The following is a 57,671-nucleotide window of genomic DNA, read 5'->3' on the forward strand; positions in this document are numbered from 1 at the left end:
TGTTTCCCGGCGACCCGGCAGGGCTGGCGCTGATCGCCGGACTGGTGCTCAAGGAGGTGCCCTTCCTGCTGCTGATGAGCCTCGCCGCCCTGCCCCAGTGCCGCGCCGAGGAACGCTTGCACGTCGCCCGTGCGCTGGGCTACGGGCGGCTCAACGCCTTCCTGCGCGCGGTGCTGCCGGGGCTCTATCCGCTGATCCGGCTGCCGGTCTATGCGGTGATCGCCTTCGCCGGCTCCACGGTGGACGTGGCGATCATCCTCGGCCCCTCGACGCCGCCGACCCTGGCCGTGGCGGTGATGCGCTGGCTGAACGATCCCGATCTGGCGCTGCGCTTCCAGGCCTCGGCCGCGGCACTGCTGCAGCTCGGCGTCACCGCCCTGTCGCTGCTGGCCTGGTGGCTGGCCGAACGGCTGGTGGCGAGGCTCGCCACCGGCTGGCTGGTGAATGGCCACCGCGCCCGCGGCGAACGCCTCGGTCGCGCGCTGGCGAGCGGGCTCACCGGGCTCTCGATCCTGCTGCTGGGCGCGAGCCTGCTGGGGCTGGCGCTGTGGTCGCTGGCCGCCTGGTGGCCCTTCCCCGCCGCCTGGCCGTCGCCGATGACCCTCGACGCCTGGCGCCAGGGGCTCGCGTCCGGCGGCGCACCGCTCGCCCACACCGCGAGCCTGGGGCTCGCCTCGACCCTGCTGGCGCTGACGCTCGCCGTCGGCTGCCTGGAGGCCGAGACCCTGCGCCGCCGAGCGCTGGCGCCGAGTGCCCAGCTGATCCTCTACCTGCCGCTGCTGGTGCCGGCGGTGGCCTTCCTGTTCGGGCTGGTGCAGTGGCAGGCCCAGCTGGGCATCGCACCGGGCTGGCTCCCGGCGGCGCTGGGCCACGCGCTGTTCGTGCTGCCCTATGTCTTCCTCACGCTTGCCGAAAGCTATCGCCGGCTCGATCCGCGCTGGGGCCAGGTCGCCGCCGCGCTCGGCGCCTCGCAGGCCCGCGTGTTCTGGCGGGTGCGCCTGCCGCTGCTGGCCGCGCCGATCGCCGTGGCCGCGGCGGTGGGCTTCGCCGTCAGCGTCGGCCAGTACCTGCCGACCCTGCTGCTCGGCGGCGGCCGGCTGGCGACCCTGACCACCGAGGCGGTGAGCCTGGCCAGCGGCGGCGATCGCCGCCTGACCGCGGTCTTCGCGCTGGGCCAGCTGGCGCTGCCGGCGCTGGGCTTCATGCTGGCCGTCGCTCTACCGCGCTGGCTGTTTCGCCATCGCGCCCCTTCCGCCTTCCCGACATGAGCCACGCCATGCCCGAACCGAGCCCGCTGATCCTCGACGACATCGTCATCACCCGCGACGGCCGCCCGCTGGTGGCCGTGGACGCCCGCATCGCCCCCGGCGAGGTGCTGACCCTGATGGGCCCCTCGGGCGTCGGCAAGTCGACCCTGCTGGCCCAGGTCGCCGGCTTCCTGGCCCCGGCCTTCACGGCCACCGGGCGGGTCCGGCTGGGCGACGACGACCTGACGGACGCGCCGCCGGAGCGGCGCCGGCTGGGGCTGCTGTTCCAGGACCCGCTGCTGTTCCCCCACCTGAGCGTGGGCGGCAACCTGGCCTTCGGCCTGCCCGCCGGCGGCAAGCGGGCCGAACGCCGCCGGCGGGTGGACGAGGCGCTGACCGATATCGGGCTGTCCGGCTTCGCCGAGCGCGACCCGGAGACGCTGTCCGGCGGCCAGCGCGCCCGGGTGGCGCTGATGCGGGTGCTGCTGGCCGAGCCGCGGGCGATGCTGCTCGACGAGCCCTTCTCGCGGCTCGACGCGGCGCGACGCGACGAGATGCGCCGGCTGGTGTTCGCCCGCGTTCGCGCGCGGGGCCTGCCGACCCTGATGGTGACCCACGACCGGGAAGACGCCGAGGCGGCCGGCGGACGCGTGATCGAGCTCACGGCACGGGGCACCAGGCTGGAGACATGGCGAGCGAACGCCACGGACGACGAGGAGACGACGTGATCGAGCATTCCGATAGCCCACGCCCCGGCGCGGATCGCCGGCGCCGCCTGGCCGCGGTGCGCCCGCGACTGGTGTCCTTCGCGCTGATGCACCTGCGCGACCGCACCCAGGCCGAGGACGCCGTCCAGGAAGCCCTGGCCGCGGCGCTGGAGAAGGACGACAGCTTCGGCGAGCGATCCGGCTACGAGACCTGGGTGTTCGGCATCCTCAAGCACAAGATCCTCGATGCCATGCGCGTCCAGAAGCGCCAGGGGCGCTGGACACCGCTGGAGGACGACGACACCGACGACGCCATCGAACGCCAGTTCCACCGCGACGGGCACTGGAACCCCGAGGCCCGGCCACGCGGCTGGGGCGAGCCGGAGGCGGCCTTCGAGAGCGAGCATTTCTGGCGGGTCTTCGACGCCTGCATGATCGGCCTGCCCGACAACCTGGCCCGGGTGTTCTCGCTGCGCGAGCTGATGGGGCTGTCCACCGACGACATCTGCCAGACGGTGGGCATCAAGGAAAACAACTGCTGGGTGATGCTGCACCGCGCCCGCCTGCGCCTGCGGGCCTGCATCGAGCGCGGCTGGCTTGAGGAGGATACCCCATGATGAAGTGCAAACAGGCCACGCGCCTGATGTCGCTCAAGCAGGACCGGCCGCTCACCCGGCGCGAGCGGCTGTCGCTGCGCCTGCATCTGACGATGTGCGGCGCCTGCCGGGCCTGCGAGCGCCAGTTCTCGCTGCTGCACCGGGCCGGCGAACGCTACCGGCCCGACGACGAGGACGAGCCCTCTCCTCGCGGCTGAGCGCCGACGTCACGACGCAGGCACCAGATAGTCGGCCAGCGCCTCCAGGTCGGCCACGGTGATGTCGGGCTCGATGCCCCAGGGGTCGAACGGTGCCTCCGGATTGCGCCGCACCCAGGCCGCATGGAGGCCGGCATGGCGCGCACCGATCACGTCGAAGGGGTTGCTGGAGACCAGCCAGGTGTCGGCCGGCTCGGCCTCGAGGCGCTGGCGAAGGTGGAAGTACACCGCCGGGTCGGGCTTGAAGCGCTTCACCTCGTCGACGCTGACGATCTCCTCGAAGCGGTCGCGCAGCCCGGCCGCGGAGAGCAGCCGGGTCACCGCCTCCTGGCTGCCGTTGGAGAAGGCCACGCAGCTGACGCCGGCCTCGGCCAGCCGTGCCAGCGCCTGCTCGGCCTCGGGAAAGGCCGGCAACTGGCCGTAGCTGCCCATCAGATGATCCTTGTCGGCCTCGAAGAGCCGGGTCTGGAGCGCGCGGTCGGTGTACTCCAGCGCCTCGCGGGTGCAGCGGGCGAAGTCCACATAGGCGCCCATCAGCCCGCGGCGGAAGCTGTACTCGAGCTGCTTGTCGCGCCAGCGGCGCGAGAACTCGGCCGCCCGCGACGGATCGTCGAGGCGTTCCTCCAGTTCGGTGACCACCCCGTGGGTGTCGATCAGGGTGCCGTAGACATCGAAGGCCAGTAGCGTCGCCATGGGCGTCTTCCTCCATACGATAAACCTTCCCAAGACTGGGCCAGCATCGAGCCGGGCACAAGGAGACGAAGGGCGAGTGCGGCGCCCGGAACCAGAAACGCCGCGGGCGAGGCCGCGGCGTTCGTGGAGGGCGAGTACGATCAGGCGGTCTGCAGCACGCCTTCGCGGGTCAGCTCGTCGGTGACCTTGTTCACCGCACGCTCGGTGCGGGCGATGATCTCGTCGACCTCGTCACGGGTGGCGACCAGCGGCGGCGCGAAGCCGAGGATGTCGCCCTGCGGCATGGCACGGGCGATCAGGTTCTCCTCCATGGCGGCGGCGGCGATGCGCGGCGCGACCTTGAGCGACGGATCGAAGTGGGCGCGCTTCTCCGGGTCGGCGGAGAACTCCAGCGAGGCCAGCATGCCGACGCCGCGCGCCTGGCCGACGATCGGATGATCGCCGAAGGTCGCGGCCATGCGCTCCTGCAGGTAGGCGCCGGTCTCGGCGGCATTGGCAGTCAGGCCTTCGCGCTCGATGATCGCCAGGTTGGCCAGGCCGGCGGCACAGCCCAGGGCGTGGCCGGAGTAGGTCCAGCCGTGGCCGATCGGGCCGTATTCGCCGGTGCCCTGCTCGAGCACCTGCCACACGCGATCGCCGACGATCACCGCGGAGAGCGGCTGGTAGGCGCTGGTCAGGCCCTTGGCGGTGGTCATCAGGTCCGGCTTGATGCCGTAGTGGTGGCTGCCGAAGTCGGCGCCGATGCGCCCGAAGCCGCACACCACCTCGTCGGCGATCAGCAGCACGTCGTACTTGTCGAGCACGGCCTGGATCTCGTCCCAGTAGCCTTCCGGCGGCGGCACGATGCCACCGGTGCCGAGCACCGGCTCGCCGATGAAGGCGGCCACGGTGTCCGGCCCCTCGGCCAGGATCATTTCCTCGAGCCTGGTCGCGCAGTGCTTGGAGAACTCGCGCTCGGTCATGCCTTCCTGCTCGGCGGCGCGATGATAGTAGTACGGCGCCTCGGTGTGCAGGATGCCGTCCATCGGCAGGTCGAACTGGTCGTGGAAGGCCTTGAGGCCGGTCAGCGAGCCGGTGGCAATGCCGGAGCCATGGTAGCCGCGCATGCGCGAGATGACCTTCTTCTTCTGCGGACGGCCGAGCACGTTGTTGTAGTAGCGCACGATCTTGAGCTGGGTCTCGTTGGCGTCACTGCCGGACATGCCGTAGTAGACCTTGGACATGCCGGGGCCGGCCAGCTCGAGGATCTTCTCGGACAGGGCGATCTGCGGCTCGTTCGAGTGCCCCACATAGGTGTGGTAGTAGGACATCTCGAGGGCCTGCTGGTAGATGGCCTCGGCCACCTCGGTGCGGCCATAGCCGATATTGACGCAGTACAGGCCGGCGAAGCCGTCGATGAACTCGCGGCCGTCCTTGTCGACGATGTGGATGCCCTTGCCACCGGTGATCACGCGGCCCGGCGCATCGCCGTGGGCGAAGTCGCGCAGGTGGGTGGAGGCGTGGAAGGTCACCTTGCGGTCGCGATCGATCAGATCCTGATGGGTGGTCATGCGTGTCTCCAGTAAGGCTCCCCGACTCCGGCGGGGAGGATGTTCGTCGTTCGTTATGTCCGGACCGGCCACCGCCGGTCCTCTGTTCCTGAACCCGCGCCGCTCGGGCACGGGTTGCTGAAAAACTTCTGCCTCAAAACAAGAGAGCTCTGCGAGCGACGACCAGACAAGGCGGATCCTGGAGAGAACAGCGGAGTTTACGTTCTGTAAATGAGCATGTTCGATCGGACTCGCGCCCGAGACAGGATCCAACGACGTATGGTCGAGCGCAGCAAGCTCCCGGATAAAGCTAGCTCCCGGAAACGGAGCCCAGCGCTCCGAGACAGTAGTACTTCGTCTCCAGGTACTCGTCGATGCCGGTCACGCCGCCCTCGCGGCCCAGGCCGGATTGCTTGACGCCGCCGAAGGGCACCGGCGGGCCGGTCATCTTCACCGAGTTGACCGCGACCATGCCATACTCCAGCGCCCGCAGCAGCTTCCAGATGCGCCGGATGTCGTGGGTGTAGACGTAGGCGGCGAGGCCATACTCGGTATCGTTGGCCATCTCGATGGCCTCGTCGTCGTCGCGGTAGGCGGTGATGCCCGCCACCGGGGCGAAGTTCTCCTCGCGCCAGACCTTCATCTGCGGCGTCACCCCGGTCAGCAGGGTCGGCATGAAGAAGTTCTCGCCCGGCGCCTGATTCTGGTCGCCGGCCACCAGGGTGGCGCCGCGGGAGACGGCGTCGTCGACGATGGAGGCGGCCTTCTCCACCGCCTGACGATGGATCAGCGGGCCCAGGTCGACCTCGCCGTCCAGGCCGTTGCCCACGCTCAACGCCGCCATGCGCTCGGCGAACTGCTCGACGAAGGCGTCGTGGATCGACTCGTGCACCAGGATGCGGTTGGCCGCCAGGCAGTCCTGACCGGCGGTCTGGAACTTGGCCGCCACCGCGGCATAGGCCGCTTCCTTAGGGTCCATGTCCGGGCCGACGATGAAGGGCGCGTTGCCGCCGAGCTCCAGCGACACCCGCTTGACGGTATGGGCGCACTGCTCGATCAGCAGACGGCCGACCCGGGTGGAGCCGGTGAACGACAGCGCCTTGATGCGATCCTCATCGCACAGCAGCTTCGAGACCTCGGCGGCGTCGCCCAGCACCACGTTGAAGATGCCGGCCGGGATGCCGGCGCGCTCGGCCAGTTCGGCCAGCGCCAGCGCCGAGAACGGCGTCTCGTGGGCCGGCTTGACGATCACCGGGCAGCCGGCGGCCATGGCGGCGGCGGCCTTGCGGGTGATCATCGCCAGCGGGAAGTTCCAGGGCGTGATCAGCGCGGCGATGCCCACCGGCTCCTTGAGCGTGCCGAGGGCGGCGTTGGGGATATGGCTGGGAATGGTCTCGCCGAAGGTGCGCTTGCCCTCCTCGGCGAACCAGCGCACGAAGCTGGCGCCGTACTCGACCTCGCCGCGGGCGTCCGGCAGCGGCTTGCCCTGCTCGCGGGTCATGATCAGCGCCAGGTCCTCGCGATGGGCCTGCAGCAGGTCGTACCAGGCCAGCAGACGCTCGCAGCGCTCGTCGGCGCGCAGTGCCCGCCAGTGCACGTAGGCCGCCTCGGCGGCGTCCACGGCGGCGCTGATCTGCGCCGCCTCGAGCAGCGGGATATGGCCCAGCACCTCGCCGGTGGCCGGATCGACGACCGCGTCCTCGCGGCCCTCGTCGCCGTGGGTCCACTTGCCGTCGACATAGGCGTACTGCCGGAACAGGCGCGGGTCGTCGAGCATGTTGGACAGCGTCATAAGCACCTCCCCTGAAACGCCGCCGCGAGAGAGGCGCGACGGCGATGACATGACATCCGCGGCGGTTGCCGCGTGATGGTGTCAGGGTAAGGCAGATGGGCGGGCGGGAGTTTTTGAAGTCAGGCGCCGGAGACGTGACGTTTTTTCGTTCCGGCGCCAAAGAGTTGCGTTTTTTTTGGCGCGGTCCTCAACACGCCGGTGGCTCGGCCAGGGCGGCCGCGGTGAACACCAGCAGCCCGAGCTCCGGGCGATAGCCGTGGATCTCCGTGACGTCCAGGGCCTGCAGGAAGTGCAGGATCTCCTCGCTGACCACCTGGCCAGGCACCAGCACCGGGAATCCCGGCGGATAGGGGATCACGAAGCTCGCCGAGACCACGTCCCGGCCCTGGCGCGTCTGGGCCTGAAGCTCGCCGTTGTCGAACCGCAGGTATTCGGTGTTCTCCTCGTCGTAGCTGAGGAAGTAGGCGCTGCGGATGTCGCCCTCGGGAGTCTCGGGGCTGCGCCGGAAGGCGTCATGGAAGCGGCTGAAGTCGGGCAGCGGCGGCAGCTCCCGGGTCAGGGAGTGGACCCGCTGCTCGATGATCCTGCGCTCCGGGCGGCTGCTCTCCTCCCAGCGCGTCTCGAACTCCTTGGCCAGCTTGATCAGCACGTCGAGCAGATAGGCGATGGAGCCGCGGGTAGTGCCGATGTTGGTCATGAACAGCACGGTGTTGCGCGACGTCTTGTTGATCTGGATGCCGTACTTGTTCATCAGGTATTCGTTCTTGAAGGCATCGCCGTCGACGCCGGTCGCGCCGATGGCGATGGTGATCCGGGAGGGGTCGATCACGAACTCGTCCCGGGCCCAGGCTTCCTCCATCTGGTTCCAGCCGGTCACCGGATCGTAGAAGGACTCGACCCCGGACTCACGATACTCGGCGGGCACCATGTCGGCGTTCTTGAGCACCCGGAAGTACTTCTGCAGCAAGGGATGGGTATACAGCTGCTCGCGCAGCGACAGCGCCGCCTCGACCTGGGCGTGTACCAGCTCGAAGCCTTCCATCTCGGCCTGCATGCGCCCCACGTCCAGCGAGGCCAGGATCTGATAGTTGGGCGAGGTCGAGGTGTGTGTCATGTAGGCCTCGTGGAACGGGGCCTCGACCCGCTGGCGGAAATCCTGATCGAAGACGTGGATCATCGAGCCCTGACGCAGCGAGGTCAGGGTCTTGTGGGTGGAATGGGTGGCGTAGGCGCGCAGGCGCACGAGGTCGGGATCCGGCAGCAGCGGACGCTCGAGCCAGGTGGCGTCGTCGTCGGGGTCGAGGGCGTCGAACTCGGCCTTCCAGGCCGCGTACTCCTCCCGATAGGCCTCGCTGCGGTAGCGGTCACGCAGCGTGCGTGCCGCGTGCATGGCGGTGCGCGGCCGATAGGTCGGGTTGAAGGAGGCGAAGGCGAACCAGGCCTCGTCCCACAGGAACACGAGGTCCGGCTTGATCGCCAGGCACTCCTCCATCACCCGGCGCACGTTGTAGACCACGCCGTCGAAGGTGCAGTTGGTCAGCAGCAGCATCTTCACCCGCTCGAGTTCGCCGGCGCGCCGATAGGCGAGCAGGGTCTTCTTGATCTCGTGCAGCGGCACCGCGCCGTACATCGAGTAGTCGTCGAGAGGATAGGAATCCAGATAGCTGACGTGGGCGCCGGCCAGCACCATGCCGTAGTGGTGCGACTTGTGGCAGTCGCGGTCGACCAGCACGATGTCGCGGGGCTTGATCAACGCCTGGACCACGATCTTGTTGGCCGTCGAGGTGCCGTTGGTGACGAAGAAGCTTCGCCGGGCGCCGAAGGCCCGGGCGGCATACTCCTGGGCCTTCTTGATCGGCCCGTAGGGCTGCAGCAGCGAATCCAGCCCGCCGGAGGTCGCCGACGTCTCGGCCAGGAAGATATTGATGCCGTAGAAGTCGATCATGTGCCCCGCCCAGTGCGAGCGGGTCACCGACTTGCCCCGCGAGATCGGCATGGCGTGGAAGACCCCGGTGGGCTTGCGGCTGTATTCGCGCAGGGCGTCGAAGAAGGGCGTGCGGTAACGGTCGTCGATGGCGCGCAGGATGGTGTGATGCTGTTCGATGTAGTCGGTCTCGCGGTAGAAGATGCGCCTGAAGTGGCGGATGTCGCCGCTGGCGGTGCTCTCCACGTCGCCGCTGGTGACCAGGAACTGGTCGATCTCCGGGCGCAGCTCGCTGATCATCGAACTGAGCAGGATGCTGCGCTCCGCCTCGGACTGGTGCTCCAGCTCCTGCTCGGAGAGCCCCTCCAGATAGTTGCGCAGCGCGCTGAGGTTGTACTTCGACTTGTAGGGAAACTCGTAGCGGATCAGGCAGGCCTGGATATTGGGATTGACCAGCACCGCGATCAGGGCGTCCTCGAAGCTGCGCACCGTGACCACGTCGTAGACGAAGCGGTCCTCGGGGCGACGCAGGTTGTGGAAGGCCTCGCGCACCACCTCCTCTTCCTGGGCCGAGAGGTTGTCGACGATCAGCAGCTCGAAGTAGGGCTGAGCCGAGCTGTTCGACGCCGGATGCCCACGGCGCAGCTGATTGAGGGCGTCCAGGGTCTCGAGGTCCTCGGCATCGGCGTCGGTCTCCGAGAGATCGACGTGGCGACGCCGGTAGGACTCGCTGATCAGCGCCCGCACCAGGCGCCTGACCACCTTCTCGAGCAGCCCGTATTCCTGGCGCTCGAACAGCGCCCAGATGTGACGGAAGTCCTCCTTGGAAGGGAAGGCGTGATAGTCCTCGATGATCTCCAGCCGGGTGAGCTTGACGTCGATCGCCTTGATCAGCTGACGCTGGCCGCCCTCGTCCTTGAGGCGCACGAGCTGGCCGAGATCGCGCTTGAGGGCGTTCCAGGTGTCGGCACGCAGCTGGGAGATCTTGTGATAGAAGCCCAGCGCGGTGTAGGGCGTTTCGGAATGGCTGCTGTCGTGCATGGCGATCCCCTCTGGCTGTTCTTTTTCTGCACCCGTTCAGCCCGTGTAGAGCCCCCGTGCCCCGTAGCGGACGGTGATGCGTTCCTCGGGAAAGTCTTCGAAACCCAGCTCCAGGTTGAGCCCCGGCCAGTGGAAGCCAGCACTCCCCTCGGTCGGTCGATAGACGGCGGTATAGATCGTGCCCAGACCACGGCCATAGTCGTGACGGAACAGCGGCGGCGACGCGAGGGCGGAGACGAGGCGCGCCTCGCCGGTACTCTCGTCGTCCACCAGGATCGACAGCTGGCGCTCGCGGATCAGCGTCTCCGAGGCCAGGGCGTGGGCATACCACTCGATCTTCTTCTGGTGGTTGGTGGCCACCGGCACGCGGCGGATGCTGGCCCGGCGGTCGGGGGCGATCATCGCCGTCACGTAGCGCCCGGCCCGGTCGGCGACGGTGATGTTGTAGGCCATGTGCGTCGGCACCCGGGCCAGCACCTCGGCGGCCTGAGGCACGTCGTCACAGGTCTCGAGCAGGTAGCGCAGGATGATCGGCGCACCGAAGCCGTCACCTACCGCCTTGCGGCCACCAAAGGCCAGCGAGACCGCCAGCCCGGCATCGTTCATGCCGTCGAGCACGCCCCACAGGCAGTCGGACATGGCGATCACCCGGCGCCGGTTCCAGCGACTGCAGAGGATGGTGCCCTCGCACAGCTCGGGCGGATAATCGTAGTTGCGCGCCAGCACCGTCGACGACGGCCGCGCCAGCACCGCCTGGGAGCAGCCGGTGATGTAGGCCGGAGGGCGATACAGGCTCAGCAGGCGCGCGCTGAGATCTCCGCCGCCGGCCAGCTCGCACAGCATCCGGTAGGTGTCCATCAGCTCGGGCATGTGCCGGCGCAGGGCGTTGTAGCAGGCCAGATAGGCCGGACGCTCGCGCTCGCCCTCGCTGAGGTACCACTGCTCGTAGGCCGGCCAGTGGTAGTCGAACAGCGACCGCCACTTGGGCCCCGGCAGCTCCTCGCGCACGGTGCGAAAGTCCAGCATCTTTTCCGGCCCGCTCCCCCACCTGCCCGGGGACGGGCCGGGGTGATGTCTGCCGCTCATAGGATCTTGAAGTTGCCACCGCCGATGGCATGGCTGACGGCGACCTCCTCCACCACGGGATCCTGAAGCGGCTGGCCGGCGTACTCGCCGCGAATGCCTTCGATCCACGCGTGGGCGCGCTCGGTGAGCTGGAAGTCGTCGTCCATCAGCCGCCCGCGGGTGATCAGGATGCCGAGATCCGCCCCCTCGTAGCGGAAGTCGCCCTCGCCGCTGATGCGCAGGAAGAACGCTTCGTGCTCGTTCTCGGCGGCATGGGGATGGGAGTCGTAGTGGTCGTAGGCGATGCGACCGTCCTGCTCCATGCGCCACACCCCCGAGGCCGGGGCCGCGGTCAGCAGATCGACGCTCTCCTCGGTATGCTTGATGACCAGCTGGCTCCAGCTATCGATGCTCTCGGGATGCGACCAGCGCTCGTTGATCTCGGCGATGTCGAGGTCGAAGTCGAGATCCGAGAACTCCAGCAGGTGAAACAGGAACAGCGGGATGTCGGAATGGGCAAAGGCCGCCACGTTGGTCAGCGAACTGGCCCCGGTGACCCGCGGATTGAGCTCACCGAGATAGACCTCTCCACCATCCATGTCGATCAGGAAGTCGAGCTCGAAGTAACCCCGGTAGCCCTCCTCGCGCAGGGCCTCGCCGAACTTGAAGGTGTACTCGCGGGCCTTGTCGCGCACCGTCTGGCTGAAGGCGCCGGCGAACATCTCGTTGCCGCACCAGCCACCCTTGTAGGGCGTCAGCGACTTGAAGCCGACCAGTTCGGTCATCAGCGGGCCGACCACGGTGCCGCTGCGGGTGGCACAGGCCTCGATGGCAGAGCCGCGGCAGTTGATGCGCTTCATGATCTTGACCTCGGGCTCGGCCTCGATCTCCTCGGCGACCTTGTAGTAGTCCTCCTCGCTGGCGATGAAGAAGGTGGTATGCCCGGAGTCGCCGTAGGCGGTCTGCACCACCAGATCGGTGCCGAGTTCGCGGCTCACCTCGAGCAGCTCCTGGTAGCTGCCCACCTTGGCCAGCACATTGGGCACGCTGGGCACCCCGGCCTTGTTGCCGATACGCACGGTCTCGATCTTGTTGTCCATCCGCGAGCGCAGCGCCGCGGGCGGGAAGGCGATCTTGAGCCCCAGCTGTTCACAGACCTCCTCGGTGTGCTCGTCGAACATCAGGAAGGTGGCGATACCGGCGTCATCGCCCTGGGCGCGGGACTGGATAAAATCGATCACCTCCTTGTGCTCGAGGAGGTAGTTGTTGATGTCCTCGATACCCTCGAAGTCGCGGGGAAACTTCTCTCGCGGCACGAAGACGTTGCGCTGACGCCGATCGAAGCAGTCGATGTAGTTGATATGGCGAAAATTCCCGACCCAATCGCCGATTCCCAGCAGATTGAAGTTGGTCGCCGAGATGAAATAGATCGGGCGCTTGTTGTTGAGGAAATGACGACGGACATCGGCAATGCTTGTTATTTTGCTGCTCATCGTAGTCGCTCCCTGAGGGGCTTCGGAGGCCTCGGGTGCCGCCGCAGAGGCGGAACCCCGGGGCCGCTCGGCGTCGGCATGGCCGGCGGCCGCGGACGGATGGAACAGGCGACGCAAACCACCGAGGATTCTGGCGAACATGGTGGCTCCTCAATTCCGGAATGGTTGCTGAGAGACGATCAGTACTCCTCAAGGTTAGTGCGTTGTGGCTTTTCCAGCGGCCCCAGGGTATCCAGGAAGGGCGAGAAACCGCCCTCGTGGCGATACAGCGTGAAGTCGACGCGCCGGTCGCGGAAGCTCTTGAGCGGCTGACCGAGGCCGCGCAGGCCGGTCTCGCGCTCGCGACGCACTCGGCTCAGATCGACCTCGACGGGCATGATCTCCTCGCCGGTGCCGGCCTGGTGGATGACATCGCCGGAGGGCCCCACCACGATAGAACGCCCGTTGCCGATGGCCCCGGCCCCGTTGATGTCGAAGAAATAGCACTGGTTGACCGCGGCGTTGGTCCGCGCGATCGACAGTTCGATGTCGCGGTCGATGGTGTCGGTCATGGTCGGATGCAGGATCACCTCGGCACCCATCGCCGCCAGGGTGCGGGTGGTCTCGGGAAACCACATGTCGTAGCAGATCGACACGCCGAAGCGACCCACCTGCGGCACGTCGAAGACGACGAACTCCTCGCCGCTCTCCACGCCGGCCTCGTAGGGGCGGAACGGGAACATCTTGCGATAGCGCGTCACGACCTCGCCGCGGGGACTGATCACCGACAGGGTGTTATAGATGGCATCACCGGCCTGCTCGAACATCGAGCCCGGAATCAGCCAGATGCGGTGCTTCTCGGCCAGGTGGCAGAACATCGCCTCGGCGTGGCTGGGCATCGGCTGGGCGTGGTGTGGCGAGGCGCCCAACGGCATCAGCTCGCTGAACAACACCATCTGCACCTGGGGAAAGCGGCTCATCAGCACGTCGATGCGATGACGCATGGCTTCGGTGTTGTCGCCGTGATGCAGGGCATGCATCTGGACACCGGCAATCGTGAAGTAGGACATGTCATACCCTCGCGTCAGGCGATCTCGAATCACTGCAGGCGGCCGGCGCCACGCATCGTGCTTGGCCGGAGGGATCGCCCGGCGTGGTGGGGAAATCCCACCGCTCTTCTAGCTTATGCCACGTGCGGCGGGGCGAATCAACGCAACAGGAACGCCGCGATCTGCCGCCCTCAGTCGGCCACGAAGTCGCCGGCGGCGAATCCGCCGTCGGGCCGCTTGACGCGCTTGGTGACGATGTAGGTGAAGTAGCGCTCGATGCCGACGTCGGACATCAGCCAGGCATCGATCAGGCGCTGGTAGGCATCGATGGAGGCGGCCTCGAACTTGACCAGGTAATCGACCCCGCCGCCCACGGCCACGCACTCGGTGGCCTCGGGGGTGTCATGGACGAGTGCCTCGAAGCGGGCGAAGCTCTCGGCGTTGTGGCTCTTGAGCTCGATCTGCACCCACACCGGCGTGCGCGGCCGCAGCACCTCCGGATTGAGGCGCGCCCCGTAGCCCTCGATGATGCCGGCCTTCTCCAGCCGCCGCACCCGCTCCCAGCAGGGGCTGACCGAGAGGTTGATCGCCTCGGCCAGCTTCGACTTGGTGATGCGCCCGTCGCGGGACAGGATCTCGAGGATCTTGAGATCGTAGCGATCGAGCTTCATGACAAGGAATCGACCACCTCGGCGATCACCGCGATGGTGTCGCCCATGTTGACGTTGGCCGGGAAACGGCGCGCCATCAGCAGCCCGTCGCGCTCGGCGCGGTACTCGATGGGCGCGGCGCCGCTGCGGGTCATGTCGTAGACCCGGGCGATCACCTGGCCGTTCTCCACCGTCTCGCCCAGCGCCACCGTCAGCTCGAGCAGCCCGGTGTGCTCGCTCTGCACGTAGCAGCTGGCGTCCGGCATGTCGAGATAGACCTGGGGCTCGACGGGCGCCTCGATCTCGCCCGCGACCAGCCCGAAGTGAACCAGGAAGTTGTGGATGCCACGCTCGGTGATGGCCAGGCTCTCCGGCGTGGAGGTGCCGCCGCCGCCGAGCTCGGTGGCCACGAACACCTTGCCCTGGCGCTCCACGGCGGTGTCGAACAGCGCCTCGGCGTCGAGCTCGAACATGATCATGGCGTAGGGCGCGCCGAAGGCCTTGGCACCGTCCAGCGCGCGACGCTGCTGGTCGGCATCGTCGAGCACGTGGGAGGCGGCGAACGGCACGATGTCCAGGGTGCGGCCGCCGGAGTGCAGGTCGAGCACCGCATCGCTCATCGGCACCAGGGTGCGGGTGAAGTAGTCGGCGATCTTCTCGGTGACGCTGCCGTCGGGGTCCCCGGGGAAGCTGCGGTTGAGGTTGCCGCCGTCCATCGGCGAGGTGCGCTTGCCGGCCTGGGCCGCCGGGGTGTTCATCATCGGCACGATGATCACACGTCCCGTGACGTCCTCGGCGGACAGCGAGCTCGAGAGCTTGTGCAGCGCGGTGATGCCCTCGTACTCGTCGCCGTGGTTGCCGCCGGTCAGCAGCGCGGTCGGGCCCTCGCCGTTCTTGACCACGGTGATCGGGATCATCACCGCCCCCCAGGCCGACTCGTCGTTGGAGATCGGCAGCTTGAGGAAGCCGTGCTGGACACCGTCGGCCTCGAAGTCGACGGTGGCGGCAATGGGGCTCGGTCGCTTGCTCATGGCGTTACTCCTTACATGACGAACAGCTGGCGGGGGAAGTCGGCCAGCGTCTCGCAGCCGTCCTCGGTGATCAGGATGCTCTCGGTGATTTCCAGGCCCCAGTCGTCGACCCACAGGCCGGGCATGAAGTGGAAGGTCATGCCGGGCTCGAGGATGGTCTCGTCGGAGGGGCGCAGGCTCATGGTGCGCTCGCCCCAGTCCGGCGGATAGCTGATGCCGATGGGGTAGCCACAGCGCGCACCGCCGCGGTCGAAGCCGTACTTGTCCATGGCCGCGCCCAGCGCCATGGCGATGTCCGCGGTGCGGTTGCCGGGCCTGGCCACCTCGAGGCCGTGCTCGATGCCCTCGAGCAGCGCCGACTCGGCGCGCACGAACTCCGCCGGCGGCCGTCCCAGGAACACGGTCCGCGACATCGGCGCGTGGTAGCGCTTGAACACCCCGGCGATCTCGAAGAAGGTGCCCTCGCCCTCGCGGAACGGCGTGTCGTCCCAGGTCAGGTGAGGCGCGGCGGCGTCCTTGCCGGTAGGCAGCATCGGCACGATGGCCGGATAGTCGCCGCCGAAGACCTTGCCATGCTCGTCCTTCCAGCCTTCGATGCCGACCCGGTAGATCTCCGAGACCAGCTTGCTCTTGGGCAGCCCCGGCTCGATCACCTCGAGGATGCGCGAGTGCATGCCCTCGACGATGCGCGCCGCGATGCGCATGTACTCGATCTCCTGGGCCGACTTGATCGCCCGGCACCAGTTGACCAGACCGTTGGCGTCCAGAAAGCGCGCGTGAGGCAGCTCGCGCAGCAGCGACTGGTAGGCCTTGGCCGAGAAGTAGTAGTTGTCCATCTCCATGCCCACCACGCCCTGGTGCCAGCCGCGATCGGGCATGATCGACTGGGCCAGGTACTCCATGGGGTGCATGTCCGGATTCTGCACGTAGTGATCCGGGTAGTAGGTGAGGTTCTCGGGGTCCATCCAGCAGGTGCGCAGCGCCCCGTTGGCATCCATGCGCCGGCCGTACCACACCGGCTCGCCTTCGAGCCCGAGCAGCACGCACTGGTGGACATAGAAGGACCAGCCGTCATAGCCGGTCAGCCAGGCCATGTTCGAGGGGTCGCTGATGATCAGCACGTCGATGCCCCGGCTCGCCATCTCGGCGCGGACTTTCCAGAGCCGGCCGGCATACTCCTCGCGAGTGAAAGGCAGGGAAACCTGAATCATGAAATCGCTCGTCCAACGATCACGTCACCGATACCGGCCACCTCTCGATCCTGGAGGTGCCGGGGCGCCAAGGCGGTTGACGGCCATGCGAGGGGCCGCTTGAATTGTCATGATTGACGACAGCACAATGCATGACAATGTCAGTCAATGTCTTTCAGCCGATACTAGCACCCCCGCTTGGCCGACGGTCAAAGGCTTTATTGCATCATGACACTCGATCTGACGCCCTTCCTGCAGGACGCCGGCCCCAAGTACCTGGCCATCGCCCGGGCCCTCTCCGAGGCCATCCGCCAGGGTGAGCTCGCCCCCGGCACCCGGCTGCCGCCGCACCGTCGACTGGCCGAAACCCTCGGCGTCAGCGTGCAGACCGTCTCGCGCGCCTACGCCCAGGCCGAGAAGATGGGCCTGGTGCAGTCGAGGATCGGCAGCGGCACCTGGATCAACACCCTGGACGACGCCCGGGAATCGGCCTACCTGCGCGGCCAGGAACCGCGCCGGGAGAGTGCGCTGGTCGACCTGTCCATCGCCCATCCGGTGTGCACGGCGGCCCATCACCGCCGCTTCCGCGAGACCCTGGCCTCGCTGGCCGAGCACGTTCGCCCCGAGGTGATCGCCGCCAACCGCCCCATCGCCGGGCTGCTGCACCAGCGCGAGCGCGCCAGCGACTGGCTGGCCGCCAGCCTCGGCGTGCCGGGCGGTCCCGAGGACCGGGTGCTGTGCAACGGCGCCGCCCACGGCCTGATGCTGGCCATCTCCACCGTGGTCCAGCACGGCGACCTGGTGCTCACCGAGGCGCTCACCGATCACGGCCTGATCGCCCTGTCGCGCACCCTGGGCTTCCAGCTGCGCGGCGTGGCCATCGACGAACGCGGGGTGATCCCCGAGGCCCTCGACCTGGCCTGCCGGCGCCTGCGGCCGCGCGCCGTGTGCCTGACACCGACCCAGCTCAACCCCACCGGGGCCACCATGGACGAGGCCCGGCGCGACGCCGTGGCCCGGGTGCTCGACCACCACGGCGTGTGGCTGATCGAGGACGACGTCCATGCGCTGCTCGAGGCGCCGGGGCTCTCGCCGCTGGCCGCCCGGCTGCCAAACCTGTGCTTCCACGTCACCAGTCTGACCAAGGTCGCCCTGCCGGGGCTGCGCGCCGGCTACCTCAGCGTGCCCCGCGGCCAGCTGCACCATGCCCTGCCGCGGATGCGCGCCACCACCTGGATGGCCACCCCGCTGATCTTCGAGCTGGCCGACGCCTGGCTCGCCGACGGCACCCTGGCCCGACTGGCCATCGAGCAGCGCGAGCTCTTGGCCGAGCGCCAGCGCCTGGCCGGCCGCTTGCTTGCCGGCCACGAATTCAGCGCCCGACCCACGAGCCTGCATCTCTGGCTGTCGCTGCCCAGCGCCTGGCGCGCCGAGGAGCTCCAGCAGCAGGCCGAGCAGGAAAGCATGGCCGTCACCACCGCCACGCCGTTCATGGTCGAGCAGGCCCCGGCGCCGCGGCGCATCCGCCTGAGCCTCGGCGCCGAACCGGATCTCGAACGCCTGAAAGGCGCCCTGTCGCGTCTGGCCGGACTGCTCGACGAGGCCCCGCCTCCGATGCAGATCATCTACTGACCGTCTCGTGCCCCCCAATGATTTTTAGAACTTCGTGATCTAAAGAAGCGATCTTCCATGCCGATAGGGAGGCGTCCCTTCCTGTCCACGCCAAGGTCGCTCCCCATGCTGCAACGCTTCTCCATCGGCGCCCGCCTCGCCATCGCCTTTTCCCTGATCGTCCTGCTGCTGCTGACCGCGGGCGCCGTCGGCCTGCGCGGCCTGTCCCAGGTCCGCGACACCGCCGTCGACACCCTGAACGTCGATGCCGCCACCGCCCTCAACGCGGCCCGCGTGCAGCAGCTGTCGCTGGAGCTGCGCCGCTACGAGAAGGACACCTTCATCAACCTGCGCGAGGCTGACCGGGTCGCCTCCTATCGTGACAAGTGGCTGGGCGCACACGCCGACCTCGATGACGTCCTGACCCGTGGCGCCGAGCTGGCGCCCACGCCCGATCTCGGCGACCTCTACCGGGAGGCCGACACGGCCCTGGATGGCTACGCCGCCGGCTTCGACGCCACCCATGCCCGCCTGCGCGACGGCGACTTCACCACCACCGCCGAGGCCAACCGCGACTTCTCGGACTACAAGGCGGCGGTCTATCGGCTGCAGGACGCCGCCGATGCCATCGGCGAACGCGCCACGCAGCGCATGGCCCGCGCCAAGGCCGGCATCACCGCGCGTCATCGGGGCGCCGTCACCGGCCTGCTGATCTTCGCCGGGCTGGCCGTCGCCGCGGCCGTGCTGCTGTCGCTGATCATCACCCGCAGCATCGTGCGTCCGCTGCACCAGGCGCTGGCCGTCACCGAACGGGTCGCCGAGGGCGACCTGCGCCAGGTCATCGAGGCGCGAGGCAGCGACGAGACCGCCCGCCTGCTCGGCGCCCTGCGACGCATGAGCGACTCGCTCTCGGGCCTGGTCGCCTCGATCCGCCGCACCAGCGACACCGTGCATCGGGGCGCCACCTCGATCGCCCGGGACGGCCACGAGCTGGCCGCCTATACCGAACAGCAGGCCAGCGCCCTGCAGCAGAGCGCCGCCAGCATGGAAGAGATCACCGGCTCGGTGACGCAGACCGCGGAGAGCAGCCGCCAGGCCGACCGACTGGCGGAGGACGCCACCGTCCAGGCCCGCGTCAGCCACGAGAGCGTGGCCAGCAGCGTGGCGCTGATCCGGGACGTGGTCGCCGATGCCGCCCGCATGGACGGCATCATCGAGACCATCGACGCCATCGCCTTCCAGACCAATATCCTGGCCCTCAACGCCTCCGTGGAGGCGGCCCGGGCCGGCGAGCGCGGCCGCGGCTTCGCCGTGGTGGCCACCGAGGTGCGCGCCCTGGCCGGCCGCAGCGCCGAAGCCGCCGGCGAGATCCGCCAGCTGCTGGAGGGCACCCGTCGTCAGCTCGACGAGTGCGCCCGCCAGACCGAGCAGAGCGGCGCCAGCATGACCGACACCAAGCAGAGCATCGAGCGTCTCGGCGAGGAGGTGCTGAGCATCGGCGCGGCCACCCGCGAGCAGTCCGACGGCCTGACGCAGATCGGCACCGCCGTGGCCGAGCTCGACTCGGCGACCCAGCGCAACTCCAGCCTGGCCCAGGCCACCACCGCATCGGCGGCGTCGCTCGAGCAGGACTCGGGCGAACTCAATGCCCTGGTCGCCCGCTTCCGCCTCGCCGAATCGTTCGAGGAGGCACCGGCTCCCCTCGCCGCCCCGACCTCCCGCCGCGCCCACACACCGGCGCTTGCCTGAACGGGCTTTCCCCGCGGCGGCGAAATCGCGAAGATGGACGCGAACCCTTCGCCGCCCGGAGAACCGATGCGAGTCCTGGTCCACACCGATGCCGCCGAGGCCTGGCGCGATGCCCTGGCCGAGCGCCTGCCCGACGCCGAGATCCTCACCAGCGCCGCCCCCGCCGACGAGCGCCGCCGCGCCGACTATCTGGCGGCCTGGAAGCCCTCCGCCGAGCTGCTCGACGAGCTCATCTCGCTCAAGGGCATCGTCAACCTCGGCGCCGGGGTCGATGCGCTGCTGGGCAACCCCGCCCTGCCCCGGGGCGTGCCCATCGTCAAGCTGCGCGACGCCGGCATGGCCGGTCCCATCGCCGACTACGCGCGCTACGGCGTGCTGCACTTCCAGCGCGACTTCGACCGCTATCGTCGCCAGCAGGCCCGCGCCGAGTGGCGCGAGTGCCCGCCGGTCGACAAGGCCGACTGGCCGGTGGGGGTGCTGGGGCTCGGCGCCATCGGCGCCCGGGTGGCGCAGTCACTGGCCGACGACGGCTTCCCGGTGCACGGCTGGAGCCGCTCGCCCAAGACGCTGCCCGGCGTGCGCTGCCATCACGGTGACGACGGCCTGCGCGAGCTGCTGCCCGAGGTGAAGAGCCTGGTGCTGCTGCTGCCCGATACGCCGGCGACCCGCGGCATCATCGACGCCGAGGCCCTGGCCGCCCTGCCCGAAGGCGCCAGCCTGATCAACCCGGGGCGCGGCAGCCTGATCGACGAGGCCGCGCTGCTCGCCGCGCTGGGCGACGGCGAGGCCGAAGGCCGGCTGCGCGGCGCGCAGCTCGACGCCTTCCCCGAAGAGCCACTGCCGGCATCGAGCCCGCTGTGGTCGCATCCGCGGGTGCTGATCACCCCGCACATGGCCGGCCCCACGCCGCTCGGCGAGGCGCTCGACCAGGTGGCCGAGGCGCTGCGCGCCATGGATGCCGGCGAGGACGTCGAGACCATCGACCCCGACGCCGGCTACTAGGGTTCTCCAGGTTCGCGAGCCCCTACACGAACGTCGGCTCAGGGCATACGCTGAAGAGGAGACGTCACCGACCTCGAAGGAGAAGCCGATGCCTCATGCCCAGCTGGACTACGGCCCCGTGGACGCACTGCTGGTGGTGGACATGCAGAACGACTTCTGCGAGGGCGGCGCCCTGGCCGTGGCCGGCGGCAACGCCCTGGTGCCGGGCATCAACGCCGAGATCGCCGCCGCCCGGGCCGGCGGTGCGCTGATCGTCGCCTCGCGGGACTGGCACCCCATCGACCACGTCAGCTTCGCCCACCGCGGCGGCCCCTGGCCGGTGCACTGCGTCCAGGACACGCCGGGCGCGGCCTTCCACCCCGACCTCGACCTCGACGCCGATACGCTTCGCGTCAGCAAGGCCACCGCCTTCGACGCCGACGCCTATTCGGCCTTCGACGCCACCGGCCTGGCCGGCTACCTGCGCGAGCGCGGCGTCACCCGGGTGGTCGTCTGCGGCCTGGCGCTGGACGTCTGCGTGCGGGCCACGGTGCTCGACGCCCGCCGGCACGGCTTCGAGACCCTGCTGCTCGAATCGCTGAGCGCGGCGGTGGCCCCGGACGCCGTGGCCGACTGCCGGGCCGCCTTCGCCGAAGCCGGCGTCAGGGTCATGCCGTGAGGGACACGCGCATGGACCATATCGCCCCGCTGAGCGTCGACGACGACGAGCTGGCACTGCTCACCGACCTCTACCAGCTGACCATGACCCAGGCCTACTGGAAGGAGGCCATGACGGCGCCGGCCACTTTCAGCCTGTTCTTCCGCCGGCTGCCCCCGGAGCGACGCTTCATGCTCGCCTGCGGCCAGCAACATGCCGCCGAACGGGTCAGCCGGCTGCGCTTCACCGACCGCGCGCTCCGACGGCTGGCCGAGGTCGATCATCTGGAACCGGCCTTCCTCGACTGGCTGGCCGACTGGCGCTTCGAGGGCGATATCTGGGCGCTGCCCGAGGGCACGCCGGTGTTCGCCAACGAGCCGCTGCTGGAGGTCGACGCGCCCATCGCCCAGGCCCAGCTGCTGGAAAGCCTGATCATGAATCTGGTGCAGCTCGAGACCGTGCTGGCCTCCAAGGCGGTGCGCATGGTGATGGCCGCCCGGGGCCGGCCGGTGGTGGACTTCGGCCTGCGCCGCATGCACGGCGTGGACGCGGCGGTACGCGGGGTGCGCGCCTATCGCGCGGCGGGGCTTTCCGGCACCAGCAACGTGCTGGGCGGGCTGCGCCACGGCCTGGCGCTGAACGGCACCATGGCCCACAGCTACGTGCTGGCCCACGACAGCGAGCGCGAGGCCTTCCGCGCCTTCGCTCGCCACTACCCCGGCACCACCCTGCTGGTGGACACCCACGACACCCTCGAGGGCGTGAAGACGGTGATCGCGCTGATGCGCGAGGAGGCCGGGCTCGAGATCGGTGCCATCCGGCTGGACTCCGGCGACCTGGGCGAGCTGGCCCGCGGCGCCCGGGCACTGCTGGACGCGGCCGGCCATGTGGACGTGAAGATCGTCGCCAGCAGCGGTCTCGACGAGCACGCCATCGAGGCGCTGCTGGCCGACGGCGCGCCGATCGACGCCTTCGGCGTCGGCACCCGGATGGGCGTGGCCGCCGACGCCCCGGTCATCGACCTGTCCTACAAGCTGGTGGAATACGCCGGGAAACCGACGATCAAGCACTCCCCCGGCAAGATCAATCTGCCCGGGCGCAAGCAGGTGTTCCGCCGCCAAGACGCGCACGGCCACTATGCCGGCGACGTGATCGCCGGGCGCGAGGAGACCGTGGAAAACGCGACGCCGCTGCTGATTCCCTGCGTGGTGCGGGGCGAAGCCGTGCCGGAGGCCATGGCGTCGGCCGACGCCGCCCGGGAGCGGGTCGCGCGGGACCTCGAGCGCCTGCCGGCCGCACTGCGCCGGCTAGAGACACTAGAGGGCGAAGGCGACTATCCGGTCACGCTGTCCGAGCGCCTCGCCGGGCGGGCCGGCGAGGCGCCCTGACGTCTTTTCTGACCGCAGCGCCGCCTTACAGCAGCTCGTTGAAGCGCGCCAGCCAGGCCGGATGCGCCGGCCAGGCCGGAGCGGTCACCAGCTTGCCGCTGACGATGGCCTCGTCCATGCCGATCTCGGCGTAGTCGCCGCCGGCCAGGTGCACCTCCGGGGCGCAGGCGGGATAGGCCGAGACCCGGTAGTCGGCCAGCGACACCGCGGCGGCCAGCAGCTGGGCGCCGTGGCAGATGGCGGCCACCGGCTTGTCGGTGTCGAAGAAGTGGCGCACCAGCTCCAGCACCCGCTCGTCCAGGCGCAGGTACTCCGGCGCCCGGCCGCCGGGGATCACCAGCGCGTCGTAGTCGTCTGCAGCGACCTCGGCGAAGGTGGCGTTGAGGGTGAAGTTGTGTCCCGGCTTCTCGGTGTAGGTCTGATCGCCCTCGAAGTCGTGGATGGCGGTGCGGATGCTGTCGCCCTCGCGCTTGTCGGGACATACCGCGTCCACCTGATGGCCCATGGCCTGCAGGGCCTGGAACGGCACCATGATCTCGTAGTCCTCGACGAAGTCGCCGGCGATAAGCAGCAGTCTGGCCATGACAACACCTCCTGTGAAAGACGAAAATGGGGGCCTGCCCCGCCAGCCTAACCGCTCGCCGATGACTCGGCCATGTCAGCGAGACCGTCATCGAGACGGCCGTCGGGAATGTCGGTGGGGAACCCGGCGGCCGCCGCGCCCTCTCAATCGAATCACCCCGATGCTTTTTCCCGCGAGGACTTCCCGATGACGTTTCGCCTGCCGCGCCGCGCCTGGCTGCTGGGCCTGGCCCTGGTCGTCACGGCCCTGCCGAGCCTGGCCGCCACCGCACCCCAGCCCTTCGACGCCCGCTACCATCTGGAGGTCTCGGGCTGGCCGGACGTCGATATCGATCATCAGCTGTCGCAGGAGGCCGGCCACTGGCACAGCGAGATGCGCGCCAGCCTGCCCGGCGCCAGCGGCCACGAATGGGGCCGCTTCCGGCTCGACGACGAGCGTGTCAGCTCGCTGCACTACGCCGCCGGCTACTCGCTGCTGGGCATCCGCCGCTCCTACTCGCTGGCCCAGGCCGATCTGGCCCCCCTGCCCGACCGCCAGAGCGCCCTGGTCGCGCTGGCCCGGCGCGTCATCGACGACGCCGACGGCCAGGGCCGGCTGCGCTATCGCGACCACCGCGGCCGCGAGGAACGGCTCGACTACCGGGTGCTGGACCGCGATCCCGTGACGCTGCCGGCCGGGCGCTTCGCGGCGGTGCGGGTGGCGCTGGCCGAACCCGACGAGGACGACCGACGCATGGAGATCACCTTCGACGCCGATCGCCCGGGCCTGCTGCTGGGCATGGCTTACTACCGCGACGGCGAGCGCAAGAGCCGCCTGTCCCTGACCCGCCTCGGCGACGACTGACGCCGCTGCCGCGGCGGCGGCAAGCTGCTAGAGTGAGCGGTTTTGGCCGTCGCCGACGGCCCGAACGGGAAGACAGAGAAGGAACTCTCGCATGCTCACCGGACTGCTGATCGTATTGCTGCCGCTGATCCTGGGCTATCTGGTCCGGGTACGCCGCGACGCCGTCATGGCGCTGATCAACCGCGGCGTCAGCGCCTCGATCTACGCCATCCTGCTGCTGATGGGCGTGAGCCTGGCCGGGCTCGACGATCTCGGCGGCCAGCTCTCGCGCATGGGCGGCCAGGCGCTCGCGCTGCTCGCCGTCACTTCGGCCTGCAACCTCGCCGCCCTGGGCTGGCTGTCGTGTCGACTGCACCTGACCGTGGACCCGAGCCATGCGGTGGACGGCGCGCCCACCAGCAAGCTGGCCGCCATGGCCGGCTCGTTGGCGCTGGTCGGCGTTGTGGCCGCCGGCATCGTGCTGGGCCTTCTGATCCATGCCTTGTTCGCCGGCAACGAGGCGCCCTTCGCCTGGGCCGAGCGCCTGTCGGAATGGGTGCTCTACGCCCTGCTGGCGCTGATCGGCTGCCAGCTCAGGAATTCCGGCATGCCGCTCAGGCAGATACTACTCAACCGCCACGGGCTGGCCATTGCCGTGACCCTGGCGGCGAGCTCGCTGATCGGCGGGCTCGCCGCCGCGCCGCTGCTCGAGCTGCGCTGGAACGAGGGCCTGGCCATGGCCGCCGGCTTCGGCTGGTACTCGCTGTCCGGCATCCTGGTCGGCGACGAACTCGGGCCGCTGCTCGGCGGCGTGGCCTTCTTCAATGACCTGGGCCGCGAGCTGCTGGCCTTCGTGCTGATCCCGCTGGTGATCGGCCGCCACCCGGCGCTGGCCATCGGCTACGGTGGCGCCACCTCCATGGACTTCACCCTGCCGGTGATCCAGCAGCACGGCGGCGTGAGGTGCGTGCCGGTGGCCGTGGTCTCGGGGTTCATCCTCTCGCTGCTGTCGCCGCCGCTGATCCTGTTTCTGCTGTCATTGTGATATCAGCCCCATGGCGGCAGCCTCTCGCCGTGCTCGCCATTTCCCGCCGCGGATTCCCGCTTCTGCTGACCCTGTGAGGTGAGAGCCCCGGCCCCGCCCTGGAGGCGGTGTGCCGGTGGCCGTGGTCTCGTGGGGCGTCCGCTCTCGGCCCCCGGCTTCCCCACCACCGCCCCTGTTGCTCCTCCCGGATTCCCGGGGCCATGACCTACGCCCCGCGCTTACGCCGTCCTCCTCCCCCCTCGGGGAGGAGGCGGCTGCCCCCTGGATCGGCGAGCCTTGCCGTGGACTCACCCACGCCACGACACCGTCACCACAACAAGAAGGGAGTCGACATCATGACCCCACGCCTGCACCCCGCCTCCTTGCTGCTGGCCGCCACCCTGGGCGTCGGAGCCGCCCTGCCCGCCATGGCCTTCGAGGACGACGGCCTGACCGTCTGGATCGGCGACAACAAGGGCCCCGAGGGCATCCGTGAGGTGGCCGAGCGGTTCACCGCCGATACCGGCATCGCCATCGACATCGTCCACCCCGACAACATGACCAACCGCTTCCAGCAGGCCGCCGGCAGCGGCCAGGGGCCGGATATCGTCATCTTCGCCCACGACCGCATGGGCGAGTGGGCCCAGAGCGGGCTGCTCAAGACCGTCGCGCCCTCCGAGGCCTACCGTGAGCGCTACTTCGACTTCACCTGGGACGCCGTCGAGTGGAACGGCGAGACCTACGGCTACCCCATCTCGGTGGAATCGCTGGGCCTGATCTACAACAAGGCCCTGGTGGAGACAGCGCCCGAGAGCTTCGACGAGCTGGCCAGGCTCGATGCCGAACTGGCCGAGGACGGCAAGAAGGCGATTCTCTTCGACTACGGCGAGCCCTACTTCAGCTGGCCGCTGCTGGCCGCCAATGGCGGCTATCCGTTCCAGCATACCGGCAGCGGCTATGACGTCAGCGATATCGGGGTCAACAACGCCGGTGCGGTGGCAGGCGCCGAACGCCTGCGCGCACTGATCGACAGCGGCGTGCTGCCCGAGGGCACGGACTACAGCGTGATGGATACCCGCTTCAACCAGGGGGAAGTGGCGACGATGATCAGCGGCCCCTGGGCCTGGAGCAACCTCGAGAAGAGCGGTATCGACTTCGGTGTGGCGCTTCTCCCCAGGGTCGGCGACGAGCGGGCCAAGCCGATGTTCGGCGTGATGGCGGCGATGATCAACTCGGCCTCGCCCAACGACTTCCTGGCCACCGAGTTCCTCGAGGGCTACCTGCTCGGGGAGCAAGGCCTGCGCACCTTCAACGGCGACGGCTCGCTGGGCGCCGTGGCCCACAAGGCCTATCAGCAGGAGCTGGAAGCCAACCCGCACATCGCCGCCACCCTGGCGAATGCCGAGCTCGGCGAGCCGATGCCCAACATCCCCGAGATGGGGGCCTTCTGGTCGGCCATGGAACCGGCGCTGCAGAACATCGGCAGCGGCCGCCAGTCGCCGCAGGCGGCGCTGGATGCCGCCGCAGAGCGTATCCGTACCGCCATCGAGTAACGCCCGCCTTCCGGGGCTCCTTCCCGCCCCGGCCCGGCCGCGAACCGCGGCCGGGGCAGACCGCAGGTAATCCCATGTTTGTGACCAACGCTTCGCGCGGCTTGCCGCGCCATCGTTCCCGCCATCCCGCCGAGCGCTACGGCCGTTGGGCGCTGCGCACCCTGACGGCCCTGCTGGTACTCGCCACCCTGTGGCTGGTGGTGGCCTTCCACCTGCGCGGCCAATGGATGTTCTCGCTGCTGTTCCTGGTGCTGGGGGCCTCGCTGGCGATCGTCTTCGGCAAGCGTGAATGGATGAGCCACCGCTATATCTTCCCGGCACTGGCCGGAATGGGTGTGTTCGTGATCTTCCCGCTGGTCTATACCATCGGCATCAGCTTCAGCAATTACAGCTCGAGCAACCTGCTCGGCGAGGAGCGGGTACGCGCCCAGTTCCTCGACCGGACCTACCAGGCCGAGGGCCAGGCCTTCGACTTCCAGCTGGTACGTGAAGGAAACCGCACACGCCTGTATCTGGAGGCCCAGGGGGCCGTCGACCCGGAAGGCGCGAGACAACTGGTGTCCCTGCCGCTGGCCCAGGCCGTCGAAGGACAGCCCCTGGCGATCGAGCCGACCGAGGCGGCCCCCTCCGGCGAGGCGCTGGGCATGCGCGAGGTCATCGCCCGGCGTGATCGCCTGCAGCGCCTGACCCTGGTGACGCCGGAGGGTATCGAGCTCAAGATGGCGGGGCTGCGCCGCTTCGCGCCGATGCTGCCGCGCTTCGAGGCGAATCCCGACGGCAGCCTGACCGACCTGCGCGAGGGCATCCTCCTGACCCCCGATCAGGAGACCGGTTTCTTCGTCACCGAGGACGGCGAGCGCCTCACCCCCGGCTGGCCGGTGGCGGTGGGGCTGGACAATTACACCCGGATCTTCACCGATCCGGACATCCGCGGGCCCTTCCTGCAGATCTTCGTCTGGACCTTCGTCTTCGCCGGGCTGACGGTGGTCTTCACCCTGGCGGTGGGCTTCGTGCTGGCCACGCTGCTGCAGTGGGACCAGCTCAAGGGCAAGGCCATCTATCGCACCCTGCTGATCCTGCCCTACGCGGTGCCGGCCTTCATCTCGATCCTGATCTTCAAGGGCATGTTCAACCAGAACCACGGCGAGATAAACCTGATCCTCGAGAACCTCTTCGGCATCAGCCCCGACTGGTTCACCGACCCGTCGACGGCGCGCACCATGCTGCTGATCGTCAACACCTGGCTCGGCTATCCCTACATGCTGCTGCTGTGCATGGGCCTGATCCAGTCGATCCCCCGCGATCTCTACGAGGCCTCCGCGGTGGACGGCGGCGGGCCGCTGACCAACATGATGCGCATCACCCTGCCGCTGATCCTCAAGCCGCTGACGCCGCTACTGATCGCCGCCTTCGCCTTCAACTTCAACAACTTCGTGCTGATCGCCCTGCTCACCGGCGGCAAGCCGGACATCCTTGGCGCCAGCACTCCGGCGGGTACCACCGACCTGCTGGTCAGCTACACCTACCGCATCGCCTTCCAGGATGCCGGCCAGCAATTCGGCCTGGCGGCCGCCATCGCCACCCTGATCTTCCTTCTGGTGATCGGGCTGTCGTGGCTCAATCTGCGCCTGTCCAAGGTCAAGGTCTAAGGAGGAGTCGTCTCATGGCCATGGTTCAACCCCGTTCGATTCGTGCCCGCAAGCTGGGCGCCCACCTCGCCCTGCTGGGCTTCGCAAGCCTGGTGGTGTTCCCGCTACTGCTGGTGATCTCGATCTCCTTCCGCGAGGGCAACTTCGCCACCGGCAGCCTGATCCCCGAACGCTTCTCGCTGGAGCACTGGGCGCTGGCCCTGGGCATCCCCTGGGAGCGGACCGACGGCACCGTGGTCCAGCCACCGTTCCCGGTGCTGCTGTGGCTGTGGAATTCCATCAAGGTGGCGGTGGCATCGTCGCTGATGATCCTCGCGCTCTCCACCACCAGCGCCTACGCCTTCGCCCGGATGCGCTTCAAGGGCAAGGCGCCGATCCTCAAGGGCATGCTGATCTTCCAGATGTTCCCGGCCGTGCTCTCGCTGGTGGCGCTCTACGCGCTGTTCGACCGCCTCGGCCAGCTGGTGCCATGGTTGGGACTCAACACCCACGGCGCGCTGATCCTCGCCTCGTTGGGCGCGGTGGCGCTGCATATCTGGACCATCAAGGGCTACTTCGAGTCCATCGACGGCTCCCTGGAGGAGGCGGCGATGGTCGACGGCGCCAGCACCTGGCAGGCCTTCTACCACATCCTGCTGCCGCTCTCGGTGCCGATCCTGATGGTGGTGTTCATCCTCGCCTTCATCATGTCGATCATGGAGTACCCCATGGCCTCGGTGCTGCTGCTCGACGAGGACAAGCTGACCCTCGCCGTGGGCGCCCAGCAGTATCTGGCCGATCACAACCAGCGCTGGGGTGACTTCGCCGCCGCGGCGGTGCTCTCCGGGCTGCCCATCACCCTGGCCTTCCTGCTCTGCCAGCGCTGGATCGCCGGCGGACTCACCGCCGGCGGCGTGAAGGGCTGAGCTCCTCCCACCTCTACTCCCCGATTTCCTCGTCCCGACAGGGACTCCCTGCTTCCCCGGCCTTCGCCGGGGTTTTTTTATATGTGGTCGTGGGCAGGTATCGACCGCTGCCCCCCGATGATGGGCCATGGCAAAGACAACGCCCCGGGCGCAAGGCGCACCGGGGCAGGGTGGTCCGGGCAGGCTGTCGTTCAGTGGGCGATGCCGGGGATCTCCACCTGGCGCGGACAGGCCTGGCCGTCGGGGCCGAACAGGTGGCAGTGGTCGCCGGACAGGCCCAGGGCGACGGTCTGGTGCTCCTCGAACCGGGCAAGGCCGTCGAGGCGCTGCGTCACGGTGCCCACGACACCCTCGACCTGCAGGTGGGCCAGGGTCTCGTAGCCGAGCTTCTCGGCCACCATCAGCCTGGCCTCGAGCATCGCTTCGCCCTGCTCGGGGGCGACGAAGTCCTCGGCGCGGATGCCCAGGGTGGCGGTGTCGCCCGCCTGGAGGCCGCGCCCGTCCACCGCCACGGCCAGCGTCTCGCCGGACGGCAGGCGCACGCCGGTGCGCTGCGGGCCCGGGTCGACCACCGTCACCGGCAGGGTATTGATGCGCGGCGAGCCGATGAACTCGGCCACCTCGAGGGAGTTGGGGAAGTGGTAGAGCGACAGCGGCGCACCGACCTGGGCGATGCGGCCGCTCGACAGCAGCACGATGCGGTCGGCCAGCGTCATCGCCTCGACCTGGTCATGGGTGACATAGATCATGGTGGCGCCGAGGCGCCTGTGCAGCTCGGCGATCCGCACACGCATCTCGACCCGCAGCGAGGCATCCAGGTTCGACAGCGGTTCGTCGAACAGGAACACCGCTGGCTCCTTGACCAGGGTGCGGCCGATCGCCACCCGCTGGCGCTGGCCGCCGGAGAGATCCTTCGGCTTGCGCTCGAGCAGCGGGGCAAGCTGCAGGATATCGGCGGCGTGCTCGACGCGGCGGCGGATCTCGGCCTTGTCGGTGCGCGCCAGCTTGAGGCCGAAGGCCATGTTCTCGGCCACCGTCATGTGCGGGTACAGCGCATAGGACTGGAAGACCATGCCGATATCGCGCTCCTGGGGCGGGATCTCGTTGATCCGCTCGCCGTCTAGGCACATCTCGCCGCGGCTGATGTCCTCGAGCCCGGCGACCATGCGCAGCAGGGTCGACTTGCCGCAGCCCGAGGGCCCGACGAAGACCACGAACTCGCCGTCCTCGATGGTCAGGTCGATGTCGCGCGAGATCTCGACGCCGTCATAGTCCTTGCCGATGTCGCTCAGGGTCAGACGTCCCATGAGGCTTCCTCCGAGTCAGTGGTACAGCGGGCGATGGCGATACCATGTGCCGGCAGGGTGAGCGTGCCGCTCTGCCACTGGCCGTTGACCATGGCCGGGGCATCGTCGAGGGCACAGGCGTCGTGCGGGGCCGGCAGTTCGCGAGGCTCATCGGCAAAGTTCAGCGCCACCAGCAGGCGTTCGCCGGGGGCGCTCGCCGGATGGCGTCGCTCGAGGCACAGCACCTCGTCGCGCACCGGATGGTAGGCGATATCGCCCTTGACCAGCGCCGGATGCCGACGGCGGAAGGCCAGGAAGGCGCGACTGGCGTTGAGCAGCGAATCCTCCTGGGGCTCCTGCTGGTCCACCGCCAGCTCCAGGTGCGCATCGGGCACCGGCAGCCAGGGGGTTCCCGTGGAGAAGCCGCCGTGGCGGGCGTCGGCCTGCCAGGGCATGGGGGTGCGGCAGCCGTCGCGCCCCTTGTAGGCCGGCCAGAAGGTGATGCCGGCGGGGTCGACCAGCTGCTCGAAGGTCAGCTCGGCCTCGGTCAGGCCCAGTTCCTCGCCCTGGTAGAGACAGATGCTGCCGCGCTGAGTGAGCAGGAAGGCCAGGTAGAGGCGCAGCGCCGCGTCGTTGCCCTCGGCGCCCCAGCGGGTGGCCAGGCGGGTGACGTCGTGGTTGCCCAGCGCCCAGCAGGGCCAGCCATCGCCGATGCGCGCCTCCATCTCGGTGAGGATCCCGCGCAGGTACTCCGGATCATGGCGCTCGCCGAGCAGGTCGAAGGAGTAAGCCATGTGCAGACGCTTGCCCCCCTGGGAATATTCGGCCATCACGCCCAGCGAGTCATCGTCGCCGACCTCGCCGACGCTGGTGGTGCCGGGATACTCGTCGAGCAGCGCCCGCAGCCGCTCCAGGAAGATCAGGTTCTCCGGCTGGGTCTTGTCGTGGATATGTTGCTGATAGCCATAGGGGTTATCGGGGCGCACGCCGATGAAGCCCTCGGCGATCTCCTCGCGGGGCGGGTTGTCCTGGAGCTCGCCATGGGTGCAGAAGTTCACCGCGTCCAGGCGGAAGCCGTCGACGCCCCGCTCCAGCCAGAAGCGCACCTCGCCGAGAATGGCCTCGACCACCGCGGGGTTCTGGAAGTTGAGGTCCGGCTGCTCGACCAGGAAGTTGTGCAGGTAGTACTGGCAGCGGCGGGTGTCCCACTGCCAGGCGGAGCCGCCGAAGATCGCCTGCCAGTTGGTGGGCGGGGCGCCGTCGGGCCGAGGATCGGCCCAGACGTACCAGTCGGCCCTGGGGTTGTCGCGGCTCTGGCGGCTCTCGGCGAACCAGGGGTGCTGATCGGAGGTGTGGGAAAGCACCTGATCGATGGTGACCTTGAGGCCGCGGGCGTGAGCGGCCTCCACCAGGCGGTCGAAGTCCTCAAGAGTGCCGAACATCGGGTCCACGTCGCGGTAGTCGCTGACGTCGTAGCCGAAATCGAGCATCGGCGAGGTGAAGAACGGCGACAGCCAGATGGCGTCGACGTTCAGCGAGGCGATGTAGTCGAGCCGCTCGATCACGCCCTGCAGGTCGCCGATGCCGTCGCCGTTCGCATCTAGGAAGCTGCGCGGATAGATCTGGTAGATCACCGCGCCGCGCCACCAGTCGGCGCCCTGTCGGCCGAGGTACTGGGAAGTGTCTGTGGTCATGTGCCGGGTCCTTGTGGTGAATCGGGGGTATCGGCGGGCCGACACCGCAGGAAAAGCGTCACGCCCATGGTGGCGGCAGGACCGGCGGGAGAAATCCTCCTGCGGGGAGGGCAACAGGCGTAGGCGGGGGGAGGAGGCGTCCCCTACTCCCCCTGGATGCGCGCGAGGAGGTCGCCGGCCAGGGCGATGGCTTCCTCGCGGCGGCGGATGCCCTGCTTCTGGTAGAGACTGCGGATATGGGTCTTGATGGTGGTGGGCGCCACCGACAGCTGTTCGGCGATCTGCTCGTTGGAGAGCCCCGCATGGATCAGCCCCAGGATCTGCCACTCGCGACGGGTCAACGGCGAGGTGCGGATCAGCTCGGGCACGTCGGGGCGGGCAACGATGTCGGCGATCACCGCCTCGTCGAGCATCAGGCGCACGGCGCGGCCGAAGTCGCGCTGACGGCCGGCCAGCGAGAGCAGTCGCTCGGCGCGTCGCCTGGCCAGCTCGTCCAGTGCCCGGGTCTCGAGCAGACGACCGAGCATCTCGGACAGCGGTCGGCCCAGGCGCAGGAAGCTGCCGATGAGCGCCGTGCGCGAGGCCAGCTCCAGGGCCTCGGCCAGGTGCTCCAGCGCCGCCGATTCATGGCCGCACTGCCACTCCAGAAGCGCCAGACACAGCCGGTTGCGGTTGGCATCGGTGACCAGGCCGAAGCGCGCAGCCTGAGTCTCCAGCGTGTCCAGCAGCGCTCGGGCCTCGTCGGGCCGACCGAGCAGCATCAGCGCCCGGGCGTGATTGCGCACGTTGGCCTGGGCGAAGTGGTTGCTGGCGATGTGGGGCTCGGCGGGCGGCGCCTCCTGCAGCCAGCGGGCCACGGCATCACGGTCGTCGTTGGCCTGCCACCAGGCCAGCAGGGTGGCATGGGCGTTGGCCCGCCAGTCGATGTGGTAGTCGCCGTCGGCAAGAATCTTGCGGATGCGGCGAACATGGTCGGCACACTGCGCCTGGTCGCCGCGCGCCAGGGCGACCTTGGCCAGGCTCACGTGACACTGCAGGGTCCAGCGCTCGCCCTGGCGGTCGAGCAGGGCGATGCCTGCCAGGGCCGCCTGCTCGGCCTCGTCCAGGCGGTGCCACTCCCACAGCAGCTGGCTGCGGATGCGATAGAGAAACTCGGCGACCGGCAGCCGATCGAGGCCGCAGTGCTCGATATGCGCGAAGGCCCGTTCCTGGATGTCGTAGGCGGCCTGCAGCCGCCCCTGGGCGACCAGGGTCTCCGAATGGTGGCACAGCGCCCACAGCATCAGCTGGTCGTCGCCGATGCGCTGCGCCTCCCGCTCCACATCATGGACCCGCGTCAGCGACTCGGCGAGTCGCCCCTGGACGAACCGTGCCTCGCAGAGAATGGCAGCGGCCGACACCGGCGTGACGGCCAGGTAGCGGGCCGGCCGGGTCAGGGCCTGCTCGGCCAGCGGCGCGGCCCGTTCGGCATCGCCCCGGTTGATCGCCAGCTGGGCGCGCAGGGTAGCGAACTCGGCGGCCAGCGCCTGCCAGGCGGGGTCGTCGAGCTGGGCCTCGATCCAGCCGATGGCCTGGGCGGTGCGCTCGAACTGGTACTGGGCGTGGGACACCCAGCCCTGCAGCAGCGTCAGCTGTGGCGAGGCGCACAGGCATGTCTCGCCGAGCGTCGCCAGGGCTCGTGCCAGCAGCGCGAAGTGGCCATGGGCCAGCAGCCGTGGGCCCTGGCCCTCGACCAGCATGGTCAGCATCTCGGGATCATCGGCCTCGATGGCCTGGGCCAGCGCCAGGCCGGGCTCGCCCAGCGCCAGCCAGGCCTGGCTGGCACGACGATGCAGCTGGCGCTGGGACTCGAGGCTCAGCGCGTGACGGCGATGGCGCAGGTAGCCGGCGAACAGGGGCTGGAAGCGAAACCACTGGTCGTGGGGATCGGTCCGCTCCAGGAACAGGCCGGCCCCTTCCAGGGCCTCGAGCCGTTGGGACACCCCCTCCCCCTCGAGCAGGTGCGCCACCAGCGTCGGCGAGAAGCGCTCCAGCACGCCGAGCTGCCACAGCAGGCGACGATCGGGCTCGTCGAGGCAGGCCTCCAGCAGGTCGTCGAACCAGGCGACGAAATCCGGATGGCTCCCGCCCAGCCGCTCCAGCAGGCTGTCGAAGCCCGCGCGGGTCGTGGTGCGCTGGATCAGCCAGTCCAGGGCCATCACCCAGCCGCCCGTCAGGCGCAGGGCCCGCTCCAGGCTGACCCGGGTGGGCGGGAAGCTGAGCTGCTCGGCGCACAGCGTCTGGGCCTCTTCCAGGTCGAAGGCGAGCGCCGGTGTACCGATCTCCTCGAGCTCGCCGCGCAGGCGCAGGCGCGGCAGGCCGAGCGCCGGCCGATGGCGTGATACCAGGGTCAGCGTCAGCCAGTGCGGCTGATGACGCAGCCAGTGCATCAGGCCATCGTGGATGGCGGGGTGGCGGACATGCTCGAACTCGTCGATTACCAGACGGCAAGGGGCGGCCTCGGCGGGCAGGCTGGCCAGCCAGGCATCGATGCGCTCATCGAAGGTTCCTTCCACGGCGGCAAGCGGCGAGACGCCCGGCCACTCGCGGCACAGGCGATCCAGCGCCGCACCGAAGTAATCGGCGAAGCGCTCCGGGTCGTCGTCGCGATCATCCAGCCGCAGCCAGGCGGCCGGCTGATCCAGTGCCGCCAGCCGTTCGGCCACCAGGGTGCTCTTGCCATAGCCCGGCGGTGCCTGCACCACCAGCAGGCGGACACGCTCGTCGAGGGCGAAGCGATCGTTGAGCCGCGGCCGGGCCACCAGGGTGGGGAGAGGCCTCGGAGGGGCGAGTTTTTCCTCGAGCAGTGGCATGAATCAGACTCCCGATGGACAAGGGGAAGGTGGCATCGACCTCATGCAAAACGCCCGCGACCTCGGTCGCGGGCAAGCATCGAAACAGCGCTCGACCAGGCGCGGGTCAGAACCAGACCTCGCTCTGCACGCCGAAGGTCCACTCGTCGCCGGTGAAGCCGTCGCTGCCGAGGGCATCATCCCCGGAGTAGTCGTTGAGCTCCTCGTCCCAGTCGCTCCAGGAGGCGAACAGGCGAATCTCCGGACGCTGCCAGAAGCCGCCCACCTGGGGCTTGAAGGTCGGGGCAATGGTGAACTTGGTATAGCTCCCCTCGGCCGAGTTGTTGCCCCCATAACCCTCTGGGGAGAGGTCCATCCACTGATAGCTGCCCTCGTACTGCATCTCGAAGTTCTCGGTCAGCTCGTTGGCCAGGCGCACGTTGAAGGTCGCCCAGTCATACCGGTCACCCTCGACGTAACGATCCTCGCTGGTCTCGGCCAGGATCGCCGGCGCCACGCGCCAGCGGGGCGCCAGATAGGTGGTGCCGTACAGCGCGAGGCGGGTCGCGGTGGCATCCTCGCTCAGGTTGCCGTTGGAACCGAGGCTCTTGGTCTCGGCGCCGAGGCCCTGGCCATGCAGCACCGCGGCCTTGAAGCTGCCGTCGCTGAGGCCGAAGAAATCATCGCCATGGTAGGCGACCATGGTGTGGACGCCGTCATCCGCGGCATCGACATTGCCTTCGGTCAGACGCTCTTCGTTGTCGGTGGCGCTCATGCCGCTGATCATCCACTGCCAGTTACCGACGTAGTTGTTGGAGGTCAGGATCAGGTTATCGGTGCTGCCGGTGTCCTCTGCCGGATTCATGCTGTCGACCGGGAAATCGGTAAAGCTGCGTCCGTAGAGGGACAGGTTCGACGTCCAGTTGTCGGCCAGCTGCATGTCATAGATGCCGCCACCGGTGCCGGCCAGGAAGATGACGTCGCTGTCGAGCCAGTGGATATCGAAGTTGTCGCGGTCGAAGCGCTTGCCGGCCCAGATGGAGGCATTCTCGAAGGCACCGGTGAAGCTCGGCAGGTCGCTGAACTCGGCGTAGACCTGGCGCACGTTGAGACTGGACTCGTCGGACGTCCAATCATTACTGGTCTGCACCCCGTCGGCGATCATGGTGCGGTAATGCGCCTTGGCACCGTTGTCGAAGCGCATCTTGTAGTTGAGGATCGCCTCGGCGTAGGTATCCGGCTCGTTGCCCAGGCGTCCCACGGCGCCGCCCTGACCGCCCGCCGGCGTCAGATAGGGGCCACCCTCGGCGCTCTTGCCACCGTCACCGATCAGCAGCCCCGAGCGGGCGTAGGCGTTGAAGGAGAAGCCCTCCTCACCGCTGGCCTGGCGCTCCACGGCGGCCAGTCGGGCCTCCAGATCCTCGTCGGACAGCTGCTCGGCCATCTCCTGCTCGGCCTCGTCGGCGCGTCGCTCGGCGGCCGCGGCACGCTGTTCGGCGGCGACGATGCGTTGCTCGAGCTCGGCCAGGCGAGCCTCGAGGTCGCTCGAGGCCTGGGCACTGGCCAGCCCGCTGGCACTCAGGGCGGCGGCGGCAACGGCCATGACGAGCGGTGACTTGCGCGGGCGTTGGGTCGGAATTGTCATCGTGATCAATGCCTTTGTTGTTGTCGCGTGAGATCTCGATCGCGTCCGGCGAACCGACGCCCTGCCCAGCCGTTGAGCGGTGCCGGGCAGCTCCGGGCATCCGGACTTAATCGTTTAAGACAGTAGTTGGAATGTAACGCGAAAAACACACGACTTATGTCTAAAACCCGACGAGAGACATAAAAAAGTAGTAAATAAACAAGTTTTAACGTCGAAGGTCGCCATTTTCACGACCAAAGTCTAGGTTGCACCGCCGTCTCCGCATCGCTTAACTGAGCGCAGATCTTAATCGATTAAGACACGTCCTGGCAGGCCAGGCTTCCATGCGCCATCGCCGTGCCGGAACGCGACAACAACAAGTGACGAGGATACGCCATGCAACGCAAGTTCCTGATCGCCTCTGGACTCACCCTGCTGGGCACGGCAGGCGCCGCTCCGGCCCTGTCGGCCGAGCTGACCATTTCCTGCGGCGCGGTCGGCGCCGAACTCACGCTCTGCGAGCAGGGCGTCGAGGCCTGGGAGAACGAGACCGGCCACGACGTGGAAATCGTCTCCACGCCCAACTCCTCCACCGAGCGGCTGTCGCTCTACCAGCAGATCCTGTCGGCGCGCTCCGGCGATATCGACGTGCTGCAGATCGACGTGGTCTGGCCGGGCCTGCTGGCCAACCACCTGATCGATCTCGAGGAGACGCTCGGCGAGGATGCCGCCGAGGGCCACTTCGAGACCATCGTCGCCAACAACACCGTCGACGACCGGCTGGTGGCGATGCCCTGGTTCACCGATGCCGGCGTGCTCTACTACCGCAAGGATCTGCTCGAAAAGCACGGCGTCGCGCCGCCCGAGACCTGGCAGCAGCTGACCGATATCGCCGTCGAGATCCAGGCCGCCGAACGCGAGGCGGGCAACGACAAGCTATGGGGCTACGTCTTCCAGGGCCGCGCCTACGAGGGGCTGACCTGTAACGCCCTGGAGTGGGTGGCGAGCCACGGCGGCGGCACCCTCGTCGATGCCGACGGCGAGATCACCATCGACAACGAGAATGCCGCCACGGCGCTGGACCTGGCCGCGAGCTGGATCGGCGAGATCACCCCGCGGGGCGCCCTGAACTACACCGAGGAGGAGGCCCGCGGCATCTTCCAGTCGGGCAACGCCGTGTTCATGCGCAACTGGCCCTATGCCTGGTCGCTGGCCCAGAGCGAGGACAGCGAGGTGGCCGGCAAGGTCGGCGTGGTCAAGCTGCCCCACGGGCCGAATGGAGAGAGCGCGGCCACGCTGGGCGGGTGGAACCTCGCGGTGTCGAAGTACAGCGAGAATCCCGAGCTCGCCGCCGATCTGGTGGCCTACCTGACCGGCGAGGCCGAACAGAAGCGGCGCGCCATCGAGGCGGCCTACAACCCGACGCTCACTTCGCTCTACGCCGACGAGGAAGTCCTCGAGGCCGTGCCCTTCTTCGGCACCCTCTACGACACCTTCACCAACGCCGTGGCCCGCCCCTCCGCCGCCACCGGCGACAACTACGGCCGTGTCAGCAACGCCTTCTTCAACGCCGCGCACGGCGTGCTCACCGACGAACAGGACGGCGCCGATGCCGTCGCCGAGCTGGACAGCGAGCTGTCACGCATCAAGCGTCGTCGCTGGTAACCGGAGGTCGACATGTCCACTTCTGCAACCGACAGTGCCCCCCGCGAGGGGCGCACGGCCAAGGCGGGTTACCGGGGCACCAAGGTCCGCCGCCAGCGGGTCCGCGCCGCCTGGACCTATCTGACCCCGATGCTGGTCGCCCTGGCGCTGGTCGCCGGCTGGCCGCTGCTGCGTACCTTCTACCTGAGCCTCACCGACGCCTCGCTGTCGGACACCGCCGGCGCGGCCTTCATCGGCTTCGAGAACTATCTGGTCTATGACGACGGCGCCTGGTACGGCCTGCTCACCGACCCGGTGTGGTGGAACGCGGTGTGGAACACCGTCTACTTCAGCGTGGTATCGGTCTCGCTGGAAGTGGTGTTCGGCATCGTCGTCGCCCTGCTGCTCAACGCCGAGTTCAAGGGCCGCATGCTGGTGCGGGCCGCGGTGCTGATCCCCTGGGCCATTCCCACTATCGTCTCGGCCAAGATGTGGGCCTGGATGCTCAACGACCAGTTCGGGATCATCAACCACCTGCTGATGGCGCTGGGCCTGATCGATGCCCCCCTGGCCTGGACCGCCGATGCCGACCTCTCCATGTGGGCGGTGATCATGGTCGATGTGTGGAAGACCATTCCCTTTGTCGCCCTGCTGGTGCTGGCCGCCCTGCAGATGCTGCCCAAGGACTGCTTCGAGGCCGCCGAGGTCGACGGTATCCATCCGGTCAAGGTGTTCTTCCGCGTCACCCTGCCGCTGATCACCCCGGCACTGCTGGTGGCGGTGATCTTCCGCCTGCTCGATGCCCTGCGCGTGTTCGACGTGATCTATGTGCTGACCTCCAACTCCACCAGCACCATGACCATGTCGATCTATGCCCGTCAGCAGCTGGTCGAGTTCCAGGACGTGGGCTATGGCAGCGCCGCCTCGACGATGCTGTTCCTGATCATCGCCCTGGCCGTGGTCGTCTACCTGTACCTGGGCCGCCGTCAACTGGGAGTCGACCAATGAACCAGTATCAGCTGATGAAACTCGCCAAGCGCGTCGGCCTCTACGCCCTGATCGCCGTGGTGATGGTCTACGCCATCTTTCCCTTCTACTACGCCGTGATCACCTCGCTGAAGCCCTCGAGCGAGCTGTTCCGGGTCGATTTCTGGCTGTCGTCGGTGGACGTCAGCAACTACGTGCAGATCTTCACCCAGAAGAGCTTCGTGCGCGCCATCTTCAATTCCATCCTCATCTCGGTGTCGGTGGTGGTCATCGCCCTGCTGCTGGGGATCACCGCCTCCTACGCCCTGGGCCGGGTGCGCTTCCGCGGCCGCGCCACGGTGATGCTGACCATCCTCGGGGTATCGATGTTCCCCCAGGTGGCGGTGCTCTCCGGCCTGTTCGAGGTGATCCGCGCGTTGAACCTCTACAACAACCCGGGCGGCCTGATCCTGAGCTACACCATCTTCACCCTGCCCTTCACCGTCTGGGTGCTGACCACTTTCATGCGCCAGCTGCCCATGGAGCTGGAGGAGGCCGCGATCATGGACGGCGCCACCCCCTGGGTGACCATCACCAAGGTATTCCTGCCGCTGATGTGGCCCGCCATGGCGACCACCGGACTGCTGGCCTTCATCGCCGCCTGGAACGAGTTCCTGTTCGCCCTGACCTTCACCCTCACCGACGACCAGCGCACCGTGCCGGTGGCGATTGCCCTGATCTCCGGCGGCAGCCAGCACGAGCTGCCCTGGGGCCCGATCATGGCCGCTTCGGTCACCGTCACCGTGCCGCTGGTCATCCTGGTGATGATCTTCCAGCGCCGCATCGTCTCTGGCCTCACCGCCGGCGCCGTCAAGGGATAGGCCTCATGTCATCAAGGACCCCGATCATGCAAGACAACCTGAGCTGGTGGCGCGGCGGCGTCATCTACCAGATCTACCCGCGCAGCTTCATGGACGCCAACGGCGACGGCATCGGCGACCTGGCCGGCATCACCGAGAAGCTCGACTACGTGGCGAGCCTGGGCGTCGATGGCATCTGGCTGTCGCCCTTCTTCACCTCGCCGATGGCCGACTTCGGCTACGACGTCAGCGACTACCGCGATGTCGACCCGATGTTCGGCAGCCTGGACGACTTCAAGGCCCTGCTGGCCCGTGCCCATGCCCTGGGCCTGAAGGTGATGATCGACCAGGTGATCAGCCATGCCTCGGATCAGCATCCTTGGTTCCGGGAGAGCCGCCAGGACCGCACCAACCCCAGGGCCGACTGGTTCGTGTGGGCCGACCCCAGACCCGACGGCACGCCGCCCAACAACTGGCTGTCGATCTTCGGCGGCTCGGCCTGGACCTTCGACTCCCGGCGCCGCCAGTACTACCTGCACAATTTCCTGGCAAGCCAGCCGGACCTGAACTTCCATCACCCGGAGGTCAGGAAGGCCCAGCTGGACAACCTGCGCTTCTGGCTGGAACTCGGCGTCGACGGCTTCCGCCTGGACACCGTCAACTTCTACTTCCATGACACCGAGCTGCGCGACAACCCGCCGGTGCCGGCGGGCGCGGCCAAGACCCTGGGCGCCCCGGACAGCAATCCCTACACCTGGCAGCGCCACGTCTATGACCTGAGCCGCCCGGAGAACCTCGACTTCCTGCGCGAGCTGCGCGCGCTGATGGACGAGTTCCCCGGTACCACCACGGTGGGCGAGATCGGCGATGACAACCCCCTCGAGCGCATGGCCGAGTACACCGCCGGCGGCGACAAGCTGCACATGGCCTACGGCTTCGACCTGCTCAACGACCCCCACTCGCCGGCCTATATCCGCGAAGTGATCGAACGCTTCCAGCGTCTGGCCGGCGACGCCTGGCCATGCTGGGCGCTGTCCAACCACGACGTGGTGAGAAGCGCGACGCGCTGGGGCGCCGACGAGGACCCGCTGGCCTATCCCAAGGTGGCGCTGGCGATGGTGCTGTCGCTGCGCGGCAGCGTCTGCCTCTACCAGGGCGAGGAGCTGGGACTGCCCGAGGCCGAGGTGCCCTTCGAGCGTATCCAGGATCCCTACGGCAAGGTGCTGTGGCCGGAATTCAAGGGCCGCGACGGCTGCCGCACGCCGATGCCCTGGACCGATGCGCCGCGGGCCGGCTTCACCGCCGAGGCCGTGGAGCCGTGGCTGCCGGTCGACGCCCGCCATCTGCCGCTGGCCGTGGCGCGCCAGCAGGATGACGCCGCCTCGGTGCTCAATGCCACCCGTCGGCTACTGGCGTTCCGCCGCGAACACCCGGCGCTGGTCGACGGCGACCTCGAACTGGTCGACGTCGGCCAGGACCTGCTCGGTTTCCTCCGCAAGAGAGGCGAGGAGACGCTGCTGTGCGTCTTCAACCTGGACGACGAGACGCGTAGCACGACACTGCCGATGGCCGGCCCCCTGCTCGGCGGTCATGGTTTCACCGCCGATCTGGACGGCGCGACGCTGACCCTGCCGCCCTACCAGGCCGCCTTTCTCCAGCTCGACCGTTAACACTACACAACAACGCCGGCCCCGGGGGCCGGCGAGGAGTCGCCAGATGGCAAGCGTGACCCTGGAAAAGCTCAACAAGGTCTTTGGCCACACCCCTATCATCAAGGACGTCGACCTCGAGATCGGCGACGGCGAATTCGTGGTCTTCGTCGGCCCCTCGGGCTGCGGCAAGTCCACCCTGCTGCGGCTGATCGCCGGGCTCGAATCGATCACCGACGGCGAGCTCAGGATCGCCGGCGACGTGGTCAACGACCTGCCGCCCCGCGAACGCGGCGTGGGCATGGTGTTCCAGTCCTATGCCCTCTACCCGCACATGACGGTGTACGAGAACATGGCCTTCGGTCTCAAGCTGGCCAAGACCGACAAGGAGACCGTCGAGCAGCGAGTGATGGCCACCGCCCGCATCCTGCAGCTCGAGGAGCTGCTCGACCGCAAGCCCAAGGCGCTGTCCGGCGGCCAGCGCCAGCGCGTGGCCATGGGCCGCGCCATGGCCAGGGAGCCGCGCATCCTGCTGTTCGACGAGCCGCTGTCCAACCTCGACGCCTCGCTGCGCGTGCAGATGCGCAACGAGATCGCCCGCCTGCACCACCGCCTGGGCTCGACCATGGTCTACGTCACCCACGACCAGGTCGAGGCCATGACCCTGGCCGACAAGATCGTGGTGCTGCGCGACGGCCGCGTCGAGCAGGTCGGCAGCCCCCAGACGCTCTATCAGCAACCGGCCACCAAGTTCGTGGCCGGCTTCATCGGCTCGCCGACCATGAACTTCATGCCGGCGGAGCTGCTCGGCAGCGATGGCGACGGCTGCAAGGTCCAGGCCCCGGGCCTCGGCGAGCTGGCCCTGCCCCAGGACGCTGGCAGCGCCGCCCAAGGCACCGGCCTGACCCTCGGCGTACGCCCCGAGCACCTGCACCTGACCGAAGCGGAGGGCGACAACGCCTTCGAGATCGTCAACGTCGAGTACCTGGGCAACGAGGTCTACGTCTACCTCGAGCCCAAGGCCGGGGACACCCTGCTGATCCATCGCAGCGAGGCCCCGAGCCGCTGGGACGTCGGCCAACGGGTGGCACTGGCTCCCGAACTCCAGCACGTGCATCTGTTCGATGCCGATGACCGGGCACTGGCGCTTGCCGGCCAGCGTCGCGCCGCCTGAACCGACGCCCTCCTCCCCCTTCCTTTCCCTTGGTGACGGGAGCCCCGGCTCCCGTCTCTGGAGACGCGCATGCCGTTATCTCACGACCAGCACGACGCTCGACACGACTGGTGGCGCGGCGCCACCCTCTACCAGATCTATCCACGCAGCTTCATGGACGCCAACGGCGACGGCATCGGTGATCTCCAGGGCATCACCGAGAGGCTCGAGCACGTGGCGAGCCTCAATGTCGACGCCATCTGGCTGTCGCCCTTCTTCACCTCGCCGATGGACGACTTCGGCTACGACGTCAGCGACTATCGCGACGTCGACCCGATGTTCGGCACGCTCGGCGACTTCCGCACGCTGATCGATCGCGCCCACGAACTCGGGCTGCGGGTGATCATCGACCAGGTGCTGTCGCACAGCTCCGACCGGCACGCCTGGTTCCAGGAGAGCCGCCAGGACCGCACCAATCCCAGGGCCGACTGGTACGTCTGGGCCGACCCCGAGCCCGATGGCAATCCGCCCAACAACTGGATGGCGGCCTTCAGCGGTCGCGCCTGGACCTTCGATGCCCGGCGCCGGCAGTACTACCTGCACAACTTCCTGCCCAGCCAGCCGGACCTCAATTTCCACCACCCCGAGGTGCAGCAGGCGCAGCTCGACAACCTGCGCTTCTGGCTGGAACTCGGCGTCGATGGCTTCCGCTTCGACGTGGTCAATTACTACTTCCACGATCGCGCCCTCACCGACAATCCGCCGATGCCTCTTGCGCAACGCCGGCCCGGCAACCCGCAGAGCTACCAGTGCCAGCGACACAACATCGAACAGCCCGAGAATCTGGCGTTCCTCGAGCGTGTCCGTGCCCTGCTCGACGAATACCCGGGCTCGACCACCGTGGGCGAGATCGGCGGCAACGATCCGCTGCCGACCATGGCCGCCTACACCGCCGGCGAATCGCGCCTGCACATGGCCTATACCTTCGACCTGCTGGACAGCACCGGTGAGGCGCGCGAGCTCCACGACGTCCTGGCGCGCCTCGCCGAACTCGGCGACGACACCTGGCCCTGCTGGGCACTTTCCAACCACGACGTCCAGCGCAGCGCCAGCAGCTGGGGCCAGGAACGCGCCCTGCTGGCACTGACGGTGCTCTGTTCGCTACGCGGCAGCCTGTGCCTCTATCAGGGTGAGGAGCTGGGCCTGCCCGAGGCCGAGCTGGCCTATGAGGACCTGCAGGACCCGTTCGGCATCAACCTGTGGCCGGAGGTCAAGGGCCGGGATGGCTGCCGCACCCCGATGGTCTGGAACGAGGCCGCCAACGGCGGCTTCTGTGACGCAGGCGCCGCTCCCTGGCTGCCGATCGAGTCGCGTCACCGGCCGCTGGCCGTGGCACGACAGGACAAGGACGCCGACAGCCTGCTGAACCGGGTCCGCCAGCTGCTCCGGCGGCGCGCCGACAGCGACCTCCTGCGTCAGGGCGACCAGCAACTGATCGCTCCCGAGGCCCTGCCCGACGAGGTCTTCGGCGTGATCCGCACTCGGGGCGACCAGCGCCTGCTGTGCCTGGCGCATCTCGGCCATGGCGATGCACCGATCGAGATCGACCTCGAGGCGCTGGATGCCGGCCCCGAGGAGGGCCGCGCCCTCGACCTGCCCGGCATGCCGACTCCTGCGCTGGAGGAATGCAAGCTGAGCCTGAGACCGGGTACCGCCGCCTGGCTGGCCTGGGCCTGACGCCGTACGGCGCCGCTCACCATGCCGCCCGCGCCACGGCACGGGCGCGCATACTGCCGATGAAGCGGCCCTCGGTCACTGTTCATCGCCGCCAGGGGCGGCTAGGATAGGCCCCTAACTAAATCGATTCAGAGGCGACCCTGTATCGCCGCCAGAGAAGCGAGCCATCCCGTGTCTTCGTCACGCCGCATCACCCTGAAGGAGCTGGCCCAACACCTCGGCGTATCCACGGCCAGCGTGTCCAACGCCTTCAACCGCCCGGACCAGCTGTCCCAGGACCTGCGCGAACGGATCCTCACCGAGGCACGCCAGCTGGGCTACCGCGGCCCCGACGCCAAGGCGCGCAGCCTGCGTACCGGCCGTTCGCAGATCGTCGCGGTACTGCTCGCCGAGAGCCTGACCTACAGCCTCAACGATGCCGTGGCCAGCGAACTGCTGTCGGGCATCGCCGAGGTGCTGGACGCCCATGGCCACACCCTGCTGCTGCTATCCGGGCGACAGGCGAACGATCGCATGCCGGGCTCGGCGAGCATCGCCGACGGTTTCATCGTCTACGGCCTGATGCCCAGCCCATCGCTGCTCGGCGACCTGCCCTCGCAACGGCCCCAGGTGGCGGTGGACTTCGACATCTCGGGTCAGGCCAGCGTCCATGTGGACAACGCGCCCGCGGCACATGCCATCGCCTGTCATGCGCTGAGGAGTCCGCCGCGTCGCGCCGGCATCATCAACCTGCGCCTCACCGAGCAGGCCTGCAACGGTCGCATCGGCGACGACCAGACACTGCTGTCGGCGGATCAGACCATCACCCGCGCACGCCTGGACGGCTTCTTCCAGGCCTTCGCCGAGCACGATATCGATCCCGCCACGCTGCCGATGTGGAACATCGAGGAGAACACCTTCGATGTCTGCACCCCGGTGATCGAGGCGATTCTCGACCTCCCCGACGAGGAGCGGCCCGACCTGCTGCTGTGCATGTCCGACCGCATCGCCCTGACGGTACTGACCCTGGCCGAACGGCGTGGCATTCGCATTCCCGAGGATCTGCGCATCACCGGGTTCGACGGCATCGCCGAAGGCCAGTACCGCTCGCCGCGGCTGACCACGGTGCGCCAGGACAGCGTCGAGAAGGGCCGCATCGCGGCACGCATGGTGCTGGGGCTGGAGCCTGCCAGCCCCCGGCTGCTGGCCACCGAGCTGCTGATCGGCGAAAGCTGCCCCTGAGCGGACTTGCACCGGAATTGCATCCTCCCGGTGACCCGGTGCGCTACGCTAGGGCACTTTGCCCGTTCAGCCGAGAGCCCGTGCCATGTCCCTTCGCCACGCCCTGAATCCGGCCGTGTCCCGACTCGGCGTCAAGCTGTTCGCGATCATCCTGATCGTCAACGTCGCCATCTCGGGGCTGGTCTTCATTGCCGTGTCGAGAAGCCTCGACCAGGGCTTCATCGAGTACCTGGACCGGACCCAGACCCGCCGCGCCGAGACCCTGGCCACCGGGCTCGCCGACGAGTGGGCAAGGCGCGGCGACTGGCAGTGGCTGCGCCAGTCGCCACGGGCCTGGCATCAGGTGGTGCGCCGCCAGCTGTGGCCCGGCGAGGCGCCACCTGAGGGCATCGAACGCCGCCTGGGCGACCCCAAGGACTTCGTGCTCCACGACGCCGGCGGCCTGCCGGTCATCGGCCTGCCGCCGGACAACGATCTCGAGGCCGCGGAGCTGCGTTGGCTGCCCATCGTCAGCGACGGCGAGCGGGTCGGCACCCTCGGCTATCGTCCGCCACAGCAGCTGATGGCGCGCATGGATCGCATCTTTCTCACACAGCAGCAGCGCAACCTGACGATCATCGTCGGCGCCCTGGGACTGGCCTCGCTGCTGCTCGCGGGGGGGCTCTCCTGGTGGCTGGGGCGGCGGGCCCGGGGCATGATGCTCGGCACCCGCCGGCTCACCGAGGGCGACTACAGCATCCGCCTGCCCGAACGCGGCCGCGATGAACTGTCGAGCCTGTCGCGGGACTTCAACGTGCTGGCCGCGACCCTGGAGGCCAGCCGCGAGGCCCGCAGCCGCTGGGTCTCGGACATCGCCCACGAGCTGCGCACCCCGCTGGCCGTGCTGCGCGGCGAAATCGAGGCGATGCAGGACGGCATCCGTCCGCTGGACCTCGACAGCCTCGGCTCGCTGGGCCAGGAGGTCGGGCAGCTGGAGCGCCTGGTGGCCGACCTTCGGCTGCTGTCGCAGAGCGATGCCGGCGCCCTGGAGGTGCAGCTGGCACCGCTGGACCTGGCCGCCAGCCTGGGCGATCGCCTCGACGAGGCCGGCACCTGGCTGAAGGATGCCGACATCACGCTCGAGACCGACATCCCCGGCCCGGCCTGGATCCGCGGCGACACCCAGCGCCTGCGCCAGCTGTGGACCAATCTGCTCGACAACACCTGTGCCTACACCCACACGCCAGGACGGCTGCGGGTCACGCTCACTGCGGTAGGCGACCATTACCGGCTGTGCTGGGAAGACAGCGCGCCCGGCGTGCCGGAGGCGGAGATGCCGCGGCTCACCGAGCGCCTCTACCGGGTCGAGGGCTCGCGCAATCGCGCCAGCGGCGGCAGCGGCCTGGGCCTCTCCATCGCCATGGCCCTGGCCCGTGCCCACGGCGCCGAGATGACGCCCAGTGCCTCGTCGCTCGACGGGCTATGCTGGACCCTGACCTTTCCCGCCATCGCCGATCATCAGCTCAGGGAGGAAGACGCATGAGCACAACGGAACTCGCGACCGATACCGTCCTGATCGTCGAGGACGAACCCAAGATCGCCCGCCTGGTGGCCGACTACCTGACGGGCAGCGGCTTCGCGCCGCATCACCTGGAGCACGGCGACGCCGTGATGCCCTGGCTGGAGGAGCGCGAGGCGCTGCCCGAGCTGGTGCTGCTGGACCTCATGCTGCCCGGCACCGACGGCCTGACGCTGTGCCGCGAGATCCGCCAGCGCTGGCCCGGCGTGGCGATCATCATGCTCACCGCCCGGGTCGAGGAGGTCGACCGCCTGCTGGGCCTGGAGCTCGGCGCCGACGACTACATCTGCAAGCCGTTCAGCCCCCGCGAGGTGGTGGCCCGAGCCCGGGCCGTGCTGCGTCGCAGCCGCGCCGCCACCGCGCCGGAGGAGGCACCGGAGGAGGCCCAGCTGAGCCTCGACGACGAGGGCTGGCGAGCGCTGGCCGATGGCCACGACCTGGGGCTGACCGCGGTGGAGTTCCAGCTGCTGCGGGTGATGATGCACTCCCCCGGGCGCATCTTTTCCCGCGAGCAGCTGATGGATCACATGTACCGCGACCATCGCATCGTCTCCGAACGCACCGTGGACAGCCACATCAAGAAACTGCGCAAGAAGATCGCCGAGATCTGGCCCGAGCGCGAGATCATCCGCTCGGTCTACGGCGTCGGCTACAAGTACCAGCCGGAGGAGTGACAGGGCGCGAGCCGGACGGCGTCCTCGAAGTTTGCACGCTGGCTGCAAACCGCTTGCACACCCGGGGGCGACAGTGAAGGTGTCCATTCGAGGCCAAGAGGATTGCCCGAGATGAAGAAGACGCACCTGACCCGCACGCTGTTCGCCCCCGCCCTGCTCGCCGCCGCCATCGCGCCGCTGGCGTTCTCCGCCAGCGCCGGCCAGGGTGGGCCCCACGGACAGCCCCAGCCGGGCGGCTTCCACGCCGAGCAGCGCGAGGCACTGTTCGACCGCGCCGGCATCGATGCCGAGACCCGTGACGAGCTCGCCGAGGCCCAGCAGGCGCATCGCGAGGCCATCCAGGCACTGCGTCAGGACTATCGCGAGCAGATCGACGGGATCCTCGACGACGAGCAGCGCGCGGCCCTGGACGAGGCCCGCCAGCAGATCCGCCAGGAACATCGCACCGAGGCGCGGGAGGCGATCAAGGCCCGGGTCGATGCGGTGATCGACGGCTGGGACCTGGACGACGAGACCCGCCAGTCGCTGGACGAGCTGCACCACGCCTTCATGGATGATGCCCAAGCGCTGAAGGCCCAGTCGTTCGACTCGCGAGACGAACGCCGCCAGGCCTGGAAGGCGATGCGCGACCAGCACCATGATGCCCTGGCCGAGCTCCTGAGCGAGACCCAGATCGCCGAGCTGGAGCAGGCCATGCGCCCGCCCCATGACGGCCCGGGCCATCGCGGCGAGCGAGGCCATCACGGCAAGCCCGGCTCGCATGGCGGTCCCGAGCGGGCCGAGCAAGACGCCTATTAACGCTTAAATTTCATAAAGTTACAGCACACCACGCCCGGCCACTGGCCGGGCGTTTTCGTGTCCGAAAGCAAAAGAATACTTCGCCTTGCGATCCGTGCTGTTGCAGGCATCAGGGGATGTGCGTATTTTATTTGAACGTTCATTCAAAAAAAGAAGTCGCCCCTGCGACAGGAGTCATTTGCGAATGTCGGATTACACCGCCCATCCCGAGCGACGAGATCGCATCAATCGCACCGTCTTTCACGGCAGCGTGACAGGCATTCTGGTCTTCCTGGTGCTGACCATGACGTTCACCGAGGAGGCCGGCGCCTTTTTCGACGCCGCCCTGGCCTGGGTGAGCGACACCTTCGGCTGGTACTACATGCTGGCCGCCGTGGTCTATCTGGTCTTCGTGATCGCCATCGGCTGCTCACGCGTCGGCAACATCCGACTCGGCCCCGACCACGCCCGGCCCGAGTTCTCGCTGCTGTCCTGGGCCTCGATGCTGTTCGCCGCGGGCATCGGCATCGACCTGCTGTTCTTCTGCGTGGCCGAGCCGCTGTCGCACTATCTAACGCCGCCGGACATGGCGCCGGAGAGCGCCGCGGCCATGCGCGCCGCCGTGCCGCAGACCTTCCTTCACTGGGGCCTGTCCGGCTGGGGCATGTACGTGCTGATGGGCATGGCGCTGGCCTACTTCAGCTATCGCCATCGCCTGCCGCTGGCCATCCGCAGCGCCCTCTACCCGCTGCTCGGCAAGCGCATCAACGGCCCGATCGGCAATGCCGTGGACATCACCGCGGTGATCTCCACCGTGTTCGGCATCGCCACCAGCCTCGGCATCGGCGTGATGCAGCTGAACTACGGCCTGACCTTCATGTTCGGCGTGCCCGAGAGCCTGGCCACTCAGGTGGTGCTGATCGTGCTGGTGATGATCCTGGCCACCATCTCCGTGATCACCGGGGTCGAGAAGGGCATCCGCCGCCTGTCCGAGTTCAACATGGCGCTGGCCGTGGCGCTGCTGCTGTTCGTGCTGTTCGCCGGCAACACCCTGCACCTGCTCGATGCCATGGTGCTCAACGCCGGCGACTACCTGAGCAGCTTCGTCGGCAAGAGCTTCGACACCTACGCCTTCGCCGGCGAGGATGCCCAGCAGTGGAAAGGCTGGTGGACCATCTTCTTCTGGGGCTGGTGGATCGCCTGGACGCCCTTCGTCGGCCTGTTCCTGGCCCGCATCTCGCGCGGCCGCACCATCCGCGAATTCGTGCTCGGCGCCCTGCTGCTGCCGCTCGGCTTCATGATGGCCTGGATGTCGATCTTCGGTAACAGCGGCATCGAGATGGTCGCCAACCAGGGCCTCGTCGAACTCGGCGAGCAGGCGCTGAGCGCGCCGCAGACCACCATCTACACCTTCCTGGAACAGTATCCGTACATCGGCATCACCGCCTCGGTGGTGACCATCCTCGGCATCGTGTTCTTCGTCACCTCCGCCGACTCCGGCGCCCTGGTGCTGGCGAACTTCACCTCCATCCTGTCGGACGTGAACCACGACGCCCCGATCCGCCTGCGCGTGTTCTGGTCGGCCACCATCGGCCTGGTGACCGTGGCGCTGCTGATGGCCGGCGGCCTGTCGGCGCTGCAAAGCGCGGTGGTGATCACCGCCCTGCCCTTCTCGCTGGTGATCTTCGCCATCATGGCCGGCATGAGCCGCGCCCTGAAGCTGGAGTGCACCAAGGCCGACACCCGCCGCCAGATCGGCGCCACCGGCACCCACAGCGACTGGCGCGAGCGCCTCGACCGGGCGCTGGACACCTCCAACCGCGCCGGCGCCGCCGCCACCCTCGAGCACGCCATCCGGCCGGCCCTGCGCCAGTTCGCCGAGGAGCTGGAGAGCCGCGGCCAGACGGCCACGGTGACCGAGGAGGCCGTCGAGGGCGAGCCGCTGCGCCAGCTGACCCTGCAGGTGGACTTCGACGACGCCGCCAGCTTCGTCTACCAGGTCCGCGCCCACCGCCTACGCACCCCGAGCTTCCTGCCGGTGGACGACGACTACTACGTGCGCTTCGACGTCTACCTCAACGAGGGCGGGCTTGAGCAGGACCTCAACGGCTACACCCGGGCCCAGGTGATCCATAACGTGGTCACCGAGTACGAGCGCCATCTCTACTTCCTGGCCCGGGCCGGTCAGGACAACGCCAACGTCCAGGCGATGCCGGGCTCGGTGGGCGAACCGCCCCAGGACCTGAATCCGGCCTGAGTCTGACGCTCCGTGCCCTGGCGACGGCGACCCTCGGGTCGCCGTCGTCGTGTCCGGCCCGCCTATCGGTTCCTTGTCCCGCTCGATGCCCGAGGCATGCCCGACCGAGCATCGAAAGAAGGCGGGGCACGACTCACGTCGTGCCCCGCCTCGTTCTGTTGCCGCTTGCCGGGCCCTGGCTCGCCCACGGCCTACTGCATGTCGAGCACCACCCGGCCCTCGATGTTGCCGTCGATCATGCGCTGGAAGACGTCGTTGATGTTTTCCAGCCGGTCACCGTGGACGGTGGCCTTGACCTTGCCCTCGCCGGCGAAGTCCAGGGCCTCCTGCAGGTCCTGGCGGGTGCCGACGATGGAACCACGCACGGTGATGCCGTTGAGCACGGTATCGAAGATCGGCAGCGGGAAGTCGCCGGGCGGCAGGCCGTTGAGCGAGATGGTGCCGCCGCGGCGCACCATGCCCTGGGCCTGCTCGAAGGCCTTGGGCGAGACCGCGGTGACCAGCACGCCGTGGGCGCCGCCGATCTCGCGCTTCAGGTAGGCCGCCGGATCGGTGGTCAGGGCGTTGACCGTCACGCTGGCGCCCAGGCGTCTGGCCAGCGCCAGCTTGTCGTCGTCGATGTCCACCGCGGCGACGTTGAGCCCCATGGCCCGGGCGTACTGCACCGCCATGTGGCCGAGCCCGCCGATGCCCGAGATCACCACCCACTGGCCGGGGCGGGTGTCGGTCATCTTGAGGCCCTTGTAGACGGTGACCCCGGCGCACAGCACCGGCGCGATCTCGAGGAAGTCGACGTTGTCCGGCAGACGCCCCACGTAGCCGGCATCGGCCAGGGTGTAGTCGGCGAAGCCGCCGTTCACCGAGTAGCCGGTGTTCTGCTGCGATTCGCAGAGGGTCTCCCAGCCGCCCAGGCAGTGCTCGCAGTGGCCGCAGGCGGAATACAGCCAAGGCACGCCGACCCGGTCGCCTTCCCTGAGATGGGTCACGCCCTCACCCACCGCGGCCACGTGGCCGACGCCCTCGTGCCCCGGGATGAAGGGTGGCTCGGGCTTGACCGGCCAGTCGCCGTGGGCGGCGTGAAGATCGGTGTGGCAGACGCCGGAGGCGGCCACCTTGACCAGGATCTCGCCGCGCCCGGGCCGCGGCACCTCGACCTCCTCGAGACTCAGCGGCTCACCGAAGGCCCGCACCACGGCGGCTTGCATCGTGCTGTCCATGTGCTTTCTCCTCAACAACGGGTAGGGGAGCCCCGCCGCCGGAGGCGACGGAGCAGGCTGCGTCAGGGAGGGAATGCCCCGGGTTCGATGCCCGGGGTCGGGGCTTTCCGGGAATGACGGCGCCATGTCACTGGCACAGCGACACGTCAGTCTTTCCTAGAAGAAGCCGAGGGGATTGGTGTCATAGCTGACCAGCAGGTTCTTGGTCTGCTGGTAGTGCTCGAGGGCGACCTTGTGGGTCTCGCGGCCGACGCCGGACTTCTTGTAGCCGCCGAAGGCGGCGTGGGCCGGATACTGGTGGTAGCAGTTGGTCCACACCCGGCCGGCCTGGATGCCGCGGCCCATGCGGAAGGCGACGTTGATGTCGCGGCTCCAGACCCCGGCGCCGAGGCCGAACTCGGTGTCGTTGGCGATGGCCAGCGCCTCTTCCTCGTTCTTGAAGGTGGTCACCGCCACCACCGGGCCGAAGATCTCCTCCTGGAAGACGCGCATCTTGTTGTGGCCCTTGAGCAGGGTCGGCTGGATGTAATAGCCGCTGTCATAGGCCGGATCGAAGTGCTCCTTGTCGCCGCCGGTCAGGAACTCGGCGCCCTCCTCGCGGGCCACCTCCATGTACGACATGATCTTGTCGAACTGCTCCTGGGAGGCCTGGGCGCCGACCTTGACGTCGGTGTCCAGCGGGTTGCCGCGAGTGATGGTCGCGACCTTCTCCATCACCTTGGCCATGAAGGCGTCGTAGATGTCTTCCTGGATCAGCGCCCGCGACGGGCAGGTGCACACCTCGCCCTGGTTGAAGAAGGCCAGCACCAGGCCCTCGGCGGCCTTGTCGATGAACTCGGGCTCGGCGTCCATGATGTCGGCGAAGTAGATGTTCGGCGACTTGCCGCCCAGCTCCACGGTGGAGGGAATGATGTTCTCGGCGGCGCACTTGAGGATGTGCGAGCCCACCGGGGTCGAGCCGGTGAAGGCGATCTTGGCGATCCGGGTGCTGGTGGCCAGCGCCTGGCCGGCCTCGGCGCCGTAGCCGTTGACGACGTTGACCACGCCCGGCGGCAGCAGGTCGCCGATCAGCTCCATCAGCTTGAGGATCGAGGCCGGGGTCTGCTCGGCGGGCTTGAGCACCACGCAGTTGCCCGCGGCCAGCGCCGGCGCCAGCTTCCACACCGCCATCAGGATCGGGAAGTTCCAGGGAATGATCTGCCCCACCACGCCCAGCGGCTCGTGGAAGTGATAGGCCACGGTATTGGCGTCGATGTCCGCCGCGGTGCCTTCCTGGGCGCGGATGCAGCCGGCGAAGTAGCGGAAGTGGTCCACCGCCAGCGGCAGGTCGGCGTTCAGGGTCTCGCGCACTGCCTTGCCGTTGTCCCAGGTCTCGGCCACGGCCAGCAGCTCGAGGTTCTGCTCGATGCGGTCGGCGATCCTCAGCAGGATATTGCCGCGCTCGGCGGCCGAGGTCTTGCCCCAGGCCGGTGCCGCGGCGTGGGCGGCGTCCAGCGCCTTGTCGATGTCCTCGGCGGTGGAACGGGGAATCTCGCAGAACGGCTTGCCGTTGACCGGGCTGACGTTGTCGAAATACTGGCCCTTGACCGGCGGCACGAACTCGCCGCCGATGTAGTTGCCGTAGCGCGCGTCGAAGCTCACCGCGGACTCGGGGCTTCCGGGGTTGGCGTAGATCATGGCGTGTCTCCCGCTGTTGTGGTTATGTGACTGCCACCCCAGTCTTGGCCAGCCCCGACGTCTAGGACATACTGCGATGGCAGGAGAACGCCTCCTCCTTCGGTAGGAGGGCCCAGGGAAAGACGGACCGGCACCCGAGCGTTCCAAGGAGTCCCCCATGAACACCCTGATGGTGGCCGACGACCACCCACTGTTTCGCGAGGCGATCGGCGCGGCGATCCGTGCCGGCCTGCCCAACTGCCGGCTGCTCGAGGCCGGCAGCCTCGAGGATGCCCTGAAGGGCATCGCCGAGGAGAGCGAAGAGCTCGACCTGCTGCTGCTCGACCTAGGGCTGCCCGATGCCGCCGGGCTGGCCGGGCTCGAGCGGCTGCGCGAGGCCTGTCCGGCGCTGCCGGTGGTGGTGGTCTCCGCCGAGCGCGAACGCAACCTGATCCTCGAGTCCATCGCCCTGGGCGCGGTGGGCTACATTCCCAAGTCGACGCCGCGCCGCGCGATGCTCGAGGCGCTGCGCCAGGTGCTGAGCGGCCAGATCTACCTGCCCCCGGACATCATGCGCCGTCCGCCTTCGCCCACGCTGGAGGATCATGCCTCGTTCGCCGCGCCCCCCACCCCGGAGGCGCCCTCGCCGCTGGACGCCCTCACCGACAAGCAGCTCGAGGTGCTCGCCCGCCTGGTGCGGGGCGACGCCAACAAGGTGATCGCCCGGGATCTCGACATCGCCGAGACCACGGTCAAGACGCATGTCTCGGCGATCCTGCGCAAGCTCAACGTCGGCAGCCGGGTCCAGGCCATCCTGGCCGCCGACCAGGGTGAGCTGGCCGCCCGGCTGGCACGCCTGTCGCCCACGACGCCACAGCACGACTAGGCGCCGCCCGCCTCCAGCCGATGGGCGATCAACAGCCTCAGCCGCAGCGGCTTCACCGGCTTGAGCAGGCAGTCGTAGCCGCGCTCCCGGGCCCGCTGCGTGAGCTCGCCATCCTGATGAGCGGAGATCACCACCACGCCGAGCCCGGGGTGGCGTCGGCGCAGCCGGTCCGCCACGCTGAGCCCGTCCGGGTCGCCTGGCGCCAGCTGGTAGTCGACCAGCAGCAGGTCGGCGCGCTCGCGCCGGCCGGCGGCCTCCAGCGCCGCCGGCGTGGCCGCGCAGCGCACCCGACAGCCCCAGCCCTCCAGCAGCGCCGCCATGCCCTCGAGGATCGCCGGGTCGTCGTCGAGCACCCAGATCCGCGCGCCGGACAGATCGTGCATGCCCGGCGGCACCTCCGCCGTCGGCGCCTCCTCGCGCCGGCCATAGGGCACCCGGATCGAGAACAGCGCCCCGCGCCCCGGCCGCGAGGCCAGATGCAGCGGGTGATCGAGCATGGCGGCGATGCGGTCGACGATGGCGAGCCCCAGCCCCAGGCCGCGATCGCCCTCGGCCGGCTCGCTCACGGCGCGACGGAACTCGAGGAAGATCGCCTGCTGCTGGGCCTCGTCGATACCGGGCCCGGTATCGCCGACCAGGATCTCGAGCCCGTCGCGGCGGCGCCGGCAGCCCAGCAGCAGCCGGCCGTGCTCGGTGTAGCGCACCGCGTTGGTCAGGAAGTTGCGCACCACCCGGGCGAGCAGCGCCAGGTCGGAGCTGACCACGGCCTCGCTGGGCACGTAGCGGAAGTCGAGCCCCCGGGCACCGGCCAGCTGGCGGAACTCCTCGGCGATGACGTCGAGCAGCTCGGCCACCGGGAAGGTCGCGATATCCGGCGTCAGCACGCCCGCGTCCAGCCGCGAGATGTCCACCAGGGTGCCGAGCAACGCCTCGACGTCCTTGAGCGAACGGCCGATATGGCCGACCTGGCGCGCCGCCGCCTCGGGCAGGGCCTGGTCCTCCAGGGCGCTGGCGAACAGGCGGGCGGCGTTGAGCGGCTGCAGCAGGTCGTGGCTCACGGCGGCCAGGAAACGGGTCTTGGAACGATTGGCCGCCTCGGCCTCGGCCCGGGCCTCCTCCAGCGCCTCGAGGGTGCGATGCAGGCTGTCGGTGCGCTCGCGCACCTGCTCGGCGAGCAGCACGGCGTGTTCGAAGGCGCCGTAGGGCGCACCGTCGGCCATGCCGGCGGATTCCACCCGCTCGATCAGCGCGCCGCAGATGCGCCGCAGTCGCGCGTTCTCCTCCACCAGCGCGCGTTCGCGCTCGGTGGCGGGCTCGATGTCCGCTCGCTCAGTCCCGAGATCCAATCGCCACCCCCGTGAAGGTCTGGTTGATGTGCCGTCCCTGGTGCTGCTCGCCGTAGGTGTTGAAGCCCACCACCCGTGCCTCGGCCAGCCGACGCGAGGCCTCCTCCATCCGCCCCTGGGCCTCCAGCTCCAGGCGCCGCAGGAAGCAGTCGCAGCCGAGGATCAGCGCCGGCGGCCCGAGGCGTCGCTCCAGCCCCTCCAGCATTCCGGAAAGCTCCTCGAGAAGCGGCGCCGGCTCCATGGCGGTCAGCACGATGCCGTTCTCCACCGCACAGTAGAAGCGCAGGCCGCCGTCGTCGTCGACCCGCTGGATCGAGCGCACGTAGTGGGCCTCGCCGATGCGCACCGCCAGCGGATGGTGGGCGAAGACCCCGGGGTCGAGCTCGGTGACCGAACGCCCCACCAGGCGGGCATACTCCTCGGCGGCGGGCGCGGCATTGAGCTCCAGCACCCGCCGCCGCTCCCGGTCCACCGCGGTGACCACCAGCTTCTCGCGGCGTGGCCGCAGATGATGGGTGGTGAAGACCTCGAAGGGCCGGCGGCTGGCGATCATCACCACCACCGCCGAGGCATCATGGAAGCCGCCATCGGCATAGACGTAGGTCTGACTCAGACGGTTGTCGTCGCCGGCGGAGCCGCCGAAGTTCGGGATGCCGCCGAGCGCGGCCTCGAGGGTCGACAGCACCTGCTCCTCGCGGCTGGAGAGGCCATCGAGCAGGGTCAGCACGAAGGGACGAACGTCGTCGCCGGGCGCCCGGCGACGACAGTCGGCGAGCAGGCCGTCGACCATCCGCTGCGCCTGGGGCAGCGCGAAGGCGTCGAGGTCAGCGACCCGCGCGCAGGCGATGGCGAACTCGAGCCGGTCGAAGCCGATGGCCACGATGCAGCCGCGGCCGTAGCCCACGGGAGTGATCTCGCCGGCCGTGGTGCAGCCGGCCAGGGGCACAGGGGCGAAGGCACGCTCCAGGGCTTCGCCGAGTGCCGCCAGCGGATAGTCGGCGCTGCAGAAGAACAGCACGAAGCCGAGCGCTGGCCCGGCCAGCGCCTCGGACAGCTCGGCGGCGGCCCGTTCGGGGTCGAGGCTGTCGCTGGCGGCCGTGCGCGGCGAGGCGGGCCGGTGGGAAGAAGCGGGAGAGGCGGAAGCAGCGGGCATGGCGACCTCGCGAGACGACGATCTGCGCAGTGTAGGCGGCGGCCGGCCACGGCCACAACGCCCCGCGTCCGATGCCAGGCTCAGGGAGCGGCGGTCTCGCCCTCCAACGCCGCCAGGGCCTCGTCCAGCCGCCGGCGCAGGGCGGCCAGGGTCGCCTCCTCGCCGGCCAGGGCATCGTCCCGGGCGGCATGCTCCAGCCGGGCGGCCAGCGCGGCCACCCGTACCGCCCCGAGGGTGGCGGACTCGCCCTTGAGCTGATGCGCCAGGCGCTGCACGTCCTCGGCCTGGTACGCGGCGAAGGCGGCGTCCAGCGACGCGAGATGCCCCTCGGCTTCCTGGCGATAGCGCGCCACCA

Annotated in this window: 46 protein-coding genes (2 of these 46 only partly in view); 26 read left to right on the forward strand and 20 right to left on the reverse strand. The window is 68.7% G+C overall.

The annotated features are described in order from the left end of the window. The 4 genes in view from C9J49_RS05920 to C9J49_RS05935 are tightly spaced (at most 8 nt apart) and all read left to right on the forward strand, a layout consistent with a single transcriptional unit that may run on beyond the window. A protein-coding gene (locus C9J49_RS05920) for an ABC transporter permease (protein WP_107182215.1) crosses the window boundary here: on the forward strand, window positions 1–1,268 show its 3' portion. The gene continues 433 nt to the left of window position 1, outside the view; only the last 1,268 of its 1,701 coding nucleotides appear in the window; its start codon lies beyond the left edge, outside the window; it ends in the stop codon at window positions 1,266–1,268. A gap of 8 nt (window positions 1,269–1,276) precedes the next feature. Next, the gene (locus C9J49_RS05925) at window positions 1,277–1,975 is read left to right on the forward strand and encodes an ATP-binding cassette domain-containing protein (RefSeq protein WP_107182214.1); all 699 of its coding nucleotides are present in this window, start codon (window positions 1,277–1,279) and stop codon (window positions 1,973–1,975) included. Next, complete coding sequence (locus C9J49_RS05930) at window positions 1,972–2,571, forward strand: sigma-70 family RNA polymerase sigma factor (protein WP_046079279.1); 600 nt, start codon at window positions 1,972–1,974, stop codon at window positions 2,569–2,571. The genes C9J49_RS05925 and C9J49_RS05930 overlap by 4 nt, the downstream gene beginning before the upstream one ends. Next, window positions 2,568–2,768, forward strand: coding sequence for a zf-HC2 domain-containing protein (locus C9J49_RS05935; protein WP_046079280.1), 201 nt, complete (start codon window positions 2,568–2,570; stop codon window positions 2,766–2,768). Before C9J49_RS05930 ends, C9J49_RS05935 begins: the two co-directional genes overlap by 4 nt. Window positions 2,769–2,777: 9 nt before the next feature. Here the strand turns inward: C9J49_RS05935 and C9J49_RS05940 are convergent, their stop codons facing one another. The 10 genes from C9J49_RS05940 to doeA form a co-directional block, all read right to left on the reverse strand. Continuing rightward, complete coding sequence (locus C9J49_RS05940; RefSeq protein WP_107182213.1) at window positions 2,778–3,461, reverse strand: haloacid dehalogenase type II; 684 nt, start codon at window positions 3,459–3,461, stop codon at window positions 2,778–2,780. Window positions 3,462–3,601: 140 nt separating this feature from the next. Next, window positions 3,602–5,011, reverse strand: coding sequence for an aminotransferase (locus tag C9J49_RS05945; protein WP_046079282.1), 1,410 nt, complete (start codon window positions 5,009–5,011; stop codon window positions 3,602–3,604). A 289-nt stretch (window positions 5,012–5,300) separates the two neighbouring features. Further along, entirely contained in the window at window positions 5,301–6,782 is a 1,482-nt protein-coding gene (locus C9J49_RS05950) for an NAD-dependent succinate-semialdehyde dehydrogenase (RefSeq protein WP_046079283.1), read from the reverse strand. A gap of 187 nt (window positions 6,783–6,969) precedes the next feature. Beyond that, complete coding sequence (locus C9J49_RS05955) at window positions 6,970–9,747, reverse strand: aminotransferase class I/II-fold pyridoxal phosphate-dependent enzyme (protein WP_107182212.1); 2,778 nt, start codon at window positions 9,745–9,747, stop codon at window positions 6,970–6,972. A gap of 36 nt (window positions 9,748–9,783) precedes the next feature. Continuing rightward, the gene (locus C9J49_RS05960) at window positions 9,784–10,773 is read right to left on the reverse strand and encodes a C45 family autoproteolytic acyltransferase/hydolase (RefSeq protein WP_107182211.1); all 990 of its coding nucleotides are present in this window, start codon (window positions 10,771–10,773) and stop codon (window positions 9,784–9,786) included. A gap of 56 nt (window positions 10,774–10,829) precedes the next feature. Continuing rightward, on the reverse strand, window positions 10,830–12,305 hold the full coding sequence (locus tag C9J49_RS05965) for a biotin carboxylase (protein ID WP_107182210.1): 1,476 nt from the start codon (window positions 12,303–12,305) through the stop codon (window positions 10,830–10,832). A gap of 179 nt (window positions 12,306–12,484) precedes the next feature. Further along, window positions 12,485–13,354 carry a carbon-nitrogen hydrolase family protein gene (locus C9J49_RS05970; RefSeq protein WP_046079286.1) on the reverse strand — a complete coding sequence of 290 codons (870 nt, stop codon included), beginning with the start codon at window positions 13,352–13,354 and terminating at the stop codon, window positions 12,485–12,487. Between the two features lie 170 nt (window positions 13,355–13,524). Further along, window positions 13,525–14,004 carry an Lrp/AsnC family transcriptional regulator gene (locus C9J49_RS05975; protein WP_046079287.1) on the reverse strand — a complete coding sequence of 160 codons (480 nt, stop codon included), beginning with the start codon at window positions 14,002–14,004 and terminating at the stop codon, window positions 13,525–13,527. Further along, the gene (gene doeB / locus C9J49_RS05980) at window positions 14,001–15,014 is read right to left on the reverse strand and encodes a N(2)-acetyl-L-2,4-diaminobutanoate deacetylase DoeB (RefSeq protein ID WP_046079288.1); all 1,014 of its coding nucleotides are present in this window, start codon (window positions 15,012–15,014) and stop codon (window positions 14,001–14,003) included. The genes C9J49_RS05975 and doeB overlap by 4 nt, the downstream gene beginning before the upstream one ends. Before the next feature lie 11 nt (window positions 15,015–15,025). Further along, the gene (doeA, locus tag C9J49_RS05985; RefSeq protein ID WP_046079289.1) at window positions 15,026–16,225 is read right to left on the reverse strand and encodes an ectoine hydrolase DoeA; all 1,200 of its coding nucleotides are present in this window, start codon (window positions 16,223–16,225) and stop codon (window positions 15,026–15,028) included. Between the two features lie 207 nt (window positions 16,226–16,432). On the opposite strand from doeA, the gene C9J49_RS05990 reads away from it, so the two are divergent. The 5 genes from C9J49_RS05990 to C9J49_RS06010 all read left to right on the forward strand — a co-directional run bounded on the left by C9J49_RS05990 (window position 16,433) and on the right by C9J49_RS06010 (window position 22,591). Next, window positions 16,433–17,836, forward strand: coding sequence for a PLP-dependent aminotransferase family protein (locus tag C9J49_RS05990; RefSeq protein ID WP_107182209.1), 1,404 nt, complete (start codon window positions 16,433–16,435; stop codon window positions 17,834–17,836). A 105-nt stretch (window positions 17,837–17,941) separates the two neighbouring features. Beyond that, window positions 17,942–19,564, forward strand: a complete 1,623-nt coding sequence (locus tag C9J49_RS05995; RefSeq protein WP_107182208.1) for a methyl-accepting chemotaxis protein — start codon at window positions 17,942–17,944, stop codon at window positions 19,562–19,564. A gap of 66 nt (window positions 19,565–19,630) precedes the next feature. Further along, a complete protein-coding gene (locus C9J49_RS06000) occupies window positions 19,631–20,566 on the forward strand; it encodes a glyoxylate/hydroxypyruvate reductase A (RefSeq protein ID WP_107182207.1) in 936 nt (311 codons plus the stop codon). An 88-nt stretch (window positions 20,567–20,654) separates the two neighbouring features. Further along, window positions 20,655–21,224 (forward strand): nicotinamidase, encoded by a 570-nt coding sequence (locus C9J49_RS06005; RefSeq protein WP_107182206.1) that lies wholly within the window; start codon window positions 20,655–20,657, stop codon window positions 21,222–21,224. A gap of 11 nt (window positions 21,225–21,235) precedes the next feature. Continuing rightward, window positions 21,236–22,591 carry a nicotinate phosphoribosyltransferase gene (locus C9J49_RS06010; protein WP_107182205.1) on the forward strand — a complete coding sequence of 452 codons (1,356 nt, stop codon included), beginning with the start codon at window positions 21,236–21,238 and terminating at the stop codon, window positions 22,589–22,591. A gap of 25 nt (window positions 22,592–22,616) precedes the next feature. Here C9J49_RS06010 and C9J49_RS06015 read toward each other — a convergent pair whose 3' ends face one another. Further along, window positions 22,617–23,174, reverse strand: coding sequence for a DJ-1/PfpI family protein (locus C9J49_RS06015; protein WP_046079292.1), 558 nt, complete (start codon window positions 23,172–23,174; stop codon window positions 22,617–22,619). A gap of 186 nt (window positions 23,175–23,360) precedes the next feature. Here C9J49_RS06015 and C9J49_RS06020 point away from each other — a divergent pair, with 186 nt between their 5' ends. The 5 genes from C9J49_RS06020 to malG all read left to right on the forward strand — a co-directional run bounded on the left by C9J49_RS06020 (window position 23,361) and on the right by malG (window position 29,127). Beyond that, window positions 23,361–24,017 (forward strand): hypothetical protein, encoded by a 657-nt coding sequence (locus C9J49_RS06020; protein WP_107182204.1) that lies wholly within the window; start codon window positions 23,361–23,363, stop codon window positions 24,015–24,017. Between the two features lie 91 nt (window positions 24,018–24,108). Beyond that, complete coding sequence (locus C9J49_RS06025; RefSeq protein ID WP_107182203.1) at window positions 24,109–25,041, forward strand: lysine exporter LysO family protein; 933 nt, start codon at window positions 24,109–24,111, stop codon at window positions 25,039–25,041. Window positions 25,042–25,376: 335 nt separating this feature from the next. Beyond that, the gene (malE, locus tag C9J49_RS06030) at window positions 25,377–26,573 is read left to right on the forward strand and encodes a maltose/maltodextrin ABC transporter substrate-binding protein MalE (RefSeq protein WP_107182202.1); all 1,197 of its coding nucleotides are present in this window, start codon (window positions 25,377–25,379) and stop codon (window positions 26,571–26,573) included. Window positions 26,574–26,647: 74 nt separating this feature from the next. Beyond that, on the forward strand, window positions 26,648–28,222 hold the full coding sequence (malF, locus tag C9J49_RS06035) for a maltose ABC transporter permease MalF (protein WP_107182201.1): 1,575 nt from the start codon (window positions 26,648–26,650) through the stop codon (window positions 28,220–28,222). A gap of 14 nt (window positions 28,223–28,236) precedes the next feature. Continuing rightward, a complete protein-coding gene (malG, locus tag C9J49_RS06040; protein WP_107182200.1) occupies window positions 28,237–29,127 on the forward strand; it encodes a maltose ABC transporter permease MalG in 891 nt (296 codons plus the stop codon). A gap of 191 nt (window positions 29,128–29,318) precedes the next feature. Here the strand turns inward: malG and ugpC are convergent, their stop codons facing one another. The 4 genes from ugpC to C9J49_RS06060 form a co-directional block, all read right to left on the reverse strand. Next, a complete protein-coding gene (ugpC, locus tag C9J49_RS06045; RefSeq protein WP_107182199.1) occupies window positions 29,319–30,434 on the reverse strand; it encodes a sn-glycerol-3-phosphate ABC transporter ATP-binding protein UgpC in 1,116 nt (371 codons plus the stop codon). Further along, entirely contained in the window at window positions 30,422–32,107 is a 1,686-nt protein-coding gene (locus C9J49_RS06050) for an alpha-amylase family glycosyl hydrolase (protein WP_107182198.1), read from the reverse strand. Before C9J49_RS06050 ends, ugpC begins: the two co-directional genes overlap by 13 nt. 143 nt (window positions 32,108–32,250) lie before the next feature. After that, the gene (gene malT / locus C9J49_RS06055) at window positions 32,251–34,959 is read right to left on the reverse strand and encodes an HTH-type transcriptional regulator MalT (protein ID WP_046079300.1); all 2,709 of its coding nucleotides are present in this window, start codon (window positions 34,957–34,959) and stop codon (window positions 32,251–32,253) included. A gap of 106 nt (window positions 34,960–35,065) precedes the next feature. Continuing rightward, entirely contained in the window at window positions 35,066–36,583 is a 1,518-nt protein-coding gene (locus C9J49_RS06060; protein ID WP_046079301.1) for a carbohydrate porin, read from the reverse strand. Between the two features lie 375 nt (window positions 36,584–36,958). On the opposite strand from C9J49_RS06060, the gene C9J49_RS06065 reads away from it, so the two are divergent. From C9J49_RS06065 to betT, 11 genes are all read left to right on the forward strand, one after another. Further along, window positions 36,959–38,227 carry an ABC transporter substrate-binding protein gene (locus C9J49_RS06065; RefSeq protein WP_107182197.1) on the forward strand — a complete coding sequence of 423 codons (1,269 nt, stop codon included), beginning with the start codon at window positions 36,959–36,961 and terminating at the stop codon, window positions 38,225–38,227. 12 nt (window positions 38,228–38,239) lie between these two features. Then, window positions 38,240–39,214, forward strand: coding sequence for a carbohydrate ABC transporter permease (locus C9J49_RS06070; RefSeq protein WP_046079303.1), 975 nt, complete (start codon window positions 38,240–38,242; stop codon window positions 39,212–39,214). Next, window positions 39,211–40,053: a carbohydrate ABC transporter permease gene (locus C9J49_RS06075; protein ID WP_035594861.1), complete on the forward strand. Its 843-nt coding sequence runs from the start codon at window positions 39,211–39,213 to the stop codon at window positions 40,051–40,053. The genes C9J49_RS06070 and C9J49_RS06075 overlap by 4 nt, the downstream gene beginning before the upstream one ends. A gap of 26 nt (window positions 40,054–40,079) precedes the next feature. Next, window positions 40,080–41,702, forward strand: a complete 1,623-nt coding sequence (locus tag C9J49_RS06080; protein WP_046079304.1) for an alpha-glucosidase family protein — start codon at window positions 40,080–40,082, stop codon at window positions 41,700–41,702. Window positions 41,703–41,748: 46 nt separating this feature from the next. Next, window positions 41,749–42,855, forward strand: a complete 1,107-nt coding sequence (locus C9J49_RS06085) for an ABC transporter ATP-binding protein (RefSeq protein ID WP_046079305.1) — start codon at window positions 41,749–41,751, stop codon at window positions 42,853–42,855. A gap of 69 nt (window positions 42,856–42,924) precedes the next feature. After that, window positions 42,925–44,571, forward strand: coding sequence for an alpha-amylase family glycosyl hydrolase (locus C9J49_RS06090; RefSeq protein WP_107182196.1), 1,647 nt, complete (start codon window positions 42,925–42,927; stop codon window positions 44,569–44,571). 171 nt (window positions 44,572–44,742) lie between these two features. Beyond that, window positions 44,743–45,792 (forward strand): LacI family DNA-binding transcriptional regulator, encoded by a 1,050-nt coding sequence (locus C9J49_RS06095; RefSeq protein WP_181454248.1) that lies wholly within the window; start codon window positions 44,743–44,745, stop codon window positions 45,790–45,792. An 85-nt stretch (window positions 45,793–45,877) separates the two neighbouring features. Continuing rightward, window positions 45,878–47,314 (forward strand): ATP-binding protein, encoded by a 1,437-nt coding sequence (locus C9J49_RS06100; RefSeq protein ID WP_035594877.1) that lies wholly within the window; start codon window positions 45,878–45,880, stop codon window positions 47,312–47,314. Continuing rightward, window positions 47,311–48,024 (forward strand): response regulator, encoded by a 714-nt coding sequence (locus tag C9J49_RS06105; RefSeq protein ID WP_046079307.1) that lies wholly within the window; start codon window positions 47,311–47,313, stop codon window positions 48,022–48,024. Before C9J49_RS06100 ends, C9J49_RS06105 begins: the two co-directional genes overlap by 4 nt. Window positions 48,025–48,135: 111 nt before the next feature. Beyond that, a complete protein-coding gene (locus tag C9J49_RS06110) occupies window positions 48,136–48,822 on the forward strand; it encodes a hypothetical protein (protein ID WP_107182195.1) in 687 nt (228 codons plus the stop codon). A 184-nt stretch (window positions 48,823–49,006) separates the two neighbouring features. After that, window positions 49,007–51,058 (forward strand): choline BCCT transporter BetT, encoded by a 2,052-nt coding sequence (gene betT / locus C9J49_RS06115; protein ID WP_046079308.1) that lies wholly within the window; start codon window positions 49,007–49,009, stop codon window positions 51,056–51,058. 191 nt (window positions 51,059–51,249) lie between these two features. On the opposite strand, the gene adhP is transcribed toward betT, so the two are convergent. Beyond that, window positions 51,250–52,275 (reverse strand): alcohol dehydrogenase AdhP, encoded by a 1,026-nt coding sequence (adhP, locus tag C9J49_RS06120; protein WP_173834944.1) that lies wholly within the window; start codon window positions 52,273–52,275, stop codon window positions 51,250–51,252. Between the two features lie 156 nt (window positions 52,276–52,431). After that, window positions 52,432–53,952 (reverse strand): aldehyde dehydrogenase family protein, encoded by a 1,521-nt coding sequence (locus C9J49_RS06125; RefSeq protein ID WP_046079309.1) that lies wholly within the window; start codon window positions 53,950–53,952, stop codon window positions 52,432–52,434. A gap of 157 nt (window positions 53,953–54,109) precedes the next feature. Between C9J49_RS06125 and C9J49_RS06130 the strand changes: the two genes are divergently transcribed. Then, complete coding sequence (locus C9J49_RS06130) at window positions 54,110–54,817, forward strand: response regulator transcription factor (protein ID WP_046079310.1); 708 nt, start codon at window positions 54,110–54,112, stop codon at window positions 54,815–54,817. Here C9J49_RS06130 and C9J49_RS06135 read toward each other — a convergent pair. From C9J49_RS06135 to C9J49_RS06145, 3 genes are all read right to left on the reverse strand, one after another. Next, window positions 54,814–56,163, reverse strand: a complete 1,350-nt coding sequence (locus tag C9J49_RS06135; RefSeq protein WP_107182194.1) for a hybrid sensor histidine kinase/response regulator — start codon at window positions 56,161–56,163, stop codon at window positions 54,814–54,816. The genes C9J49_RS06130 and C9J49_RS06135 overlap by 4 nt on opposite strands. Beyond that, window positions 56,147–57,316: a nitric oxide-sensing protein NosP gene (gene nosP / locus C9J49_RS06140; protein ID WP_107182193.1), complete on the reverse strand. Its 1,170-nt coding sequence runs from the start codon at window positions 57,314–57,316 to the stop codon at window positions 56,147–56,149. The genes C9J49_RS06135 and nosP overlap by 17 nt, the downstream gene beginning before the upstream one ends. 80 nt (window positions 57,317–57,396) lie before the next feature. Next, window positions 57,397–57,671: the final stretch of an ATP-binding protein gene (locus C9J49_RS06145; RefSeq protein WP_046079313.1), read on the reverse strand. The gene runs 1,912 nt beyond the window's last position; only the last 275 of its 2,187 coding nucleotides appear in the window; its start codon lies off the right edge, out of view; its stop codon occupies window positions 57,397–57,399.

Source organism: Halomonas sp. SL1 (assembly GCF_003030865.2).
In the GTDB taxonomy this organism is placed as follows: Bacteria; Pseudomonadota; Gammaproteobacteria; order Pseudomonadales; family Halomonadaceae; genus Halomonas; species Halomonas halophila.

What these genes read in the sequence shown, in the direction of transcription:
- C9J49_RS06110 (WP_107182195.1), top strand. Translation starts at nt 48,136, where the DNA reads ATGAAGAAGACGCACCTGACCCGCACGCTGTTCGCCCCCGCCCTGCTC.
- C9J49_RS05995 (WP_107182208.1), top strand. Translation starts at nt 17,942, where the DNA reads ATGCTGCAACGCTTCTCCATCGGCGCCCGCCTCGCCATCGCCTTTTCC.
- C9J49_RS06005 (WP_107182206.1), top strand. Translation starts at nt 20,655, where the DNA reads ATGCCTCATGCCCAGCTGGACTACGGCCCCGTGGACGCACTGCTGGTG.
- C9J49_RS05965 (WP_107182210.1), bottom strand. Translation starts at nt 12,305, where the DNA reads ATGAGCAGCAAAATAACAAGCATTGCCGATGTCCGTCGTCATTTCCTC.
- nosP (WP_107182193.1), bottom strand. Translation starts at nt 57,316, where the DNA reads ATGCCCGCTGCTTCCGCCTCTCCCGCTTCTTCCCACCGGCCCGCCTCG.
- malE (WP_107182202.1), top strand. Translation starts at nt 25,377, where the DNA reads ATGACCCCACGCCTGCACCCCGCCTCCTTGCTGCTGGCCGCCACCCTG.
- C9J49_RS06090 (WP_107182196.1), top strand. Translation starts at nt 42,925, where the DNA reads ATGCCGTTATCTCACGACCAGCACGACGCTCGACACGACTGGTGGCGC.
- ugpC (WP_107182199.1), bottom strand. Translation starts at nt 30,434, where the DNA reads ATGGGACGTCTGACCCTGAGCGACATCGGCAAGGACTATGACGGCGTC.
- C9J49_RS05950 (WP_046079283.1), bottom strand. Translation starts at nt 6,782, where the DNA reads ATGACGCTGTCCAACATGCTCGACGACCCGCGCCTGTTCCGGCAGTAC.
- malT (WP_046079300.1), bottom strand. Translation starts at nt 34,959, where the DNA reads ATGCCACTGCTCGAGGAAAAACTCGCCCCTCCGAGGCCTCTCCCCACC.
- C9J49_RS06100 (WP_035594877.1), top strand. Translation starts at nt 45,878, where the DNA reads ATGTCCCTTCGCCACGCCCTGAATCCGGCCGTGTCCCGACTCGGCGTC.
- C9J49_RS05925 (WP_107182214.1), top strand. Translation starts at nt 1,277, where the DNA reads ATGCCCGAACCGAGCCCGCTGATCCTCGACGACATCGTCATCACCCGC.
- C9J49_RS06000 (WP_107182207.1), top strand. Translation starts at nt 19,631, where the DNA reads ATGCGAGTCCTGGTCCACACCGATGCCGCCGAGGCCTGGCGCGATGCC.
- C9J49_RS05970 (WP_046079286.1), bottom strand. Translation starts at nt 13,354, where the DNA reads ATGTCCTACTTCACGATTGCCGGTGTCCAGATGCATGCCCTGCATCAC.
- C9J49_RS06060 (WP_046079301.1), bottom strand. Translation starts at nt 36,583, where the DNA reads ATGACAATTCCGACCCAACGCCCGCGCAAGTCACCGCTCGTCATGGCC.
- C9J49_RS06085 (WP_046079305.1), top strand. Translation starts at nt 41,749, where the DNA reads ATGGCAAGCGTGACCCTGGAAAAGCTCAACAAGGTCTTTGGCCACACC.
- doeB (WP_046079288.1), bottom strand. Translation starts at nt 15,014, where the DNA reads ATGAGCAAGCGACCGAGCCCCATTGCCGCCACCGTCGACTTCGAGGCC.
- C9J49_RS06050 (WP_107182198.1), bottom strand. Translation starts at nt 32,107, where the DNA reads ATGACCACAGACACTTCCCAGTACCTCGGCCGACAGGGCGCCGACTGG.
- C9J49_RS06010 (WP_107182205.1), top strand. Translation starts at nt 21,236, where the DNA reads ATGGACCATATCGCCCCGCTGAGCGTCGACGACGACGAGCTGGCACTG.
- C9J49_RS06105 (WP_046079307.1), top strand. Translation starts at nt 47,311, where the DNA reads ATGAGCACAACGGAACTCGCGACCGATACCGTCCTGATCGTCGAGGAC.
- C9J49_RS06125 (WP_046079309.1), bottom strand. Translation starts at nt 53,952, where the DNA reads ATGATCTACGCCAACCCCGGAAGCCCCGAGTCCGCGGTGAGCTTCGAC.
- C9J49_RS06020 (WP_107182204.1), top strand. Translation starts at nt 23,361, where the DNA reads ATGACGTTTCGCCTGCCGCGCCGCGCCTGGCTGCTGGGCCTGGCCCTG.
- malF (WP_107182201.1), top strand. Translation starts at nt 26,648, where the DNA reads ATGTTTGTGACCAACGCTTCGCGCGGCTTGCCGCGCCATCGTTCCCGC.
- C9J49_RS06070 (WP_046079303.1), top strand. Translation starts at nt 38,240, where the DNA reads ATGTCCACTTCTGCAACCGACAGTGCCCCCCGCGAGGGGCGCACGGCC.
- adhP (WP_173834944.1), bottom strand. Translation starts at nt 52,275, where the DNA reads ATGGACAGCACGATGCAAGCCGCCGTGGTGCGGGCCTTCGGTGAGCCG.
- C9J49_RS06080 (WP_046079304.1), top strand. Translation starts at nt 40,080, where the DNA reads ATGCAAGACAACCTGAGCTGGTGGCGCGGCGGCGTCATCTACCAGATC.
- C9J49_RS06075 (WP_035594861.1), top strand. Translation starts at nt 39,211, where the DNA reads ATGAACCAGTATCAGCTGATGAAACTCGCCAAGCGCGTCGGCCTCTAC.
- C9J49_RS06130 (WP_046079310.1), top strand. Translation starts at nt 54,110, where the DNA reads ATGAACACCCTGATGGTGGCCGACGACCACCCACTGTTTCGCGAGGCG.
- C9J49_RS06025 (WP_107182203.1), top strand. Translation starts at nt 24,109, where the DNA reads ATGCTCACCGGACTGCTGATCGTATTGCTGCCGCTGATCCTGGGCTAT.
- C9J49_RS05990 (WP_107182209.1), top strand. Translation starts at nt 16,433, where the DNA reads ATGACACTCGATCTGACGCCCTTCCTGCAGGACGCCGGCCCCAAGTAC.
- C9J49_RS05935 (WP_046079280.1), top strand. Translation starts at nt 2,568, where the DNA reads ATGATGAAGTGCAAACAGGCCACGCGCCTGATGTCGCTCAAGCAGGAC.
- C9J49_RS05940 (WP_107182213.1), bottom strand. Translation starts at nt 3,461, where the DNA reads ATGGCGACGCTACTGGCCTTCGATGTCTACGGCACCCTGATCGACACC.
- C9J49_RS05945 (WP_046079282.1), bottom strand. Translation starts at nt 5,011, where the DNA reads ATGACCACCCATCAGGATCTGATCGATCGCGACCGCAAGGTGACCTTC.
- C9J49_RS06015 (WP_046079292.1), bottom strand. Translation starts at nt 23,174, where the DNA reads ATGGCCAGACTGCTGCTTATCGCCGGCGACTTCGTCGAGGACTACGAG.
- C9J49_RS05975 (WP_046079287.1), bottom strand. Translation starts at nt 14,004, where the DNA reads ATGAAGCTCGATCGCTACGATCTCAAGATCCTCGAGATCCTGTCCCGC.
- C9J49_RS05955 (WP_107182212.1), bottom strand. Translation starts at nt 9,747, where the DNA reads ATGCACGACAGCAGCCATTCCGAAACGCCCTACACCGCGCTGGGCTTC.
- doeA (WP_046079289.1), bottom strand. Translation starts at nt 16,225, where the DNA reads ATGATTCAGGTTTCCCTGCCTTTCACTCGCGAGGAGTATGCCGGCCGG.
- malG (WP_107182200.1), top strand. Translation starts at nt 28,237, where the DNA reads ATGGCCATGGTTCAACCCCGTTCGATTCGTGCCCGCAAGCTGGGCGCC.
- betT (WP_046079308.1), top strand. Translation starts at nt 49,007, where the DNA reads ATGTCGGATTACACCGCCCATCCCGAGCGACGAGATCGCATCAATCGC.
- C9J49_RS06065 (WP_107182197.1), top strand. Translation starts at nt 36,959, where the DNA reads ATGCAACGCAAGTTCCTGATCGCCTCTGGACTCACCCTGCTGGGCACG.
- C9J49_RS05960 (WP_107182211.1), bottom strand. Translation starts at nt 10,773, where the DNA reads ATGCTGGACTTTCGCACCGTGCGCGAGGAGCTGCCGGGGCCCAAGTGG.